The following is a 47,520-nucleotide window of genomic DNA, read 5'->3' as shown; positions in this document are numbered from 1 at the left end:
GCCCCCGCCCCCTCGCGATGCGCAAAGCGCAGCGCAAAACTTCAATGGGGCCAATCCGTAGCTGTTAGCGAAACGCCGCCAAATTGCCGTCACGCGTCACCACATAAAGGGTGCCATTGGCCACCACGGGCTCGGTTGTTGCGCCGCCCTTGATCTCCACTGTGCGGGTTTGACGACCGTCAACCGGGTCAAAGAACCGCAAAAGCCCGTCGTTGGACGCAACCACCAGCTGACCGCCTGCAAGAATGGGACCGTGATGGGCGACAATCTCTGCGCGTTTTCGCGGCTTATCCTTAAGATACCCCGGCAGGTCTACCGACCAGATGGGACTGCCGTCATTGGCGTTGAGGCGCATCAGGCGGCTGCGATCGTTGACCAAAAACAGGCTACCGCCCGCAGCCCAGACCGGACCAAAAGTGCCCTCAAACGCGGTCCACAGACGCTCGCCCGAGGCTACATCAAAGGCCGCCGTGCGGCCTGAATGGTTGCCGACGTAAACACGATTTCCGTCCATGAAGGGCGCGCCCGTCACGTCGCTGATCTGCGAAATCGCGCTGCCGGTGCGCGCACCCGCGACCGAAGCGATCCAGCGGCGGAAGCCCCCGCGGCGGAACGTGCCGATCAAATCACCAGAGCCAAAGGCAAAGATGGAAATCTCAGATCCAACAACGGGTGCCGGAGCTCCGAGGATGTTGGACGCGCTGGGACTCGCTTCCATTTGCCATGCGATCCGGCCATCTTTGGTGTCAATCACCCAGGCCGTATCGTCCCCGGCCACAAGATAGAGGAGTCCGTCGCGAATCGTCGGGCTGCCGGAGCCTGTGGCGTCGAGCTCTTGTCGCCATACGGGTTGGCCTGTCTTCGCATTAAGCGCACTCAGAACACCAAAGCCCGAAGACACATAGACCACGCCATCCGCATAAGCGATGCCGCCACCTGTGGCGTCGCCCTCTTCGTCGCTTGCAGGCTCAATATTGCGCTGCCACAGGACCGCGCCCGAAGGGGATACCGCAGAAACCTTGGATGCCGCATCCAGTGTGTAAATCTGCCCCCCGCCCACAACGGGGGCGGCTGTGATGCGCTGCTTGCGGCTGTCACCTGCACCGATATTCGTCGACCAGATCAACGAGGGCGCGGCAGAAAGTGCCGCATGGGTGGTCCGCGTGGTGGGCTGGCCGGGGCTTTGTTGCCACGAGCTGTTGGTGACCGCACGCGGCAGCGAGATCGCAACCGAGCGATTTTCAACAACGCCGCCCCGGCGATCCGCGTGGATATCCTCACGTGCACCGCGCAGGATTTCCTCCGGCTCGGCACAGCCCAACAGAAGAGCCGCCATCGCCGTTGCCATCACGCTTGCACGCAGGCCGAAACCACCTGGAATTGCCGTCATCACCCTGCCCCTGTCATTATTCATGGGTCATTATCACTGGTCCCGCCGGATCTGCTGTCGCGCAGACCTCAGCCTTCCTGAGCTTCCGCCTCCGGCGATCCGCCAAGGGCTACAATCACTTGAGAGACCCGCTCTTGCAAGTCCCGCGACACGCCAGCCGAGGCTGCGATCTCTTTGAGACGCGCCAGCGCGGCGTCCGTGTCGCCTGCCTCAATATCGAGAAGCGCCAGTTGCTCGCTTGCCAGAAATTGCAGTGAGCCGCCTGCTGCAGCGAGCGTTTCAAGGCGCAATCTGCGGTCCTCGACAGGCATGGTCTCCGCCTGAAGGATCACAGATTTGAAAGCTGCGATGTCACGGTAGACCTGCGGTAGCTCGCTTTGCTGTGCCACGGCATCCAACAGGCTCGCTGCTTTCTCGGGTTCGCCTGCGTCCGCCAATGCAGCCGCTTGCGCAAAATCCACAACAGCTTTCGCACCCACCTCACCGGCGGAAATATCCGCCAGTGCCACCGCGCGATCTGCTGCGTCATTTGCTGTGAGCGCTGCCGAAATCTGGTCTCCGACGTCCTGCGCCGCACTGACGGCCTTGGCGCGGCTGTATTCACGCCAAGTCGCACCACCGACGATCAGCAGCACTGCCACAGCACCGATCCAGCCATAACGCTTTAGCATCAGGAACAGGCGGTCGCGGCGGACCTCTTCTGTGACCTCATCGATGAAACTGTCGGTATCGCTCATGAAACGGCCCTTGTCGCTCAAATCTCCACACCCATATACGGGCACGGATTGTCTTAGTGTCGATGTGACATAGCCTGTGCTGCGGGACAAGCCAAGTCCCGTCCACTCCGTCAGAAAATGCCGAAAATCACGGCTGAACCTGCGCCTGCGGGTCAGAATCTTGGTCGATTCGTGTCATTTTGCGTGACAAGAGCAATCAGAACCATTTTCTTAACGCGCGAAAACACCTAGGTCTGTCATCGTGGCAGATCCCAACCTTGCCTGCTTTATTGCAACAGCTGAATGTGACCTTCTTCACAGTGTGACGCGACGGAACACGGTAGATCTCACAGAAAAGTGTCCAATTTCGGAGTCGATTTTTACGATGCGCATAATCCCTCTTCTGACCGCCCTGGTCGTGACACTTGGCCTTTACGCCTTGGTCATGGAGCGCGACAGCCTGCTGGCTTTCGCCCGCGGCGAAGATACCACTGAGTTTGAAGACACCGCCCCAGAGGCAGACGCGCGCACCGAATTGGCCGATGCTGGCGACACCGGCGTTCACGTGGCAGTGGTTGCAGTGCACAGCAAAGCGCGCGCCATCGACAATGCGGTGGTCCTGCGTGGCCAGACCCGCGCCATGCGACAGGTCAATGTCATGGCCGAGACCGCCTCCACCGTGATCTCAGAGCCCCTACGCAAAGGCGCATCGGTCGAGAAAGGCGATGTGCTCTGCGAACTCGACCCAGGAACACGTCCCGCCTCGCTCCTCGAAGCCAGAGCCCGATTGGCCGAAGCGCGCGCAAATGTCCCTGCCGCCGAGGCCCGCCTTGAGGAGGCCAAAGCCGTCCTTGAAGAAGCGCGCATCAATCTCACTGCGGCCCAGAAGCTCTCTGAAGGCGGCTATGCTTCGGAAACCCGACTTGCATCGGCCAAGGCCGCTGAACGCACCGCGCAGGCTGCAATCGCCACTGCCGAAGGCGGGCTGACGTCGACCCATGCCGGGATCGAGTCCGCTGTCGCCGCCGTTGATGCCGCGGAAAAGGAAATGGATCGCCTGGTGCTTCATGCCCCGTTCAATGGTATCTTGGAATCAGACACCGCCGAACTTGGCAGCCTGTTGCAAGCCGGGAGCCTCTGCGCCACCGTCATTCAACTCGATACCATCAAGCTGGTGGGTTACGTGCCGGAAACGTCGATCAACCATGTCTCGCTGGGGTCCAAAGCGGGCGCGCGGCTGGCGACCGGGAAGCAGGTGGCAGGGACCGTCTCTTTCATCAGCCGATCTGCGGATGAGACAACCCGCACCTTTGAGGTAGAAATCACCGTTGCTAACCCGGATCTGGCCATTCGCGACGGCCAGACCGCAGAGATCGTGATCGCCGCCGAAGGCACCAAGGCCCACCGTCTGCCGCAATCGGCGTTGACACTGAATAACGAAGGCCAACTGGGCGTGCGCGTGGTGCGCGAAGATAAAACCGCAGGTTTTGTGCCCGTCACATTGCTACGCGACGAATCCACCGGCGTCTGGATTGATGGCCTGCCCGAAGAAGCAGATGTCATCACAGTGGGTCAGGACTTCGTCACCGAAGGCGTCGCCCTTGACCCTACCTATCGGGAGATGAGTGAATGATCGGTCTCGTCAACTGGGCCGCAGATCGTGCGAGGATGGTCCTCGCCTTTATCGCCATCTCCCTGCTGGTGGGGGGCTTTGCCTATGTGAGCCTGCCCAAAGAGGGCGAGCCCGATATTGAAATCCCCGCCCTGTTCATCTCCGTACCCTTCCCCGGCATCTCGGCCGAGGACTCCGAGACGCTGCTGGTGAAGGTGATGGAAACCGAGCTTGCCGATCTGGACGGGCTCGACAAAATGTCTGCCACCGCTGCCGAAGGTTACGCCGGTGTGGCGCTGGAATTCGACTTTGGATGGGATAAAACTGCCGTCATGGCGGATGTGCGCGATGCCATGGATGCCGCCGAGGCGGAGTTTCCGGAGGGCGCGGAAAAATACGCCATCCACGAAATTAACTTCTCTGAGTTTCCGATTGTCATCGTGAATATGTCCGGCCCGGTGCCGGAACGCACAATGGCGCGGCTGGCCAAGGACTTGCAGGATGACCTTGAGGCGCTGGATTCCGTGCTTGAGGCCGGGATTGCGGGCAATCGCGACGAAATGGTCGAAGTCCTGATCGACCCGCTGCGTCTGGAATCCTACAACGTCACTGCGGTCGAACTGATTAATGTTGTGCAAAACAACAACCAACTGATTGCCGCCGGTGAGGTTGAGAGCAATCAAGGCACCTTCTCGGTCAAGATCCCATCGTCCTTTGACAGCGTCGAGGACATCTACGGCCTTCCCGTCAAAACCAATGGTGATCGGGTGGTCACGCTGGGGGAATTGGCACAGATCAATTTCACGTTTGAGGACCGCCAAGGCACCGCGCGATTTGATGGTCGCGACACGGTGGCGCTTCAGGTGGTAAAGCGCAAAGGGTTCAATCTGATCGACACTGTAGATCAGGTGAAGGCGACGCTTGCAGAAGCGCAAGACAAATGGCCGCCCGAGCTCAAGGCCGCTGTTACCCTTGGCACATCCAACGACCAAAGCCGCGTTGTGGGGTCCATGGTCAGCCAGCTTGAAGGCTCTGTCCTGACGGCTGTGGCGCTGGTGATGATTGTGATCCTCGCGGCTCTTGGCAGCCGCGCCGCGCTTCTGGTGGGCTTTGCGATCCCAACGTCCTTCCTGTTGTGCTTTGCGTTCCTTGCGTTGATGGGAATTTCAGTCTCCAACATCGTGATGTTCGGCCTGATCCTTGCGGTGGGGATGCTGGTGGATGGTGCGATTGTGGTGGTGGAATACGCCGACAAACGCATCGCCGAAGGCACCGGACCCATGCACGCCTATGTGGAGGCCGCTCAGCGGATGTTCTGGCCGGTGGTTTCCTCCACCGCGACAACGCTCTGTGCCTTCTTGCCGATGCTATTCTGGCCGGGTGTGCCGGGCGAGTTCATGGGTATGTTGCCGGTAACTCTGATCTTCGTTCTTTCGGCCTCGCTCGTGGTTGCGCTGATCTATCTGCCTGTCATGGGGGGTGTCACAGGTCGGTTGAGCCGCACGTTTGGCAACGCCTCCGATGTTTTGCGCCGCACGCTTCCTTGGGCGGTGCGCGCGGCCTTGGTGCCGGTGGCGCTTTGGGGGATGTTCGTGGGCGCGATGCAGTTGCTCAACCCGGGCTATCTGTTCGCGGGGGCCACCGGTATGCCGGCGGCGCTCCTTGGGGCTGCCATCTTTCTATTGTCCGCTGTAGCAGCTTCTATCACCCTTGGCGCAGCAGAACTGCAGCACCGCCAGCGTGGCGTCGTCGCTGGCAACCGCCTGCGCGGGTTCGGCTGGTTTATCAAGATGATCGTCGGCAACCCTGTGATGCCAGTGGTCACGCTCTTGGTGGTGGGCTTTGGCATCATGACAGTGTTCGGTCTGTTCCAGACCAACAATCGCGGGGTCGAATTCTTTGTCGAAAGCGAACCCGAACAGGCCACCGCCTATGTGCGGGCACGCGGCAATATCTCGCTCCATGAAAAAGACGAGATGGTACGCGCCACCGAGAATTTGATCATGCGGCACCCAGCTGTAATCAACGTGTTCTCCTTTGCGGGCGAAGGCGGTCTCAACACGGATGCTTCTGGTGCCAGCACCCCGCCCGACACCATCGGGCAGGTGCAGTTTGAGATCATCCCATGGGAGGACCGCCCGACCAAGACCGAACCAATCCTCGGTGGCCTCTTTGAGCGCGAAGTGACCGCCGACGAATTTGACGGCGACACCGTGCTCGAAGAGCTGAGCAAACTCACCGATACGCTTCCCGGTTTCAAAGTTGAAATCAAAGCGCTCGAAGGTGGACCCGCGTCAGGCAAACCGGTGCATCTGCGCATCAAAGGCGACGATTGGGAACCGCTGCGCGCGGCCACCAATATCGCCCGCACGCATTTCGAAGAGACACCGGGACTGACACTCATCGAAGACAGCCTGCCCCTGCCCGGCATCGATTGGGAAATCGACGTGGATGTGGCAAAGGCGGGTCGTTATGGCGCCGATGTGGCCACCGTCGGCGCGATGGTGCAATTGGTGACACGCGGCATCTTGCTCGACACCATGCGGGTGGACAGTTCGGACGAAGAAATCGAAATCCGCCTGCGCCTCCCCGAAGAGCAACGTGTGCTGTCTACACTCGATACGCTCAAACTGCGCACCGAAGAAGGTCTGGTGCCGCTGTCGAACTTTGTCACGCGCAAGCCTGTGCCGAAGCTCGCCGAGATTTCGCGCATCGAACAGCAGCGTTACTTCGATGTAAAAGCGGATGTTGAGCCGGGTCTCAGCAGCATCACCATGCAGGACGGCGATGGTGAAACCGTGCCTCTTGCAATCGTAAAAACCCTTACCGAAGGCGCAAGTGCCGCTGGCGACACAGTAACGCTCCCCAATGGCGCAACGGCCGAGGTCAAGACCCTAACCGGGTCCGATTCTGTTGATGCGCTGCGTGAGGCGATTGCAGATGGCGACACCCTGATTACCCCAATCAATGCAAACGAGCGCATCGCGGAGTTGACCAAATGGCTGGAAACCTCGCCATTTGATGCCTCGATTGATTGGGAATGGACGGGCGATCAAGAAGAGCAAGCCGAGTCCGGTGCCTTCCTTGCCAAGGCCTTCCTCGGCGCACTTGGGCTGATGTTTGTGATCTTGCTGGCGCAGTTCAACAGCTTTTACAACTCGGTGCTCGTGCTGTTGGCGGTCGTTCTGTCCACCACCGGTGTGCTGATCGGCATGATGGTTATGCAACAGCCGTTTTCCATCATCATGACTGGAACAGGCATCGTGGCGCTGGCGGGGATCGTTGTGAACAATAACATCGTTCTCATTGATACCTATCAAGAATTCAGCCAGCACATGCCACGGCTCGAGGCCATCATCCGCACCGCAGAGGCCCGCATCCGTCCGGTGCTGCTGACCACCATCACCACGATGGCGGGTCTGGCGCCGATGATGTTCGGCATCAGTCTGGATTTCATCAACGGTGGCTATTCCATCGACAGCCCAACCGCGCTGTGGTGGAAGCAGCTGGCAACTGCCGTGGTCTTTGGCCTTGGGGTCGCAACCGTGCTGACGCTGGTGGTCACACCGTCGCTACTGGCGATCCGGGTGTGGCTCTCGACCTATATGGCATGGATGGGACGTGTCATTGCACGCATAAGCGGTGGCAGCGGCAGCCAAGTGGTGCGTGACACAGAGCTTCAACGCAAAGCGCGCCGCCTGCCCTCGACCGAAATCGATTGGCTGGGCGAACCTGCGGCGAAGGACACGGATGATGTGTCTACTTCAAACGACACGGCCGACGATGCCGATACCCCGACAGGACGCTCTCCCCTTAGGGCCGCTGAGTAATCCGACACAGACAAACGCCCCCTCTGAAATCTCAGAGGGGGCGTTTTTTTATTCCCGATTGACGGCTGATATGATGATCAAAGCCTCGGGCGCAGAGTCTGATCAGCTCTTGTCGTTCATCGGTGCCTGTTCCAGCACGTCAGATTGCTCGGCCTGATCGATCTCTTCCATATCGGCCACACCGTCTTTGTTGACATCAACCATCTCGAACTCCTTCTGGGTCAGCGTAGGATACTCCTGCTGAAGCTCCTTGAAGGTCAGCGCGCCTGCCTGCTCAACTTCTGCCATGGCGGGGGCTGCGATCAGGGCGCTCAGGGCTGCGGTGGTCAGTGCAATGCGTTTCATGATGTCCTCCTTTGAGGTCTTACTCGTGAATTTGAGAGCGTTTGCCCTCGTGACACCACATCACCTAAGAACCATCCCTGTGATCTCCAGCGCCACGCGCCCTGACCTGTCCAGATCGGCGCGCGTCTGCCGAGATCGCGTTCTATCACAAGCAAGGTGTCGCACAGACGTCCGCTTTGGCAAGAAATCACCTATGCGTGATGGAACAAAGTTCCAGACCAACCGGCATTACACTGATATTAAATGACTTTTAGAGATACCTCCGGCAGGTATGCGGCTTCGCTCTGTCGACCTCAACTTGCGTCACCGCCAAAACACATGCAAATATCAAAATCCTGTTTGCACGGCGCGACAACCGCCCTGTGTCGATGACCAGTACAGAGTTCTACGAGATGCCTAAGTCCGCCGCAGCCAGAATTGGGCGCAAACGCACCGCATATGCGGTTTTGGGTTTTGTTATGATGGGTCCAAAATCTGGCTATGACATCAAGCAGGCGATCTCACGCAGTACGTCATTTTTCTGGAATGAAAGCGCCGGCCAGATCTACCCCATCCTGCGTGCTCTTGAAGACGAGGGGCTAATAGAACGTGACACGACCTCCCCGACGTCTACAGGCAAACGCCAGCGGCAAATGTATCAGATTACCGATCGTGGGCAGGCGGCGTTGCAGGACTGGATCGCAGGCCCAAGCAGTGATGTCATCGTGCGCAATGAGCTGCTCCTGAAGATGTTTTTTGGCGCAAGCGTCGCGCCAGAGGTCATAATCAAGATGTTGGAAGACCACTGCCATGGTCTGCAAGATCGCATCGCCTTTTTCGAAGAAATCATCCGACAGCGCCAGGCTGAAGAAGCCGCAGGAAAATTGGCAAACGCCGCCTTTATGATATCAACGCTGGATTACGGGTATCGCATGGCCAGTGCAGCGGTGGATTGGTGCGATGCAACGATTGCGTCACTCAAAGATCTCTAAATTACGTTGTAAGTGATGTGCTTTTGCTCTGGGCTTCGTGTCAGGGCGGCCTCGGAACATTACAAAAGAAAATCCCGGCACCTCGCAGCGCCGGGATCTTTTATCGGATCTGCGGATCACCCCCACAGATCTCAAGACGTGCTGACGTTAATCAGAAATCTTCCCACAATTTAGCTGCGGCATTGCTGCTGCTCTTGCTGCTTGCAACCGCTACATTGCTGGGTTCGGGCGTGTAGTGCCAATCGTCCCCATGTGCGGACGGAGCAACCATCTCAGGCTCCTCAGCCGCTGCGGGTGCGATGGGCGCCACATTGCGTGTCCCTGCGCCAAGTTTGAAATGTGCAACCATTTCCGCAAGGTTCACCGCATTGGCCTTGAGCATATGGCTCGCAGCGGTGGCCTCTTCGACCATCGCAGCGTTTTGCTGCGTGACCTGATCCAGTTCAACCATGCCGCTGTTGATATCGCCAAGCCCGGCGGATTGCTCGCTCGCACCCTGCGCAATGTCGGAAATCAAACCGGAGATTTGCGTAACGCGCTCCACGATATTGTGCAGCGCCTCTCCCGCTTTGCCAACCAGATCGACGCCGCGCTCCACCTGTTTGGAACTGTCACCGATCAGCGTTTTGATCTCCATTGCCGCACCAGACGAACGTTGTGCAAGTGCGCGCACCTCGGAGGCCACCACCGCAAACCCACGGCCAGCTTCCCCCGCTCTTGCAGCCTCAACACCCGCGTTCAGCGCCAGAAGATTGGTCTGGAACGCGATATCGTCGATCACACCAATGATCTGCGAAATATGGTTCGAGGATTGCTCGATCTCCGTCATTGCGGACACGGCATTATTAACGATGGTACCGCTGTTGACCGCTTCGGATTTTGCCTCTTCCATGGTGTTGGCAACGCTGCCAGCACCTTCGGCGGCCTGACGCACAGATGCGGTCAGCTCATCCAGAGCGGCTGCCGTCTCCTCCAGAGTTGCGGCCTGGCTTTCTGTGCGGCGCGCCAGATCGTCAGAAGCAGAGCTGATCTCGGTCGAGCCGTTCTGGATACTATCGGCTGCATCCACAACGGCCGAAACCGTATCGAACAGCCGATTGACCAGGGCATTGAAATCCGTGCTGAGTTTTTCGTAATCAGCGGGGAAATCTTCCTTGATGTTTACGGTCAGATCGCCAGTAGACAGCTTGCCAAGTGCGTCGGACAGAACGCTCACCACATGCTCTTGCACGGCATCCTGTTTGCGTTTTTCTTCTTCCATCCGCTTCTGCTCAGCAGTGGTGTCACGGAAATCCACCAGCGCCTTGCCAAGCGCGCCGATCTCATCACGGCGGTCGGCCTCAGGAATGTCGCGCGTCGTGTCGCCATGTTGCAAGGCATCAATATGCGTGACCACATCCTGGATCGGACGCGACACCGCAACCGCAATCATATAGAAGATCACCGAAAACGCGGCAAAGATCGCAAAACCAAGGCCCGCCGCGACCATGTTCGCATGCATGATCTGATTGGCGATGATGGAAGTATCCAGCGCCCAGACCATATTGCCGGCTTCCTCGCCTTCAAACATCAGTGGCGTCTTGAAATAGGTGAAATCCCCATCCTCGAGCCGCATTTGATCAGACTCGAGCAGACCATTCGCGCGCTCGATCCATACCTCCTGCATCTGATCGCCCTTAAAGGCTTCTGCCAGCACATCACCGCTGCTGACGACACGCGCAAAAACAAATGTCTCGCGCTCAGCCAGCGAGGCCAATGTGGTATTCGCCAAATCGCCATCATAGTTCCACGCCGCCGTCGCAAGAGGTGCGGCAATGTAGGACTCCGTCAGCGATACCTGCTCTTCAAAGCCGGTATAGAGCGCCGTAGACAGGCGTTGAGCCCAGAAAGTCGTGATCACACCGATCATCATCAGTAAGCCCGCCATCCCGGGAAGCAGGATTTTGCGCTTCACTGGCATGTTCCGGAACCAAGACGTTAAGAACATGGTGTCCCTCCAAATTAATTGGGGTCACTCTCGCGCAAATGCATTTTTTTTCAGTTAAACCTTTGCCGGAGGGGCTACGCGAAAACAGCATAAAACCTCCAATTTTCGATACATACGAACGATCCCCTCGTCCAACCGTTGCTCAGCACCGGCGTAGCTAGGGGCAGTGCGGCTCGGTCTGACGAGAAATTTGCCTTTTCCCTCAAATTTCTGCTGGACGCCCCGAAACTGCATCGCTATACGAACGCTCACACTCCGGCGTAGCTCAGCGGTAGAGCAGTTGACTGTTAATCAATTGGTCGTAGGTTCGATCCCTACCGCCGGAGCCAAAGATTTCAAGGACTTAGCGCTCATCCGCTAAGTCCTTTTTCTTTTCGAACACAGAATAAGTACAGAAAACACTGCTCGGATCGGTGTTTGTGGATCATTTGTGACCCAGTTCCATGTTCTACCGCTAACTACCGGCCTCTAAACGCTTTTTCTCCTCCGCCGCATATTGACGTAGAGATTTGCCCTTTTCCTTGCGTTGAGTGGATCGGTGCAGTTCAAGGCGCCCTGCTGTATTGAGCCCTATCTGCCAATTCCTTCGGGTCCAATACACTCCTTCGGCTACGTCGAGGTTGTCAGTGTCGATGGTTAGGTCGGCAGCACCCATATGCCTTTCCTCGTCTGTAATGGCGGGATTTGGCGAAGTCTGGTCATAGACGTAGGTGAGATGTATCCGACCGGAATGCTGATCCCGGTGGGGCTTCGCGGTAATCGAATGCGAACGCCCGTCGGTCGAACTGAGGCCAGCCTCGACTTTCAATCGGAACAAGGAGGCCGTTACCTGAACGGCCATAGCATCCACCTGTTCTTGCGTTGAGTGCAACTCTTCTTTGTTAGTGACCGAGTAAGCCTGCGCCCCATCCAGCATCTTCTTGATCGTCGGCCAATTGGAGCCAGTTGTCCCCAGCCATACTCCATTCAGGTCAGGTAGCCATCTGTTGAAAGCGGGTATCCAGCGCCACACAACCCGCCAAGGTGCCCAGTAGCCGGTGGGCCCGAAAAACCCCGCGAGGAAACCCAAGAGCACGGGAGGTAAGTAACGGATGAGGTGTTGGTCAGTCACAGTAAAACCTAACAGCAGAGCAATGTCGTCGGCGTAAAGCGAGACCGCCACAATCAACGCGACAGCGGAACCAATCCATCTCCAAGGCAACAGTGAATACACGATTCGTTCTCCGATTCTTTTCTGGCCCAATCCCCTTGAATTTCGTCTGCGCGCCCACCAGATAGAGGGGATCGACAGAGGCAGGTGCCCAAAATGTATGATTTCTCAAAGCGGATTTCCAGCTTTCACAACCAGCACGTCCGGCTGAGCAACGATCAGCGCGCGGACATGAAGCGCAGACGCGAAACCAATCTCGACCGTATCGAGAAGGGTCTCGAAGAACTGGAAAAGCCAGCCTTCAAAGAAACCATCAATCAAGGTGGTTACGCTCAAAAGACCATGACCCAACCGCCGGAATCCGACCAGGAAAGCCGGTACGACATCGATCTTGGCATCGTTTTCAATCAGGACGATGCCAATGGACCGAGAACCACCCGTGATTGGGTTCGCCAAGCAATCGCCCGCAAGGCGACGAATATGAAGAACGATCCGGTGACCAAGAAAAAGTGTGTCCGGGTTGTGTATGCGGACGGGTATCAGTGTGATTTCCCCGTGTTCCGTAGGCGCTGGACCGATGTAGGCTGGCGCTACGAACTGTCTTCGGGCGATGAGTGGGTTGCCTCCGACCCTGCCGCCATGAACCAGTGGATTGAGCGAGAGGTTTCCTGGAAAAGCCCGGAGACTTCGGGCAGCTACCAGCTACGACGCATCATCCGATTTGGTAAGTTCTTCTCGAAGACGCATGCCGCAAGGCTCAAAAGGTCTTTTCCCGGCGGTTTGGTCGCTACCGCGCTATTCATTGAGTGCTACACGGCGGATGACGGCCGCGACGACAGGTCCTTCCGGGAGACGCTTCGCAGCCTGTCACAGCGTTCGAAATATACGCCCGTGTTTGCCAACGGAGTTCAAGTATCAGACGACAAGGATACCGACCGCATTGGTCGGTTGATCGACCAGGCTAAGGACTCCGTAAAGGAACTCGACAAACTCGACGCGGACGACATCACAGATTCAGACGCCAACAAGATTTGGAAGACCGTCTTCCGTCATAGCTTTTTTGACGATGCTTCTAAGAATGCGGCAAACAGCTCCAGTGCTCCCCTTGAAACCAAGAGCGCTCTTGGTGGTGCCGGTCTGGCCGCACCATTCCTTGCCTCGAAAGCAGCGGCCGCACTCTCAGATAGCGAAAAGCAATCGCGAATGGAGTCGGCGGTCAACGCCCGGAAAGAGAGCGGGAGTGGTGGCAAACCTTGGGCGGAGTGACGATACCGGACGCCCTCTATTCTGAGGTGCAAAAGGCAGTAGCTCATCATCAGCCAGAGCTGAGCGTTTCACGAACAGAAAGGCTAATTATTCTTGAGGGCCAGTTCCTTGCTTGCGGACCCGATGGGCCAGTCGATACGCCAAATGGGGTCTTCGATTCCTACAAAATCCAGGCGGGAGTGACAGCGGGATTTCCCGCTGAGGAACCAGTCGTTTTCGAGACCGGAGGGCGTATTCCGCGGATAGCTGATCGTCATGTTTTTCCAGAGGATGGGAACTGCTGCCTTGGCGTATGGGAGGAGTGGTTATTGACGGCACCAAATCATCGGTTTGAGACCTTTCTCACTGGACCGATGCACGACTATTTCGTCAGCCAGACCCACTTTGAGGTCAATGGCAGTTGGCCCTATGGGGAAAGATCACATGGCGTTCTCGGCGTTCTAGAAAGCTATGCTGATCTTCTCGGCGTGTCCCCCGACGCAAAAGTCATAGCAGACTATCTTCACCTGCTTTCTCGCCAGAAAATTAAAGGACACGCATTGTGTCCTTGCGGTAGCGGAAAACGCCTGAGGGACTGTCACAGCGATGATCTCCGAAGGTTGAGCCAAAGAATTCCGTCGTTTATGGCAAAACGGATGCACGCCACGATCACGCCACGAAAAGCCGCCTAAGAAACTGCTGGGGCCGGCGACCACGAAGGCCGCCAACTACATAAACGCCTAGCCCTTTGACTTCTTGCGCATCGGGACATCCACACCCTTCTTTCGCATAGCGGCCGCAACAGATGCGACTGAACGCGTAGTAGTCTTAGCGTCGGGGAACTCGGCCACGACCTGATCCACAATCGCCGCATAACCCAAATTTTCGTCCATCAGCAGCTTTTCAGTGAGGCGACTGATCGTCAGCTTCGGCTTGTCGCCTTCGGCTGCTTCCTCTGCCTCATGGATGGCTTGCTCAGCGTCTTCGGCAGCCTCGGCCTTGGTCGCACCGAGTTCTCTGACTTCAACAAAGATACTGCCCGGATGCTCGCCTTGCTTCTTTTGGGCGAAGTCAAGACGACCGCAGAAGCCCACTACTGTCCAACCGCCTTTGCCTTTCAGCAGAACAGCATGAGAGTAAGTTCGATCAGTCTCGCGGGTATGTTCCGATCCGTCAGGGGCAGTTGCAACATAGGTGGTCATAGCAGATCTCCTTTTGGAATTGGTGATCCTATGTTGTCGGGAAGCTGGGCCCCCGCGAGCCCCCTGAAATGATTTGGCGAGATGGAAATTTTGGCTCTCAGGCTGAAACCGCTCAATCCCTCGTTGTAATCTTTGCGTTACTAGGTACCATCAACGCATTTGGAGGCTCCGAATGCCACGAGTAAAACACTACCAATTTAACATGCGCCTACTCCGAGCAGGACGAACCGCAGCAACCGCATTTGGACCAAGCTTTGCACCGGGAGAACCCCGCGAACTTGAACAACGGCCTTGGGAAAGTATTGACGGTGCGACCCTCTATGTTGGTCAAATTTACAATAACCCGCCAGGCTGGACAGACTTTATTCGAACCGGTAGCCCTGATCTTCCTGGCGACCTTTTTGCCAGTGGTGCTGGTGCCGTGCTGTTTGTGCCGAGTGGGGGAAGAATACTCGCGATCTGTTTCGGCCATGTGCACATCGCATTAAACGATGACGCGTTCGTTAGGCAATTCGGCCTGAAAGTCACGCTAAATGCAGTCTCACGCGAGCAACTACGCAGTTTTGACACGGCAACACCAGATGCTGTGACTGTTCAAAAACGGGTTCAAACCAGCAAGGATAGCGACTTGCAAGCATTCGGTGTCGATATGTATCGAGACCTTGCAAGGGTGGCGGCAGGCACACCTAAAAATAAGGACTTCGCGCAGTTTGTGGCGGGTAAGGACGCCCTCAAAGTGATCGCAAAGGACAAGCCCGACGAAGTTCAGGCGTTATGCGATAGAATTTTGGCAATGTACCTCCGAGAAGACTATAAGGCAGATTTCTCCTGGGTTGACCGTATGCAGATGGTCTCTGAGAAAGACATGATCGCCCAACTAGATGAAAAACTATTTGAAGCGTTGGGAAAATTGCGCGCGGGCGAAAACGCTGACCTCCATATGTCGCCTCCAGAAATTGTCGATTACACAGAAGGGAATCAATTGCACTACAATGGCTTCGGAAGTCACGGCTCCGACTTTGAAAGCCTATCAATTGAAGACTACGTTGCGGAGTTAAACAGGTGCGATTTTGACGGCGAGGTAATCGAACTCAAAGAAAAGCACTACATCTCAGCCAAGAAAGACAACGACGAGAAGTTCGATCAAAAATGGAAAGTTTATGATTGCTTCATTTGCGAAACCTCGCTTGGGGAAGATGGCAACGAAAAATACTACGTTCTGTTCGCTGGGGGCTGGTATTGTGTCGATCAGGACTTCAAGGCCGAAGTAGATGAGGCATATGATGCCCTAGAGAAAGTCAACATCGTAGGACCAACCACGTGCCTCAACGAGAGAGACCTAATCGAAGAACTGGTGAATACCCGAGACGATCTCCTGAAGCTGGACCAAAAAAAGATCAACCCGAAGGGCGTTAAGTACGGAAACCTTGAGCCTTGCGATTTCTTTTCGACATCGCGCGAGTTCATCCATCTCAAGGATGGTCATTCATCGGGGTCAATTAGCCACCTCTGGTCTCAGGGGGTAGTGAGCGCCGAGGCGTTCGTTTCCGATCATGACTTTAAAGTGAAACTGCGCAGAATCGTTAAGAGTGAGAGCGACAAGAAAGCATGTGGCAACGCGTTTGAAGATCTTCTGCCTATGGCCGCTCAAAAGCCAGTCCGCACAGACTTCAAGGTGGTGTATGGCATAATGAGGAAGCCATACAAAGACGGATCATTGGGTTTGCCGTTTTTCTCCAAGGTCAGCCTGCAAGCCGCTGTCAAACGATTAGAGGAGTTCGGCATTCCCGTTGCGCTGGAGCTCATTCAAAAACCTGCCTCAGATGCGGAGGCTGGTGAAGAAGATTAGAAAATTCTCTGACATCTGATATTTTGTTAGCTGGCATGTCCCGCTAAGTCCTTGATTGGATTTGCACTTGGGGGGAGGCTACTCATTCGACACAGTATTGAGCACAGGTTTCTGGTTGTTTTCCACCCAAAATGAAACGACGCAGCGGGTCTGGCCCGCTGCGTCACCTATTGCTATTATGCCCCAAGTGGTTGCAGCCACTTGGATTGGTTCGGATCAGTCTAGAAAGTCTACGTCAGGAAATCGGTTCCTGGCCAAGACCAAAGCAATTGCCGGGGGTACAGATTTGCCCTCGGCAATCTGCTCTGCGACACTAACCAATTCGCCTTGCAATTGGATTTCCGCGTTATGTAGCTGCTCAGACAACTCGTTTCGGCGTTGTTCCAGTTTGACCGCGTTTGAAATCACCATGCCATTCATGCTGCCACCTCCGGCTCGTAGGCCCGAGAAAACGCGCCAATGAGGTCCTGCACGGCTTCGTCAATTGCCTTCAGCGCGACCTCTTCGTCATTGCCCGCAAAGTCCATGCTGTAATGCAAAGTATGGATGAGACCTGCTCCGTAGAGGTACCCGTGCTGTTCGACCAGGTGTTCGACCAGGCCAATGATCCGCAGTTGTTCCTCGGTGTGATTGCCAGCTTCCCGGAGCATCTCGACAGTGCCGTTTTCGAGGCAGCTACGGGGTAGAAGCAGGTTCAGCCGCACCAGATCGTGCACGGCATCTTTCGCTTGCGCGTCGTATTCAGAGGTTTCGGTAAACATAGGTATTTCTCCATTTCATATGCAGGCATCCCACGGCGGAGCGCCCATGAAATGGAGAGTCGCAGATCGAGGGCCGCCTGTATTCCAACGTTTGGACCGCGAGGTGCAAATAATGGTGTGGCCCGCAAGACACACCGCAGAAATGAGAAAAGCCCACGTCAATTCCTGACGCAGGCATTTCTCAATTCTTTGGCGATGATGGTTTGTCAGCCGCGCTTGTGCATGGCCAATCGGCAGACCGTGAACTCGCCGTTCCGTCCAAGTTCGCTCAGGTCGCTGATCGTCGAGGACCAAGCGTCAGCTTGCCAGTCCCACGATTTGTAACCGACCAGCTTGGTCGTCAGGAGCGGCCAGACGCCGGAATTGAAGGTGCGTTCCTGTTGCTGGCCATATTCGTCCTCATAGACGAGCCGGATGCTCAGATCATTCGGGCCATTGAGCACGACCGTATCCATCGGGGCATAACCCACGCCCTGCGTCGGTGCCAGGTCCATGTCAGTTCTCCATCAGGTTCTTGTGGGCTTCGGCCACGTCCATGCTGGTGATACCGCCCCGCTCCAGTTCCTGAGCATCGTCACGGGTCTGCATCAGCGCCTTGCCCATGTCAGTATCAAGGGCCCGCAGGTAGGCTTTCTCGAAGGTTTCGCCGTCCTGCTGCATCGATTTGGCCAGCGTATCGAGCTGGGTTTCGGCGGCTTCACGGTTCTGCCGTGCAGCCTTACGCACATCTTTGGTCATGGTCTTCTCCTCAATGGGCGAATTCGCCCGTTTGGCCGCAGTTCGGGCGGTCTCCACTTGGTTTTCAAGCTGTTCGACCTCTTGGGCCAGTTCAGCGACTTCTGAGCTTCGGCTTCGTCTCGGGCCAACCGCATCAAAGCGTCTTCCAGGTCTTTCTTGCGTGCTTCCAGCCGTGCCAGTTCTTCGGCATGGCGTTGTCCTTCTTGGCTCATCGGGTGGTCTCCATCTTTTCCAGCTCAGCTTGTGCCTCGCGGGACACATAGGGTTGCGGGGACGATGCTTTGATGCGGAGCAATTCCACCCGGAGGCTTTCGGCCACCCGTGCCTCGGCATCAGCGAGAGAAATGGCGTGGCGTTCCCGGATCGGGGTGTCGATGCCAAAAGTGCGGGCGAGCTTCACGCCGCCCGACTGGATCAGGGCTTTCACCAGGGGTTCGGCGGCCCGGTTGTTCGTCAGCGCCCGTTCGACGGCAGTCAGGTCACCACCAGCACCCGACACCTGCCCAACGTCCTTGCGCAGGGCATCGGCGTAGGCATCCCATGAAGACGCCAGAGCATTGAGCGCATCGTCCACCGCAGCGGCGAGTTTGGCCCGCTTCGATGTGGCATCAAGTGCGGCCTCGGCACGACGCCGGCGATTGTTCCGTTCGGCACTCACGGCAGCCCCTCGGCTGCGATCTTGAAGCTCGGCCAAGGCATCGTCCACGATAGCGATCCGTTCAGCCAAGGCGGCTGCGGTTCCACCGGGTTTCTTCCCGGCAATCATGGCTTCTCGGGCCTCGATGCGGGCTTTGTCGAGTTCCCCGCTCAGGCGTTCACGCTCGGCGTTCAATTCAGCAATGCGTTGGTCCAGTTCCTTCTTGTCCATATCGGTCCTCGGTTGGTGATCGTCGGGGAGCCGGACGGCTAGCTGAAAAGGAGAAACATGCTAGCCGTCCGGTGTCGGGAAAGGAGTTGAAATGACCCAACAACAATACGATGCCGCGTTTGCCTGCTGCGGGGGACCAGCGTGTGACTGTGCAGCGTGAAATGCTGGCTCAGGCTTCGCCCATAAGGTCGAGTTCCATTTGCCGGATAAGATCAACCGGTGCCCCCGGGGTTGAAAGGAATTGGCCAGGGTTGTCTTTCACATCTGACCTGTAAGAGCGCCAGCATCGAGGATTTGGGCAATCAATCCCCCTTTCAATGAATGCCTGCATCGCGGGCGTCACCCAACCTCTGGGAAAGGACATACTGCCGTGGATGAGCCACATTCCAACCAGCAACCGAACAGCATTGGCCCGCATCGAGAAATCCGAGGACGGCGGAAAATCCTCAAACGCCTCCATAACCAACGCCTCGGCCGCTTGCTTGGTCTTGGCATAGGAGATTGAAGGCAAAGGCGGGATTGGCCGGGTCGCAGGTTCACTCATTCGGGGTTCTCGGGCGTCATTTGCGTCCGGAACACCGTGCCGTTATCTCGCGGGCAAGTAAGCCAACAAGCCACCCCTCTGACATTGGATCAGCGGGTAACGAACATGATAGCTGAATAGGAACAGTCACTTACCCTCATCAGGGACAGAGCGAGCACTGAACCAGGAACAGTTTCGACCGATTTTTCGGGAGCGTTGGCTCGAACTGCGTGGCCTCAGAACGGCCAAGGCATTGAGGCCAACCACGTGTGAACGGCTTGAGCGGCGCTAATAAGGGCGGCTTTTGCAGCCTCGGGATTTGCAATGCCATACGCGACACCGATGGCGGCTCCCGCATCAATTGCTGCATTCGCCCGGTTCTTAATCCACCCAGCCAAGGCCGACGCCGCAGCCAGCAAGCAGTTGTTGCTCTGCTCCACGCTGCCAATGTCTGGTTCCTCAACCTGCGTTTGCTGCCGAATTTCATCAATCGCAGCCTTGACCTGCTGCCACTCGTCCCGAGAAACGGCCTGCACGATTTCCAGTTCTTCTGGCGGGTTGTTGTGGCCCATCATAGGCGGGGCTTGAGCTTCGGCCTCGAACCTATCCAGAAGCGGTTGGACTATTGCTTCCAATTCGTCCAAACGCTGGATCACCTCGGCGCGCGCTTCTGGCTCCGGCGGCACTGGTGCCTGATCTGCGATTATGGGTGGCCATTCGCCGTCCCCGTCAACAATCTCTCCCGCTTCAACGCGGTCGTCTTCCGGGTGTTCGTAGAAATCGCCGCCAGTCGTCGGTGCCCATTCGAGCGTTCCATCACCCTGCACACGATCCACCGCAAGCATCATCGTATCGAAGTCCACGGCGTCTGAGAACTCAGCTTGGATTTGGTCACTGGCGTCGAAGGGGCCACCCCAGAGGTAAACGTACCCGCCCATGTCCTTGTTGTATGGCGTATCGTTTTGGGGGTCCTCAAATTGCTGGTTGAACCACTCGACCATCATTGCGACTTGTTCCTGAGAACTCATCGCACTCACTTCTTCAGCGGTGTAGCCTTGAAAATCCCTTATCGATCCAAAATGTGAAGCCATTTATCGAAATCCGCTCGTGTTCTCTTTTCATTGAGAGATAAAGGAAAACGGTGAGTTCGGAAAGATGAACAGTGCGCACCCAGTCAGTCAGGCGTCCTCAAAATAGGGCGTGGCTACGATCCATTCGACCAATTGAGAGCGGGTTTCATCGTCAAGGTCCTTGCGCCTCTCGACTGCCCCGATTGCCTCGTCTCTCACCTTGGCGGATTGCCACGGCACGGGTTCATGCCTGGCATTCATCTCGGCCAACACCCCATCGTCAGGGTCGTGCAGATAGCCAAGGCAAACACGCATGGTTTCGGCACCATCGGCAAATACCTTGGTGGCTACGCCTCCGGGCCGCACGAACGTGATTTGTGACGAATGCTCAGTCATCAGATGCTCCCCCGGTCTCCTGTGGCATCCCCTGGACGACTTCGGCGTCGATCGTGTCGTGTCGCTCATCCGAGGCCGTTTCGGTCACCACGGGCCTCCGTACAGCCCCTTCGGGCTGAATGAGCCTGGGTTTGGCTGGCAGGGAGGTCTGAACGCTCGTGGAATTGTTGATCTGGACATTGGTCTGGGCGGGTCCATCCACGGAACTCATCCGCAGGGATAGGAGCTTGTTCAGGACACGGGGATCGACGCTCGCCGTCTCGAAACGATAAACCGGCTCAAAGTCATCATCCAACTCGGGTTCGCCCGTCTCAGGATCGAAGCACTGAACCCATTTGCCAGTCCCCATCTCTAAGGCCGTCTGGACGACCCGCATGGTCAATTCTTCTTCGAAAGCTGCCAGGGCCTCGTCCCAAGCCTCCGCAAAGTCAGGATGCTTTGCACGCCGGTCATAGAAGGTCCGCCGGGTCAGGCCAGTCATGTTGGCCGCATAGGTGATGTGGCCGAACTGACGAAGATAAAGCAGAAACTCGTCGCCCTTCTCGCCGTAGATGGGGCGGGTGATAGCTGCAATCTTGGAAGGCATCCGCGGGTCACTGGCCGGTTTGATCCGGTTCATCCTCATCAAGCTCATTTGGGTGCCTATTCTGTCTTCATCACTGTGCTTGGCTGAGGAAGGTGCCGATTAAGCCCTTGAAGTCATTCACGCCCCAGACACCAGAACGCCCAATTCTGTATCAATGGGGCGGCCTATCAGTGCGGGCTGATGACTTCGGATTTTTCACGGACAGCATCCTCGTTGCCGTTCGAGGTCAGAATGTCGTGTTCCGTTGGAGCCGTATACCAGCGATTTACAAGGGAGTGTGCCGGCTCACAACGTTGTGCAGTCCCAGTCTTCCAAGCTGGAAGATTTCTACGTCTACAAGACATTTTTGGAGCACTCCGTAACGTATTTTTTTTATTGCCTTGTAGACAATGTAGATCGTCGTAGACCGTTTTCGCTATATATATCCGGATTGCACGCTGCCCCTGTGCCCTGGTCCATGCCCCATGCCAGATCGGCTTATTCTACCAAGATATATAGCTTTAAGATCTACATGATCTACATCGTCTACAAGCCTTCCGAAACAAGGCCTTAGAGCCACGGCCTAAGATCAACAAAGATCTACAACCGTCTACGCCGTGACCGAATTGATGCGCTCCGATTGCCAGAACATCACCCATCGGCTCGGACATACCCCGCCGAAACACGACCGCCCAACCTAACGCTCCGTCTGTGCTTCCAGCCCAGGGTTTCCATAGAGCGCCGCAAACGCTGCGCGTGGCCTTTATTCTGCCGGTCGCTTTCCAAGCCGAGATAGCTGAGCAAGTCCTGGGTATGCACCTTGTCGGCGGGGGGAGGCTCACGCAACGGCGAGGCAACCCGCTCCCCATCGATCACTTCCTCGGCGTAGTCACCCGTACCAGCCTCAAAGGCCTGCCGTTCATTCTGCCGGTTGCTGAGCATAACGGCCAGCTTGTCAACCCAAGGATCATCAACCGTTTCGTCTGCCTGGCGTTCTGCTGCCATCGACCACAAAGGTTCAGGCAATACGTGGCCAACGCCCGATTTGAACAACGCATCAGCTTCGGCCCAGAGCTGGTCTCGATGCTCAGCAATCCAACCCAGATCAACCCTGGACCCGGAGGCCATTTCCAACGGCCAGAAACGTCGAGCACCCGTTGGGTCGCTCAGGTATCCGCCTTCGTTCACCGTGCCCGCAAATACAACACGGCGTTGATGATCTTCGGTGTTGCGACCATAAGGCGTCCGATACCTGTCTGTGGCTCGGGACATGAACGCCTTGAGAACGTCCATGTCACTTGCCCGAAGACCGGCCAATTCGGCAAACTCATGCACCCAGACACCTTCCAGGTTCATGGCTGCATCTTTGTTCCTCAGATCACCAAGCTCTGCGTCACTGAACCAATCCGGGGAAAACAGGTCCCGAATGCCCGTGGATTTCAAGGAGCCTTGTGGCCCCTTGATGACTGGCATCGTGTCCAGCTTACAGCCGGGTTGCCTTTGTCGAGCCACGGCCCCGACCATAAAGCATTGTGAGACGGCCTCTGTGTAATCGTCCCGGCCACATTGAAAGGCGGCTGTGAAGAGGTCCTTTACCCGGCTTGTCCCATCCCAAGTCAAGCTATCCAGATAGTCCAAGATCGGGTTGAACTTGTAGAAATAGGCAACCGTTGTGATTGCGTCCTGCACGTTTTCCTTGGACGGCTGGTAGTCCTTACGCTGGTGCTGTTCCATCAAGAACGTGCGGGCCAACAAGAGCAACTTGTCAGTCAGCACACGGCCATAGCCTTCACCCCAAGGCAATTCACCCATCAGAACAACCCGCTGCTTGAGCTCGTCAAACCTTGGATCGAGCTTGGAGCCGGTAATTGCCTTTAGGGCATTCTTTGCCGTGTCGGGGGCTACGCCGGTCTTCTTGTTGACGATCAAACCACCTTCATGCACCGGCTTCCTCTTGGGCGTGGTTATTGCCCCTGCTGGCACACCGGTTTGGTCCAGGTCGTCGTCAAAATCATCTGCTGCCGGCGTTCTGGGAATGGCATCTTCGGCCCCAGCGTCCCTCAGCAATTTATGCAGGGTGCGGAAGGTGATGCGATTGCCGTCATTGTCGGCGTGAAGGCTGTCCCATCGGATGCCGATCAGGGTCCCGTGGTCTGCATATGCGGGGTCTTGTGTGCACCAATCCACAAACTCCTGACGGCCATCCCCTGCCGTTGCATGGTGGCAGGCCTGCATCAAAGTGAGCCAATCGTCGTGATCTGCAAAGTCGGCTGGGTCCAGATGTTCAAGCATCTGAGCCAATTCTTCCTGATCGTGCTCACCCCCGCCAGTTGCCACGCTGCCTGATGGTCTTCGGATCAAATCGACAAGGGCCTTAGGTGCAGCCTCAGCACCGAGAGCATCAAGCTCGGGCGTGCCAGCCTTCCATGTGTAGGTTTTCTGGGTGTCGGGATGGATCGAGCCAGGAGCAACAACCTGACGGCCAACCGTCTTGAACTCAATCCCAGGGAACTGATCGTTCAGGCTGTCTCTGGTGGAAACATCCTCAGGCTTGGTCATGTAAATATGAAGGCCACCCGAGCCGGTTTCCACGGTCGAGTAGAGGTCCGGGTCCATGCCGGTCCAAAGAACCAGTTCGACAAACGGGTTGATTGGGGACGCCAAGGTCTGGCCCTCAGGAAATGCCCGTGGGTCCACATCCAAGACCAGTTCAAAGGGCCGCAGACGAACGCCCACATTGTTCCCCGCCTCCATATGCGTGATTTGGTCCTGGGATTTATAAGGACGCTTCATCCAGTTGCTATCGATCGGAGACTTGCCCCGCTTGCGTTTCTTGCCCTTGACCTCATCTTCGGCCGAGAACTTATGCAAAGGGAGAAGCTGGTATCCACCGGCCAGCAAGGGCGTCAGTTGTGACGCATCGGTATGAACACCCATTTTAAGCCCCCGCACGTTTGGCGTTGTAGGCCTCGATCACAGAACGTTCATAGAAAACGGCCGTCCCGATCTTCACGTAGTCAGGACCAGCATTCTTGTATTTGGTGTTGTTGCGGCGATTGCGAAAGGCCATCAGCGTGGTTGCCGGATGCCCGGTCAAGGCTGCGGCTTCCTTCGTCGTCAGAAGGTCCTTCAATGGTGTGCCAGAAGGCTTGGGGGCGTTATCTTCGGTTTCAGGCATGGCAGGCCTCCTATATGCTAAAGTATCGACCGGATTGTCCTGCTAGGCGGCTGTGGCAATCCGGTCTATCGATCAGAACAATACCGTGCCAAAATGTGCCCGTAACCTAACGTTTCGCAGGCACGAACGAACGCTGGTGTAAGGAAACCTTAAGCCAGTCGCCCAAAACTGATCGTAGGTCTTAGATCAAATGCTGGTGGAATTGTCTTGCCAGCTCCGCCTCATGGACACTCCACCTGTTCGGCTCACGTCTTGCGGCTTCGTCCCGCAAATATCCGTTTTCCCAGAAATTCACGTTGTCTGCATTCGAGTTGATCGCATCCAAAGCGGTGCCAAATTGAACGGTTATTTTCCCCTGCATATCTTCAACCCAATCAATCGGGAAAAGACCCAGAAACTCGGCAAGCAATCGAAGACAAGCATCGTCAAAGCCGTTGAAGCCCGCAGCCCAACCGGCCTCTATCACCTGCTCAACCGGATCGGTGCTGTCCAATTCAGCCTCTTGCAGGAGCATCTTGGCCATCTCGTATCGGTCTTCTTCGTTGGAGTAGTCCGGCATCGGGTCTCGGTGCTGTGTGACTGTAATCGTTCGCATTACGCTGCCCCCGACATCATGAAAGCGTCCAGGTCGTCACGGTGATAACGGACAATTCGGCCAACGGTCCGGTAAGACGGGCCAGTGCCCTTGCTACGCCAATTGTGCATGGTGCCAGGCGAGACCGAAAGGTATTTGGCAGCGGCCTCGGTTGTCATCCAAGGGGTGTCAGTTTGTGGATTGCTCATGCTGATAACTCCAATATCCAAGTGCGTCCAAATGGACAGCGATGAAATCAGGTTATCAGCTTGCAAGGTCTCGATATGCCAACGTGTTAAGGCATCGTACCATCATTCACGCAACACCAGCCTTGGCCAAGACCAAATCCTCGAGAGCTTGAGCATGGGGTCGAAGGGCTTCAACCAAATGCGTCTGATGCACATACCCGCCAGAGGCCCCTGGAAGCCGTTGACCCAACAAAAGTGCCCCTTCTGCATAGGGCACACCAGCAGCAATCATCATCGTTCTGGCATGGTGGCGAAGTGCATGGGGAGACGGAACACCAGCCCGTTTTGGCTCTGCAACATGGCCTGTGGCTGACCCAGGAGACGGCCAAAGCCAGGGCGAGTTAAGAGGCTCATCCTCCATCATTCTTGCCTTCAAGGTTTCGGTCAGCCAGCGACCCGTTGGGAAAGACCAAGCTCCACCCGTTTTCATGTGGGTGAAGGTCAGCACGCCAGCCTCGGCATCGAAGTCGGCACATTTCACACCAAGCAGGGAAGTTCTCCGTGCACCCGTCAGCAGGAACGCCCGTTGCAGGTCACGCATCAGGGGAGACATGGCTTCGGTCGTGGACCAGAAATCGGCCATGTCCAGTTCCCCTACTTCGCGCTTAGGGGTTGCAGGGACACGAAGGGCATCAACGGGGTTGGCCCCAATCGTTTCGTCATGGCGGCGGGCCGTATTCACAAGAGCTCGGACGGTGCGCATGACCGAACCACCCGTGGTCTTGCCGTGACGCTTTGTAAGCTGGTCCAAAAGCTCTCGGCAGTCCTGACGCGTAATGTCAGCCACGGCACGACGCCGAAGACGCCCAAGGTAGTTGTCCATGTGGTATTGGTAATTTCGGACCGTGGCGTCGGACAATTCACGCTCCTTCAGGTGCTCTTTCAGGGCTTGTTCCAAAGTTATGCCAGTGGACTCCGGCCCAGCCGTAGGATCGACGCCAGACTGGATTGTGGCCATCAGCTTTCGGGCCTCATTTCTGGCCTCGTTGAGACGGATATGGTCAGCCCGTCCGATCTTGACCCTCACGGTTCGAACGTGACGCTTTTCACGGCGGACATCGCTTTGAACGGCAAAGGTCTTGCAGGTCTTATGGCAGATGCACATCAGCCCCTTCACATCAGTATCCCGATGGATGCCCGAGCCAAGTGGGAGGTCCCTGATACGGGCCTCGGTGAATTTGAATATGGTCATGGAAAGTACAGTCCCGAGTACAGTGTTTGCGATTGATCCAGGTGGGCCTGGATGGTGCTACCGGGATGATATTGCTATGTTTTCAAGGGGTCGTACGCCCCGAAGGAGCCCGAATGGACCATGATTTGCTCGCAATCTCAGGCTGTTAATCAATTGGTCGTAGGTTCGATCCCTACCGCCGGAGCCAATTTACTTAAATTCAAGATCCGCTCGCTCTGTTCCTCTAATGGAATGAGTGTATTCGCGCCTACGCGGTGAGAATTCTTTCAGCCAAAGCTGCGCCTTATGCCTTTGCGCCGGCAACCGGCTCCGCGATGGCGTCGTGATCTACCAAATTCCACGCCAGACCAGTGTTTCGATAGATACGTTTGGCCTTGTGGGGATAATCCGCCACGTCATGGGCCAGCCTCTGCCCGATCACCAGACATCGAAACGTCTCTGAGCCCGTATTGCGGATGGAATGCGCAAGCCCGCCTTTGCGGTAGCCGATGAAGTCACCCGGAGCGATCTGGTATTCACGGTCGCCGATGTACGCGGTTGCAGTGCCCTCAAGCACGTAGACGCATTCGTCCTCATGGTGGTGCACATGATGCTCCGTCGTGTCATGCCCCGGTGCAACCTCGATGAGATGCACGCCAATTCCAGTGAGCCCTGCGAGATCGCCAAGGCTCTTGTTGATACGCTGTGCATCGGGATTGAGAAAATGGGTTTTTGCCAAGCCCTCCATCGCAGCAATCTCAGCCGCTGGGACCAAATAAATATCATCGCTCATTGTGCCTGCCCTTTTTGGGAATTGCAGCGCATAGGCGCGCGAGGGAACTATAGTCCCGGAGGTTCAATCCGCAAACTCGCACGCATAGATCGGTACAAATGAGAAATGAAAAAGACCCCGCCGCTAGGAGGCGAGGTCTTTTCCAGTCGCAATGCCCAATCTGGGAGGTCAGCCCTCGCCTTGGGGAAGGTAGGTCATCGGGTCCGGGGTAGATGAGCCAGGGGCCGGATCACGACAGGGCGTGCGACTGTCCAGGCAGCCCGTAACAAGATACGCGCAGACCAGTCACATGGACGGGTGCCCGGTCAGCGGGGCGGCGCATTGCTGAGCCGCCCCGCCTTGGGGGTGGATCAGCCGTTGTTGACCAACAGGCCTGCTTCTTGCGCGGCGGCGACCTCTTCCATGTCGGCCTCGCCATTTGCGTCCACGTCGATCTGCGCGAAGGTTTCTGCCGTCAGCGCCGGGTAAGCCACCTGAAGCTCTTCGAGAGACAGGGTGCCGCTGCCGTCAGCATCGACCTCGGCGGCAAAGTTGCTGGCCATTGCAGGTGCTGCGGCCAGAGTTGCGATAGCGGCGGCGGTCAGGGCAAAAGTCTTCATCGTTATACTCCACTCTTTGGTTTGTTTGTGTCGCTCGGCGTCGGTGCGCCTCGTGACAAGAATGAAGGTAGTGAGGGTCTCGGTGCCTCGCCAGAGGGTCAGAGGTCCTGCGGGATTTCGGGCAATGTTCGGCCTGATTTTCCCTTTTACACCGGCGACTTGGCGCGCGTCACAGTTCTGTGGACCTTTCCCCGCCACCCGAAATTACCAGATCTGGCAAAGCACCGCCCAAAATGGGCGATATCCAGAACTCGCAACTTTTACGGGAACAAAATCGCCAGACCGAAATCATCTCCCGCAGCGCAATCGCGCGATAATCTCCGCTCAGGTTTTGCCCGAATCCCATCAATGAAGAGGCCGAGTCGGTCAAAAAACCGCTCGGCCTCTTTCATGTCGTTTCCCGTCGTACCCGCGATTGGTGGCGTTTTTGCACAGATGCGCCGCCACACACCCCAAGAGCGATGGGTCAGGCGACGTCCCGATCTGCCTGCTGGCGCTGCCACAATTGCGCGTAGCGGCCGCCCTGCGCGATCAGCGCATCATGGGTGCCGGTCTCGACTACGTCGCCCTGCTCCAGCACCACGATGCGATCCGCCTCGGCGATGGTCGAGAGGCGGTGCGCGATGGTAATCACAGTCCGCCCCTGCCCGGCGCGCGCCAATGCCCCCTTGATTTCTTGCTCTGTGTCGGTGTCCAAGGCGGATGTGGCCTCGTCCAAGAGCAAGATCGGCGGGTTCTTCAGCAGGCTGCGTGCGATGCCCACCCGCTGTTTTTCACCGCCTGAGAGTTTCAGGCCCCGTTCACCGACCGGAGTGTCATATCCTTCGGGCAGGCTTGCGATGAAATCATGGATTTGCGCGGCGCGGGCGGCCTCAACGATATCATCCTCGGTTGCCCCATCGCGGCCATAGGCGATGTTGTAGCGAATGGTATCGTTAAAGAGCACAGTATCCTGCGGCACCACGCCAATGGCGGCATGCAGGCTCTTTTGCGTGACCTCGCGCACATCCTGCCCGTCGATCAACAATTGCCCCGCGCTTACATCATAAAAGCGGAACAAAAGCCGCCCAATGGTGGATTTGCCTGACCCGGTGGAGCCGACGATCGCCACGGTCTGCCCGGCCTCGACGGTAAGCGAGACGCCTTTCAGGATTTCGCGCTCTGCCTCATAGCCGAAACGAACATTTTCCAGACGGATCTGGCCACCGCTGACATTGAGGTCGCGCGCATCCGGGGCATCCTGCACATCCGGGGGCTGCTCCAACAGGTCGAACATCTCGCCCATGTCCACAAGGCTCTGCCGAATTTCGCGATAGACCGTACCAAGAAAGCCCAGAGGGCCCGTGATCTGGATCATATAGGCGTTGACCATGACAAAATCGCCCACGGTCATCTTGCCGCTTTCGACGCCAATGGCCGCCATCACCATCACGCTGACCAGCCCGGCGGTGATAATCACCGCCTGCCCGAAATTGAGCGCGCCCAGTGAATAGGCCGTTTTCAAGGCCGCCTCGGCATAGCCCTTCATGGCGACGTCATAGCGTGCGGCTTCGCGGTCTTCGGCACCGAAGTATTTGACCGTCTCGTAATTCAGCAGGCTGTCGATGGCTTTTTGATTGGCATCGGTATCTTGGCGGTTCATCTCGCGGCGCAGCTTCACCCGCCATTCGGTCACCGCAAAGGTAAACCACACATAAAGCACCACAGTCACCGCGACCGCGACCAGATACCAGATGTCGAACCACCATGCGAGCACCACCGCGACCAATGTCAACTCCAGCAGGAGCGGACCGATCGAGAGCACCAAAAAACGCAACAGGAATTCAACACCTTTGACGCCACGCTCGATGATACGGCTCAGTCCACCGGTCTTGCGGGTGATATGGTACCGCATGGACATCGCGTGGATATGGCGAAAAGTGGTGAGCGCCAGTCGCCGCAGCGCGCGCTGGGTGACGGGGGCAAAGATCACATCGCGTAGCTGCTGAAACCCGGTGTTCATCACCCGCGCCATGCCATAGGCGACCGTGAGACCAACTGCGCCGAGCGCCAGAACCGGCACCCCCTCTCCCGCCAGCGCGTCCACGGCGCCCTTGTAGAACACTGGCGTCACCACCGCGATTCCCTTGGCCGCGACCAACACCAAGATCGCCAGCAGGACCCGGATTTTCACTGAGCGTTCTGTGGCAGGCCAGACATAGGGCCAGACCTTACGTAGGGTGCGAAGGCCAGAGCGGCGTTCGTCTGCGGCGCTGGGATCATCCATCGGGGGCATTACAGCTCCTCTGTCAATTCGGCCCGGCACATGTCTAACGCAAGACCCGGCACAAGAAAGCGCGCCCCACGACGGGAGCGCGCCACATCATGAGTTCATCTAAGCCCTCACTCGGGCAGAGTGAAGATCTGACCGGGGTAGATCAGGTCTGGATCGCGGATGTCGGATTGGTTTGCTTCAAACACCCGCACGTAAAGATACCCGCTGCCGTAGCGTTGCTGTGAAATCGCCCAGAGCGTATCGCCTTCCTGCACGGTCACCGCCCGGATGGAAGGACGCGCCGCACCCGGCTCTGCATCGGCGGCCAGTGCTGGCTGCAGGACCTCTGGGGCCTCACGTTTAAAGGGCGTTTCCAGACGGCTCAGCACCATGCCGTCGGTTGGATCAATCTCATCCAGCCGCAAAGTGTAGATCCCCGGTGAAATCGCAGTCAGATTGCCGCTCCACTGCCCGTCTGCTGCGGTTTCCAGATCGGCGACGGGGCTGTTGTCCAGATAGACACGCACCATGGCGTCAGGCTTGGCCCGCCCCGCCAATTGAACGTCACCGGCATCTGTGTAGCTGATGGTATCCAATGCGACCTTGCCCACCAATTCCGGCACAGTGGGACGCGCAGGTTGCACCAAAGTGACGCCATCACGCCCCGCGCGCAGTACGGCGACCGATGCGTCAGATTGGGGCGCAGGGCGCGAATTTGTCGCCCCGGTCTGTGGCGCAGGTTGCGGCGTGTTGAGTGCAGCCGCAGACTCGGATTGCGCGATGTCTGGTGCTTGCGTCTCAGTGGCATTCGTTTCCTGCATCGCTTGCACTGTGTCAGACGTTTCTACCACATCCGAAGATTGCGGCGCGGAGACCTGTTCGTCATCTGCCTGTGCAACGGTATCCGATCCCAGTGCAGGCTCATCCGATGCGGTGGTTTCAACCGCCTGCGCGGGGGCTGGTGCGGGGGCGAGCACCTCTTCCTCAGGGGCTCTTGCGACAGTCGACGTGTCCTCGGCGGTCGCTGTTTCAGCCTCTTCTGATACAGCAGTCGTTTCAGGGACCACATCAGCGGCTTCAGCGCGCGCGACCTCTTGCGGGTTTTCTTCAGGCTGCGACACGTGCTCTGGTGCTGAGCTGTCGCTCAAACTTGGGCTGGTGTCGGTCGATGGGGCTGGCACAGGGTCCGGTGCTTGAGCGGTCTCGACCTCTTGGCCATCAATCGGGGGCGGTGATGCATCGCGGTCAGTCCCCACCTCTGGTGAGGCGATCTCATCCACTAGGGCTGCCGGCGCTGTCATCGGTGCGAGGATGAAACTATCCTCAGAGGCCAGTTCCTGACCATTGTGCCGCGCGAGGAGTGTCAACATGCGCGGCTCATCACTCAAGTCGATGGTGACAAAGGATACAAATTCCCCGGCATCCGGCACCGTCTGCGTGTCCAGCACCGCACCATCCAGCAGCACCTGCACCTCGACCCCGACCTGCGCTGATGCCGCAACGATTCCAGAGCCATCGGGTTCAAAGCGCGCAACCTCCAGCTTGGGGGCTTTCAGTTCAAACGCAGGCTCCGTGGAGGGTGCGTCCACCGGCGCATCTGCGGATGCCGCATCCACAGGCGCATCGGAAACCGCAGGGTCAGCGGGCAACGTCAGGGGCGCAGGCGGCACGGCAAGGCCCAAAGCCACCAGTTGCCGTTCGACCATTGCCTTGGCGCCTTCGCCCAGCATCCCACCCCGCGCGAGAAAGAACCCGCCCCCAACGACCACCACCGTGGCCACGGTGCCGATGGCCAGCCCGGCCCCCGCGCCTATCCCGCTTGTCTTCGTCATCTTGCGACTATTTCCTTTAGATCCCTTTGCCCCGGAGCACTGTTGCCGCGCTCTCGGTTGAGCAAACCTAGCAATACCGCTATGAGGGGTCAAAGCACGATGTTTCCGCGACATCGCGAAAATCCCGTTGAAAATGAAAAAGGTGCGCCATGGCTGTCACATCCGTCTGCGTCTATTGCGGCTCTCGTATGGGAGCAAAACCAGCCTATGAGGCTGCCGCCCGTGACTTTGGCACCGGGTTGGCGAATGCCGGTTTGCGACTGGTTTACGGTGCAGGCGATGTGGGTTTGATGGGCACGGTGGCGCGAGCAGCACAGGCCGCGGGTGGCGAGACCTTTGGCGTGATCCCAGAACATCTGGTTAACCGCGAGATCGGCAAACGCGATCTCACAACCTATGTGGTGACCGAAACCATGCACGAGCGCAAAAAAGTCATGCTTTACAACGCCGATGCGGTGGTTCTGCTGCCCGGTGGCATGGGCTCACTCGATGAGCTATTTGAGGCAATCACTTGGCGACAGTTGGGACTGCACAACAAACCCATCGTCGTGCTCAATACCGACGGCTATTGGGAGCCCCTGCGCGCCTTGGTGGAACATGTGGTCAGCGAGGGTTTTGCCGGGGCCGATCATGCTGAGCATCTGCAATGGGCCGATACGCCTGACGCAGCCCTGAAGGCCCTGCAAAGCTGATCCAGATACATGTTCGCCCCCGACATTCCTGCGGGGGCGAAACAGTCCACTAAGACGTCAGTCCAGACGACTGGCGATCTGCGCTCAGGCCGCCAGTTCATCCTTCACGATGCGTTCGATCTCTGTGATCGGATGATTGGTCAGTGTTTTGGGGATCTCACCTTGGATCAGGTCCTGCACCTCTTTGTGCAATTTGGGGCGCAAATCACCAAGCAGCTGAGGTGAGGCAACAATGATCACCGGACCAAGCTTGCCGCGGTGTGCCCGCTCATAGAGCAAATCCGCAATATCATCTGCAAAGCGCTCTTTGGCCAGTTCATGCCAGTCTGTGTCGTCCAGCGCGGACCGTTGGCCTACGCCCGTGTCCTGCTTCCGCCCCGGACGGTTGGCGGATTGTTCGCGGTCGGACGGGTTCTCCTGCTCTTCCTTCCTGCGCACCTCAAAATGCGGGTCCTGTGCATCCGTGATGTTTTCCAGAAGCAGCGCCTTTTCACTATCGGTCACGAGGATAAATGTCCCCTGATCCAGAATGTTCATGACTGATCCTCCTGTTCATTGGCCTTGGTGACACGGGTTGCCCCGGCTGGACGTTCGATTGCCCGCTTCTTCTCGTCTGTGCTGGCAATCTCTCGGGCCAGCCGACCACCGCTGCGCCCCCCGTGAGAGATCTCGCCCTCTTCGCCCAGAATATCCTTGGTTTCCTGATGGCCGTCCTTGGATCGCAAACGCTCTGCCATGTTGAGCCTCCATTCTATTGCCGTTCAGTCATCCAACGTCACAAGGCCTTCGGATGTTCCACGCTCCATGGCCGAAACATGGGCCAAGCAACTGAAATAGAGGGGCTTAGATAGAAAAAGGCCCCGCCCAAACCGGGCGGAGCCTCTCTCGTCAGTCCTCAAGCCGCAATTACATGCGGGAGGCGACGTTTTCCCAGTTCACCAGGTTGTCGAGGAAGTTCGACAGATATGCCGGGCGCTTGTTGCGGAAGTCGATGTAGTAGGAGTGCTCCCACACGTCGCAGCCCAGAAGCGCGGTCTGACCGAAGCACAGCGGGTTCACGCCGTTCTCAGTCTTGGTCACCTTGAGGCCACCATCGGTGTCTTTCACCAGCCACGCCCAGCCGGAGCCGAACTGGCCTGCGCCAGCGGCGGAGAACTCTTCTTTGAATTTGTCGACGGAGCCGAAGGATTCAACCAGAGCCTTTTCCAGCTCGGTCGGCATCGCGCTGCCGTTCGGGCCCATCATTTCCCAGAACTGGTTGTGGTTCCAGAGCTGCGAGATGTTGTTGAAGATGCCATTTTGGGCAACGGCGTCTTTGTTGTAGGTGCCGGTGATGATGTCTTCGAGCGACTTGCCTTCCCACTCGGTGCCCGCGATCAGCTTGTTGCCGTTGTCGACATAGGCTTTGTGGTGCAGGTCATGGTGGTATTCCAGCGTCTCGGCGGACATGCCTTTGGACGCCAGCGCATCATGTGCATAGGGAAGGTCGGGAAGTTCAAAAGCCATGGTGGCCCCCTGTCATTTAATGTTGCGTTCCTGAGGGATACATGCGTCTCAGCACCGCTTTGGTCAAGAGCTAGTGCAGGAAAACCCGAGTCAATTGCTTACCTTACAACGCCCTGACCCCGCCCCATCGCTGATTCCAAATCGCGCATCCACAACCCGCATCGTGTAACGCTGATCGGAAAGCGAGATTGAGAGTTCATAGAGATATTCAGACGGTTTCATACGACCATAAGCTCCGGGTTGTTTGGGGAGCACCCCGTTCATCACAAAACTGTGGGCCGGAAATCGGATGCGCACGCGTTTTTTTGTTCTGTTGGCGAGTTCACCGGGCACAATCGACGTCATTACATCCTTGATGTCGATGTTGGTTATAGTGATGTTCTGAAACCGGGCGTCTGCGGTAAAAGTGACCCTATCGGCGAGATAGGGGTGCTTGACCCCGATATTACTCAACTTGCAATCGAACGTCGACGCAAGCGCTCCCTGAGACGAAAGAGAAAGGCCTAATATAGCTGCGATCTGGAGTATTCTTTTGTGACGTTGTTTCATTTTTCCACAAACTAATTTCATCAATGGGCGCGTTGTAAGAGTGCACTTCAGTTAGCGCAGCACCCCTGCATCGAATGCGTTAGCGCAACTTTTTACAGGTTCCAATCGCTTGGCCGTACTGAGCCGCCAATCGCTTATCTTCCATCTCAACCTTAAATTCTAAATTCCGCAGATCGAGGGACAAGGTCGCGCGGAAAAGCTCTGGCTCATTTCGGAAGGTATTACGATTTGGAAATACTGCTGGCCCTGTACGTTTGTAATCTGCGGTGGGCCACTCCATGCGCAACCGATTTTGGCCGCGATATACTACCTTCGCCACGGTGTCATTGGTTGCTACGTTCTTAATCTGAACATCACGCAGCTTCACGTTCAAGAAATGCTCATCCGCCTCAAGGACCAGCGATGTCGGCAAATATGGGTGAGCAAACCAAACTTTTGTCAGTTTACATTCAAGCTGTGCCGCCGATGCGCCCGTGCCTAGACAGAGCACAGCCAAAATGGTCGAAAATAACCTATATTTCAATAATTTAATCCGAACTGTATTTCGTGCAACTATCAGGACCGGCACAGTGATCCTGCGCCAGACAGTCAGCGAGAACATCCAACTTGAAGAGGAGGTTACTTCGCGACTTCACAACTTCCGGTGCCACTGTCTCTGTTGTCGAAACTCGGCAAATTCAGCGTGATAAAAGCCTTGTTGCGTGCTTTGTCGTGCACCAGCGAGAAATCCATGTCCGAGGCGAGCCCGCCGTTGAACGGCATATCGTCGACGCGCCAACGCACACGCAGTTTGCTTGACGTGTTCTTTACGAATTTCGCAAGTTTAGGCGCCTGATCTGTATGCACAAGATAAGGGTCCATCACCAACGCACTGCCGTCGGGGCGCAGTTCAAAGACCACCTTCTGGGGGATCGTTCCACGACGCGTGGAATCGTTAAATTCGCAAACCCATGTCTCCGCAGACGCGAATGACGCAGTAAATACGAGTGATAAACACGCCAATACGATCCGGCTTTTGAACTTGAGCATAAAAAGGCTCCAATAAATGCTTCTATTGGTTTTTTTCTAAAAACAATGGCGGCCTTTGCGAAGGCCGCCATAAGAGATTTGCTATGCTGTTGCGCAAAAGCGTCAACTTAGGCGTAAATGCCGACCTTTGATTGCGGGTGCGCTGCGGTGCACAGCAGGTCGTACATATAGACCGCAACTGAGCGGAAGCAGACGATGTGGAACGACCCTGTTTCATCCAGCCAGAAAGCACCGGCGACCTGGGCGAAACGTGTGCGGCGGAAATCTCCTGCCTCAAATTGACCCGCCTCCAGATCCACTGGCGCAACTTTGGCAATCACCTCGCGGGCGGCATCGCCGCTGACCGCGAAACACGCCCGCGCATCGGAGACGTTCACCGCCATGTGGTGCTCTGTGGCGAGATCTTCGCTCAGCTTTGCGACGACCGCATCCGCGCTGTCGTAATCCACCAGCAGGAGCAACTCATCCGGTGACATCCACGCCGCCGCACCGCGATCACCAAAAGCGATCTTGCGCGTTGCAGGCACCTGCGTTCCGGTGGCGGCCTTGACCGCCGTCTGGAACTTCGCAGAGGCGAAATCGCCGCGCAGTGTGATCATACCGCCCAGACCGGTTTCCGTGACCTTGGCCAGACCAGCAAAGCTGGCCCCATTCATGGCACTTACAGCCTTAGACATTCTGCTTTTCCCCTTCTTTATCGTAGAAGATCGGGTCGACGATCTTGGCTTGGTAGATTTTCCCATCAAGGCCGGGGAAGTCGATCACTTCGCCCATGCGTTTGGGGCCATGCTTGACCAGCCCCATCGCGATACCGCGATCAAGGTTGGCGGAGTAGTAGGTGGAGGTCACCCGACCAATGGTGTTCTTCTGACCATTGGCGTTGGTGCCATTGCCCACCGCATAGGCCCCATCTGGCAGCACCGAGCCATCGACAGTCTCCAGACCCACCAACTGCCAGCGGTCAGGATCGGCCATGTGGCTGCGCGTCTGCGCCCGTTTGCCCAGGTAGTCCTCTTTCTTTTTCGACAGCGCCCAATGCAGACCAAGGTCCTGCGGGATCACGGTGCCATCGGTCTCGTCGCCGATCATGATAAAGCCCTTTTCGGCGCGCAGGATGTGCAGGCATTCGGTGCCATAGGGCATGACGCCAAATTCCTTGCCTGCCTCCATGAGGGCATTCCAGAAGGCCTGCCCCTCAGAGGCGGCGACCGCGATCTCATAGGACAGCTCGCCCGAGAAAGAGATCCGGTAAGCGCGCGCTTTAAAGCCGCCAATCTCGCCGTCTTTCCACTCCATAAAGGCCAGCGCCTCTTTCGAGAGGTCCATACCGCCGCCCGCCTGCGCGTTCAGCTTTTCCAAGACTTTGCGCGCGTTGGGGCCGACCACGGCGACCTGCGCCAGCTGTTCGGTGGCATTGGTGACGTAGACCTTCCAGTCCCACCATTCGGTCTGCAGCCATTCCTCCATATGGGCGTGGATGCGATCCGCGCCACCGGTGGTGGTGTGGCAGAGCCAAGTGTCCTCATTGATGCGCGCAACCACGCCGTCGTCCACGAGGAAGCCGTTCTCGGAACACATCAGACCATAGCGACATTTGCCGGGCTTCAGCGTGCTCATCATATTGGTGTAGAGCATGTCGAGGAACTTGCCCGCGTCCGGTCCTTTGACGATCAGCTTACCAAGGGTGGAGGCATCCAAGAGGCCGAGGTTGTCGCGGGTGTTCTTGACCTCGCGGTTGACCGCATCGTGGACAGTTTCGCCCGAGCGCACATAGGCATAGGGGCGCCGCCAGTGGCCGACCGGCTCCCAATGGGCACCGTGGCTGTCGTGCCAGTCATACATCGGTGTTTTGCGCAGCGGCTGGAAGATATCGCCACGGGCTTCACCGCCAATCGCACCCATGGAAATCGGATGGTACGGCGGGCGGAAGGTGGTGGTGCCGACCTTCGGAATCTCTGCGCCCAAGCTATCCGCAAGGATCGCCAAGCCGTTGATATTTGAGAGTTTCCCCTGATCGGTCGCCATGCCCAGCGTGGTGTAGCGCTTGGTGTGCTCGACGCTTTCATAGCCCTCGCGCGCAGCCAGCTGCACGTCAGAGACCTTGACGTCGTTTTGGTAGTCGAGCCAAGTTTTCATGCGCAGTTTGATGTCGGCCTTGGCGGGCATCATCCACACCGCTTCCATCGGCGCTTCAGTGAGATCAGAGGTCGCAACCTCAGCCACCGATTGCGCCGGACGTCCAGCCGCCTCTGCCGCTTTGGCCCCGGCTGCTGCCGCATCCGCCATCACAGCAGAGAGTGTAAGCGGACCAGAGGCACAGCCTGCAGTCACCACAAAAGGTTTGCCGTCATGACCGGTGGGCGCGCGCTCCGGATCGGGGCGGAAATGCGCCTGAGCGTCATCCCATGTCAGCTTGCCACCGCAGTGGGACCACAGGTGCACCACCGGCGACCAGCCGCCGGACATGGCAACTGCGTCGGCTTCGATCTCCTCTCGGGCACCGCCTTCGCCGTTCTGAGCGCAGATGGCGACCTTAGTGACGCGTTTGCCGTCCTTGACCTTTGCAATGGCGCGACCGCACTCAACGCGGATGCCAAGCGCGCGGACCTTGTCGGCCAAATCGCCGCCGCCGCTTTCGCGGGTGTCCAGTACACGGACAACCTCGACGCCTGCTTCATGCAGCGTGATGGCGGTACGATAGGCGTCATCGTTGTTGGTGGCAACGACGACCTTCTGGCCCGGGGTCACGCCCCAGTTCACCACGTAGTCGCGCATCGAGGCCGCCAGCATCACGCCCGGTACATCATTGCCCGCAAAGGACAGCGGACGTTCAATCGCACCGGTTGCAGTCACGGTTTGCGTCGCGCGGATGCGCCACAGGCGGTGGCGCGGGCCACCCTGTCCCGGCGCATGATCTGTCAGACGCTCATAGCCAAGGATATAGCCGTGGTCATAGACACCCGCGCCCATGGTGCGCGTGCGCAGGGTGACATTGTCCATCGCCTCAAGCTCAGCAACGGTTTTGGCGATCCAGGCGTCGGCGTCCAGCCCTTCGATGGTGCCGCCATCCACAGGTGTGCGACCACCCCAATGGGATTTTTCCTCCAGAACCAGAACCTTAGCGCCGGATGCCGCAGCGGATTTCGCTGCCTGCAATCCAGCCACACCACCCCCGATCACCAGCACATCACAGAAATAGTAGAAGTGCTCGTAGGTATCGGCGTCCTTCAACTCCTTGTCGGGCGCTTTGCCCAGACCTGCGGACTGGCGAATAAAGGGCTCATACACATGCTTCCAGAAGGGGCGCGGGTGGATGAACATCTTGTAGTAGAAGCCGGCGGTGAGGAAGCGGGAGAAGAACTTGGAGTTCAGCTCGCCCACATCATATTCGAGGCTCGGCCAATGGTTCTGCGACTGGGCCGCAAGACCCGAGAACAGCTCGGTGGTGGTGGCGCGCTGGTTCGGCTCAAAGCGGTCGCCGGACCCGAGGCCCACCAGCGCGTTCGGTTCCTCAGATCCAGAGGCGACGAGGCCGCGCGGGCGGTGGTATTTGAACGAGCGCCCGACCAGCATCTGGTCATTGGCGAGAAGCGCAGAGGCGAGCGTGTCCCCGGCGAAACCCTTGAGTTTCTTACCGTTGAAGGAAAACTCGATCTGTTTGGAGCGGTCGATCAAACGACCCTGTTTGGCGAGACGCGTGCTCATGATGCGACCCTTTCGCGGCAGGAGGTCTGGGAGCCTCCGGCGGGGATATTTGAGAGAAGATGAAACATGGAGGATCAGCCCTTGAACTCGCGCCAGGTCCAGCCCGGACGTTTGGCGGAGATCTTGTCCTTGATCTCTTGCGGCGGTTCGGTGGTCTGGGCGCTATAGGTGCCGAAGACTTCGAGCGTTTGAGTGCAACGCGCCGCATGGAACCACTTGCCGCAGCCGTTGACGTGACGCCAGCGTTCCAGATGCACCCCGCGCGGGTTTTCCTTCATGAACAGATAGTCATGGAATTCGTCATCCGTCGAGCCGGGACCGAAGCGTTTCAGATGCGCCTCGCCACCGCCATGGAGTTCGGTTTCCTCGGCGCGTACGCCACAATAAGGACATTCAAGGATCAGCATTGTGCGTGCTCCGTCGAAAGAGTTACAGCAGCGCCCTGCCCTGCGCATATGGCAGGCAGCGTCGCGGGATCAAAAGTTCGGGGAGCTGCCCCTGTCGCAGCACTGCCATTGCGCGTTGCTGCAGCGAAAGTCACACGTCGGGGCAAACGCGTGTCGCAGATGCGGGACACGCCACCAGTAGAGGCGGCGTGCCCCAACTGGTTAGTTGCCGTCGACTTCGCCTTCGACGACGCCGCCACCGGGCAGCTCGATGCTGACATCGGGTTCGTCCATCGGGTTTTCGCCACCAAGGACCATCCAGCCAATGACTGCGAGGGCGACGACCACACCACCAAGGATGAAGGCGAGTGCGCCGTTGCCGGAACCGGACGAATGTTGCGTTTGATCAGACATGGTTGCCTCCTGCGTCTCTGTGCATTCGGGGGCTTAACGCCCGAACCCACGCAGAAGTTCCCTTCTGACATTGCGGCAGGAAAGCCTGTGTCGAATTGAGAGCGGACGCACTGCATCAGTGTGCCACCCCTGCCGCGACGCTTTCGTCGATGAATTTGCCTTCTTTGAAGCGCATCATGGAGAATTCTTCGGCGAGGTTCGAATGCCCCGTCGCCATCAGCTCTGCCATCGCCCAGCCGGAGCCGGGGATCGCCTTGAAGCCCCCCGTTCCCCAGCCTGCGTTGACAAAGCAGTTCTGCACCGGGGTTTTGGAAATCAACGGCGAGCGGTCACCGGTCACATCCACGATACCGCCCCACTGGCGCAGCATTTTCAGGCGGCTCACCATCGGGAAGGTCTCGACCAGCGCGCGTACGGTTTCCTCGATATGATGGAAAGAGCCGCGCTGGGTGTAGTTGTTATAGCCGTCGGTACCGCCGCCGATCACCATCTCGCCCTTGTCGGATTGCGACATGTAGCCGTGCACGGTGTTGGCCATCACCACCACATCCATGCAGGGTTTGATCGGCTCGGAGACCAGTGCCTGCAAGGCCACGGATTCCACCGGAAGACGGAAGCCTGCCATTTCGGACAGCACAGAACAATTGCCCGCAACCACCATGCCGAGTTTATCGCAATCGATCGCACCCTTGGTGGTGTCGACGCCCACAACACGCCCGTTTTCGGTGCGCACATTGGTGACTTCGCATTGCTGGATGATGTCCATGCCCATGTCGGAGCACGCGCGCGCATAGCCCCAAGCGACCGCATCGTGACGGGCGGTGCCGCCGCGTTCCTGCCAAAGGCCACCAAGAACCGGATAGCGCGGACCTGCGAGGTTGATGATCGGCACCAGTTCCTTGACACGTGCGGGCTCGATCCACTCGGTGGAGACGCCCTGCAGCGCATTGGCATGCGCGGTGCGCTTGTAGCCGCGCACCTCATGTTCGGTCTGGGCCAGCATGATCACGCCACGGGGACTGAACATGATGTTATAGTTGAAGTCCTGAGACAGATCCTCGTAAAGGCTGCGCGCTTTCTCATAGATCGCGGCAGAGGGGTCCTGCAGGTAGTTCGACCGGATGATGGTGGTGTTCCGGCCGGTGTTGCCGCCACCGAGCCAGCCCTTTTCGATCACCGCAACATTGGTGATGCCAAAGTTCTTTCCCAGATAATAGGCGGTGGCAAGACCGTGGCCACCTGCGCCAACGATGATGACATCGTAATGGCGTTTGGGTTCGGGCGAGCGCCAGGCGCGTTCCCATCCGCTGTGGTAGCGGAGGCCTTCTCGCGCCACTGCAAAGGCTGAATAGCGTTTCATGAGCGAATCCAATGCTTCGTGTCTGACCTCAAGATATGACCGGGATCGCCCGCAGCACCGCGCCGTTAATCGTCGCGTTTCGTCAGGTTTGCGACATGAGGCGCAGGTTTGCACCACGGCTCTACCGGTTCGCATCTTGCCGCAGTCTTGCACATCCTGTCGGGGGCGGGACAGCGGGTCGCAGCAATAGGGCTTTTTTCCGCGCGCTCGCGCCTATAGATGGAACCAAACGGCGGAGAGACGATGGCTTTTTGGATTTTGACCGGTGTTGTGACCCTGATGCTTGCGGCAATGCTGGCAATGGTGGTGCTGCGCAATCGCAATGGTACGAGCGAACCCGCTGCCGCTTATGATTTGCGTGTCTATCGCCAGCAACTCAAGGATCTGGACCGTGACGTGGCCAGAGGCATCGTCAGCACGGGGGATGCGGAACGGCTGCGCACCGAAATCTCGCGCCGCATTCTGTCCGCGGATGCACAGGTTCAGGCGGCTGAGGCTGGCAAAGAACAGGACAATGGCCCCAGCCGGATCGCGGCGGTTGCGATGGTTTTGGTCATCGCACTTGGGACCGGCGGGCTGTATTGGCAGCTTGGCGCGCCCGGATATGGGGACTACAGCCTTGCCGAGCGGCTGGCACTGGCAAAAGAACGTGCCGAAAATCGCCCCACGCAGGCCGAGGCCGAAGCGCGCATGCCCGCCGCAACTGAGCCACAGGCTGATCCAAACTATCTGAAACTTGTGGAGCAATTGCGCAGCGCCACGGCTCAGCGCCCGGAAGATCCACAAGGTCAGGCCCTGCTTGCTCAGCATGAGGCACGGCTTGGGAACTTCAAAGCCGCATATGAGGCCAAGGCCCGCTATATAGAATTGCAGTCGGGCGATATCGACACGCGGGATCTGATTGATCAGGCCGAACTGCAAGTGATGGCCGCAGGCGGCTATGTCTCGCCCGAGAGCGAAGATTTGTTGCTTCAGGCGCTCTCCGTGACACCAGAAGATGGGCGGGCACGCTATTATTTTGGCCTGATGATGGGGCAGAACGGGCGACCAGACCGGGGCTATCGCATTTGGGCTGAGACCCTGAAAGACGGTCCTGCTGGCGCGCCCTGGATTCGTGCGATTGAGGCGCAAATCCCGGATATGGCAGGTCTCGCCGGGGTGGAATATGAACCGATTGCCCCCGGTGGAGAACCCGCAGCCCCCCTGCCCGGCCCCAGTGCTGAACAGGTTGAAGCAATGCAGAACTTGTCTCCTGAGGAACGCCAGCAGGTGATTGAGGGAATGGTCTCGGGCCTTGCGGAGCGTCTGGCGAGCGAAGGCGGCACCCCGGCGGAATGGGCGCGGCTGATCTCTGCCTTGGGGGTGCTGGGGCGCGACGCGCAAGCAGGCGAAATTTTTGCCGAGGCCAAGCAGCAGTTTGCTGACAATGATGCCGCGCTAGAGATCCTGAACGCCGCTATGGCGCAGGTGGAGGCCAACAAATGATCCATGACGCATTCGAGGATTTCGCAGCCACCCTACCTCAGATGACGGCGCTTGTCGGTCTGGATTTTGGCGAAAAAACCATCGGGGTTGCGGTCTCTGACCGGATCGGCGCGGTGGCCACCCCACTAGAGACCATCCGGCGTAAGAAATTCACGCTCGACAGCAATCGCCTGCTGGAGATCATCGCTGGACGCGACATCAATGGCATTATTCTGGGTCTGCCTCGCAATATGGATGGCTCTGAGGGGCCGCGCTGTCAGTCCACCCGCGCCTTTGCACGCAATCTGTCGCGTGTGACGGACCTGCCCATCGGGTTTTGGGACGAACGGCTGTCGACGGTGGCCGCCGAAAGAGCGCTGCTGGAGGCTGATACGTCTCGAAAACGTCGCGCAGAGGTGATCGACCATGTTGCGGCCTCGTATATCCTGCAAGGGGCGCTGGACCGGTTGCGCCACATCAAGAGCGGGTAAGTCATGACCGACGACGTCTGGAAGCGACAGGAGATTGAGAGCCCTTGCGTAAAGCTCTGCGTGATCCATCCGGAAACGCGGCTCTGTACCGGCTGCGCGCGCTCCATCGACGAAATCACCCGTTGGTCGAAAATGAGCGATGTGGAACGCTCCGAGATTATGGCCGCATTGCCGACTCGATCTGCGGCCCCCAAAGCGCGTCGGGGTGGACGTGCCGCGCGCTTGCTGCGCAAGAGGTAGCGGGCTGACGCCCGCGGCCTCCGGCGGGGATATTTGGTGTTAGAAGAGAGGCCCCGCGTCCAGTATTTGGCCGCGGCACTCTCCGCTAGTGCTGCAGAAATGGATAGAGACAGGGATCAGAGATCCGCGAGCCAATGGGCCTGCCACTGCGACATTTCGGGACGGAAGTAGGCGATCATACGGCCTTCTCCCTCAGGGACGGTCGCCGCATCTGACCAAGGCGCCACACCATGCAGGCAGAGCCTGTGCATCAGATACGCCTCCCCTGGTGCGGCATGAACAGTCACGCGTTTGCAAGTCTCAAACACCTCACGGCGCGCTGCGGTATAGGCGTCGGTCACATCAACAAGGTGCCATTCCTGCGCTGGCACCCCTTTAAATACGCTGGCAAAGGCCTCGCGCATGATTTCATGACTTCCTTCCCAGACCACCAGCGGAGCGGCATCGGGACTGGTCACGTTCAGCGGTAGCCCCAGAACCCAGGCATGCGGCTCCTCGACGCGACGGCGGCGGGCCCCCCCGAACATCTTGATCCCATCCACATGGGCTGCATCGCGATTTCGGCGATACCCAAAGGCCGCGTCGCTTTCCCCCCGTCTGGGACGTGGGTAGCCGGGGTATATGACGGATAGTTGTGCGCGGTGCAGCGGTGGAAGAACGCCGAGATGTTTGCTGATAAAATCAACCGCAGGTCCCTCCAACGGCGCGCCTGATGGAAGGCGGCCCTCGGCATCATTGGGCAGCGCGTCCACACCGATGAACCACGTCCCCTCACATTCGAGCCATTGAGCGTGAGCCGGGTCTGAGATTGCATCTGCTGCGGCGTCTCGCGCCTGCTCTGCCCAAGATCTGACGCGCGGGTCCATCGGAAAACGCAGCCAGCCGAATTGCCGGAAATGATCGAGCATCCCGGCCCCTACGCGGCGCGCGCGATCACAAGATCGAGCGCCTCCTCAATCAGCTCAGGCCCGGCCCCTTTGCGGCTTGCACCTTCGGAGAGATGACGACGCCATTGCCGCGCGCCGGGGCGCCCTGCAAAAAGGCCCAGCATGTGGCGGCTGATCTGATGTAGCCGTGCCCCCCGTTGCATCTCGCGCTCGATATAAGGGAGCATGTCTTGCACCACGCTAACCGGGTCTGAGACCTCACCAGTGCCAAAGATGCGCGGATCTGCAGCGCAAAGCACGTCTGCGGGCTGGTGGTATGCAGCCCTCCCGATCATCACGCCATCAAGTCCGCGCGCCAGCTGCGCCTGTGCATCCTCCAGCGTCGCAATGCCCCCGTTGATCGAGATATGCATGTCAGGAAAACTGGCTTTCATCTGGTGAACAAGCTCATAATCAAGCGGCGGGATGTCGCGGTTTTCCTTTGGAGACAATCCCTTGAGCCAGGCTTTTCGGGCGTGAATGGTGACGCGATCAACGCCCGCGGCGCGGATTTTCTCGAGAAATTCTGGCAGGACGTCCTGCGGGTTTTGATCATCGACTCCGATGCGGCATTTTACGGTGACCTCGACGTCCACGGCCTGCGCCATCGCCGCCATGCAATCGGCGACCAACTCAGGCGATTGCATCAAGATAGCTCCGAAGGCCCCGGATTGAACGCGATCACTCGGGCAACCGCAGTTCAGGTTGATCTCATCATAGCCCGCCTCAGCCCCGATCTTCGCGGCCTCCGCCAGCTCATCCGGATCAGACCCACCGAGCTGCAATGCGACCGGGTGTTCGCTAATATCATGGTCGAGCAAATGAAGCGCGCGCCCTCTGACCAGAGCCGGTGCCGTCACCATTTCAGTGTAAAGCAACGTCTCTTTTGACAGTAAACGGTGCAAATATCGGCATTCGCGCGTGGTCCAGTCCATCATAGGCGCTACCGACAACCGCGCAGCCCGCCAAATCCTTGATTTTCCTTCGATTTCTTTTCTCATCGTCAGATTTCCTTGACCGTCAAACTAGCCGATAATTGCATATTTTTGCACGTTCTGGCATGTTCCCCCAACAATGTTGGGGATTTTTTGGGGAATGTTGGGGCATGCCAGTCGTTGAACGTAAACGAGCCGATGGCTCGATGGCCTATCTGGCACAAATTGACATTATACGAAAGGGAGAGCGCTATCGGGAGAACCGTACTTTCGACAAGAAACGACATGCTGAGCAATGGATAAAATCTAGATCCAAAGACATCAGAGAGCTTGTCGAGAATGGTCAGGGCCATGAACTCAGAATGAAGGGGCGAAGACTCTCGGACGCAATCAAAGTCTACCTCGACAACCACAAACGAGAGATGGGGACAACGAAACGCCAGGTACTGAATACGATCCTGAACAACTTCGACATCGCAGATCGGCACTGCAGCGACATCGGCAGTCGGGAGGTCGTTGCCTTAGCACAAGAACTCTCCAACGGTGGACGATCACCCTCCACGGTTCACATCTACCTATCAGCGCTCAGTTCAGTTTTTGCGGTTGCTAAGCTGGCATGGGGATTTGATCTGGACCGGTCTGCTACAATTGATGCGATGACGGTGTGCAACCGACTTGGGATCACCGGCAGATCCAAAGCTCGAGATAGACGCCCGACGCGCGACGAATTGGAAGCAATCCTGGAATATTTTGAGACCAGTTACCTAAACCATCCGGGCTCCGCGCCCATGCACAAAATTACCCTCTTTGCACTGTTTTCTACCCGCCGGGAGTCTGAGATTGCCCGCGCAAAACACACCGATCTGGACCCTGAAACCAGCCGACTTTTCATAAAGGACATGAAGCACCCCGGCAAAAAGGCGGGCAACGATGTATGGTGTGACCTCCCTGCCCCAGCGCTACAGGTCGCGCAGTCCATGAAGCCATTCAAGAGCAAGGTGGAAAAGAAGCGAGCATTGATTTTCGGAACATCAAAAGACGTTATTTCCCGGCGTTGGACCGAGGCCTGCCGTATGCTTGGGATCGAAGATCTCGTGTTCCACGATCTACGGCATGAAGGTATCTCAAGGCTGTTTGAGATGGGAGAGACAATTCCCCAAGTTGCAGCAGTTTCGGGCCATCGATCTTGGGCTTCAATGCAGCGCTACACTCACCTTCAGACGCGCGGGGATAGATACGAAGGTTGGGAGTGGATCGAGAGAGTGACCAAGACTTAATCGGCTTCGCCCCGCGGCAGTCGGTCTCTCCATCGTAACAGTACACGTCATGTCATATCTGATTGCCTTCACGCCTAGCTGAACTAGGAAACTTCATCTGCGTAACCGGGATACCGCCAAACCGCTTGCAACCCAAAAACGACCTACATACGAAGCACCGCGAAGCCGCCGTCACAAGGGCGAGAGAACTCTGCAGATCTCCCACGAATAGGCGTTCAAGCCAGCACCGTTAGTCAAGGCAAAGCTGTGTCAGACACGGACGTTAGCGAGGCGCAGCAAGCATCTCTTACAAAGCTTCGGTATCAGCAATTAGCAGAGCAGAGTAGAGCAGAGCAGAGCAGAATTTTGCTGCATGCACACAGACGAGAACAGACGTTAGACTCAAGCACAGCTACATTTCGTCACCGAACGGGAAAGCTACGTAACAGAGTGCGCATTCCAAACTCGGTACTTTCCGCATATGTAAAGCTATCTAAAACAATCCAAGCTGACCGAATCAAAATCCGGCACAGAAAGTCATAATGGTGAACCTATTTAATTACAATGATCGCCTTGTCAGTATGTTTATTGAAGAGTTCGTTGAAGCCAAGTTCTCTAATTCGAGCTTTATTTTCACGTGTGTTTACAAGTCTGCCGACTTTCCAGAAGAACGTCAGGTTTTCCTAGGTCATGTTGACAA

General features: G+C 57.4%; 48 protein-coding genes and 1 tRNA gene. 12 read left to right on the top strand and 37 right to left on the bottom strand.

All coding sequences use genetic code 11. The features are described 5' to 3' along the window. Positions 1 to 64 precede the first annotated feature (64 nt). Positions 65 to 1,390, bottom strand: coding sequence for a PQQ-like beta-propeller repeat protein (locus UB90_RS19650; protein WP_065326667.1), 1,326 nt, complete (start codon positions 1,388 to 1,390; stop codon positions 65 to 67). Positions 1,391 to 1,458: 68 nt separating this feature from the next. Next, positions 1,459 to 2,127 (bottom strand): hypothetical protein, encoded by a 669-nt coding sequence (locus UB90_RS19645; RefSeq protein WP_039983743.1) that lies wholly within the window; start codon positions 2,125 to 2,127, stop codon positions 1,459 to 1,461. A gap of 364 nt (positions 2,128 to 2,491) precedes the next feature. Between UB90_RS19645 and UB90_RS19640 the strand changes: the two genes are divergently transcribed. After that, positions 2,492 to 3,739, top strand: coding sequence for an efflux RND transporter periplasmic adaptor subunit (locus UB90_RS19640; protein WP_065326666.1), 1,248 nt, complete (start codon positions 2,492 to 2,494; stop codon positions 3,737 to 3,739). After that, on the top strand, positions 3,736 to 7,548 hold the full coding sequence (locus tag UB90_RS19635; RefSeq protein WP_065326665.1) for an efflux RND transporter permease subunit: 3,813 nt from the start codon (positions 3,736 to 3,738) through the stop codon (positions 7,546 to 7,548). The genes UB90_RS19640 and UB90_RS19635 overlap by 4 nt, the downstream gene beginning before the upstream one ends. A gap of 102 nt (positions 7,549 to 7,650) precedes the next feature. Here the strand turns inward: UB90_RS19635 and UB90_RS19630 are convergent, their stop codons facing one another. Beyond that, on the bottom strand, positions 7,651 to 7,893 hold the full coding sequence (locus tag UB90_RS19630) for a hypothetical protein (RefSeq protein ID WP_005620190.1): 243 nt from the start codon (positions 7,891 to 7,893) through the stop codon (positions 7,651 to 7,653). Positions 7,894 to 8,285: 392 nt separating this feature from the next. On the opposite strand from UB90_RS19630, the gene UB90_RS19625 reads away from it, so the two are divergent. Further along, positions 8,286 to 8,864, top strand: coding sequence for a PadR family transcriptional regulator (locus UB90_RS19625; RefSeq protein ID WP_065326668.1), 579 nt, complete (start codon positions 8,286 to 8,288; stop codon positions 8,862 to 8,864). Between the two features lie 151 nt (positions 8,865 to 9,015). On the opposite strand, the gene UB90_RS19620 is transcribed toward UB90_RS19625, so the two are convergent. Next, a complete protein-coding gene (locus UB90_RS19620) occupies positions 9,016 to 10,851 on the bottom strand; it encodes a methyl-accepting chemotaxis protein (RefSeq protein WP_065326664.1) in 1,836 nt (611 codons plus the stop codon). 254 nt (positions 10,852 to 11,105) lie between these two features. Here UB90_RS19620 and UB90_RS19615 point away from each other — a divergent pair. Next, a tRNA-Asn gene (locus tag UB90_RS19615) sits at positions 11,106 to 11,180 on the top strand. A gap of 125 nt (positions 11,181 to 11,305) precedes the next feature. Here UB90_RS19615 and UB90_RS19610 read toward each other — a convergent pair. Further along, a complete protein-coding gene (locus UB90_RS19610) occupies positions 11,306 to 12,064 on the bottom strand; it encodes a Cap15 family cyclic dinucleotide receptor domain-containing protein (RefSeq protein WP_065328119.1) in 759 nt (252 codons plus the stop codon). Positions 12,065 to 12,157: 93 nt separating this feature from the next. On the opposite strand from UB90_RS19610, the gene UB90_RS19605 reads away from it, so the two are divergent. After that, positions 12,158 to 13,267, top strand: coding sequence for a cyclic GMP-AMP synthase DncV-like nucleotidyltransferase (locus tag UB90_RS19605; RefSeq protein ID WP_065332067.1), 1,110 nt, complete (start codon positions 12,158 to 12,160; stop codon positions 13,265 to 13,267). Next, the gene (locus UB90_RS22890) at positions 13,264 to 13,938 is read left to right on the top strand and encodes an SEC-C metal-binding domain-containing protein (RefSeq protein WP_235859310.1); all 675 of its coding nucleotides are present in this window, start codon (positions 13,264 to 13,266) and stop codon (positions 13,936 to 13,938) included. The genes UB90_RS19605 and UB90_RS22890 overlap by 4 nt, the downstream gene beginning before the upstream one ends. Positions 13,939 to 13,986: 48 nt before the next feature. On the opposite strand, the gene UB90_RS19600 is transcribed toward UB90_RS22890, so the two are convergent. Continuing rightward, positions 13,987 to 14,448, bottom strand: coding sequence for a hypothetical protein (locus UB90_RS19600; RefSeq protein ID WP_065332066.1), 462 nt, complete (start codon positions 14,446 to 14,448; stop codon positions 13,987 to 13,989). A 172-nt stretch (positions 14,449 to 14,620) separates the two neighbouring features. Here UB90_RS19600 and UB90_RS19595 point away from each other — a divergent pair, with 172 nt between their 5' ends. Continuing rightward, a complete protein-coding gene (locus tag UB90_RS19595; protein ID WP_074712641.1) occupies positions 14,621 to 16,297 on the top strand; it encodes a DUF6119 family protein in 1,677 nt (558 codons plus the stop codon). A gap of 416 nt (positions 16,298 to 16,713) precedes the next feature. Here UB90_RS19595 and UB90_RS19585 read toward each other — a convergent pair whose 3' ends face one another. The 18 genes from UB90_RS19585 to UB90_RS19505 form a co-directional block, all read right to left on the bottom strand. After that, a complete protein-coding gene (locus UB90_RS19585; protein WP_065332064.1) occupies positions 16,714 to 17,058 on the bottom strand; it encodes a hypothetical protein in 345 nt (114 codons plus the stop codon). A gap of 206 nt (positions 17,059 to 17,264) precedes the next feature. Next, positions 17,265 to 17,552, bottom strand: a complete 288-nt coding sequence (locus UB90_RS19580; RefSeq protein ID WP_065332063.1) for a hypothetical protein — start codon at positions 17,550 to 17,552, stop codon at positions 17,265 to 17,267. A gap of 1 nt (position 17,553) precedes the next feature. Beyond that, on the bottom strand, positions 17,554 to 17,796 hold the full coding sequence (locus tag UB90_RS19575; protein ID WP_131818809.1) for a hypothetical protein: 243 nt from the start codon (positions 17,794 to 17,796) through the stop codon (positions 17,554 to 17,556). Then, positions 17,793 to 18,008, bottom strand: coding sequence for a hypothetical protein (locus UB90_RS22885; RefSeq protein WP_131818810.1), 216 nt, complete (start codon positions 18,006 to 18,008; stop codon positions 17,793 to 17,795). Before UB90_RS22885 ends, UB90_RS19575 begins: the two co-directional genes overlap by 4 nt. Next, on the bottom strand, positions 18,005 to 18,664 hold the full coding sequence (locus tag UB90_RS19570) for a hypothetical protein (protein ID WP_065332061.1): 660 nt from the start codon (positions 18,662 to 18,664) through the stop codon (positions 18,005 to 18,007). Before UB90_RS19570 ends, UB90_RS22885 begins: the two co-directional genes overlap by 4 nt. Positions 18,665 to 18,833: 169 nt before the next feature. Next, positions 18,834 to 19,208, bottom strand: coding sequence for a hypothetical protein (locus UB90_RS19565; protein ID WP_065332060.1), 375 nt, complete (start codon positions 19,206 to 19,208; stop codon positions 18,834 to 18,836). 215 nt (positions 19,209 to 19,423) lie between these two features. Next, positions 19,424 to 20,215 (bottom strand): hypothetical protein, encoded by a 792-nt coding sequence (locus UB90_RS19560; protein WP_131818811.1) that lies wholly within the window; start codon positions 20,213 to 20,215, stop codon positions 19,424 to 19,426. Positions 20,216 to 20,365: 150 nt separating this feature from the next. After that, entirely contained in the window at positions 20,366 to 20,653 is a 288-nt protein-coding gene (locus UB90_RS19555) for a hypothetical protein (protein ID WP_065332058.1), read from the bottom strand. Next, positions 20,646 to 21,272 (bottom strand): hypothetical protein, encoded by a 627-nt coding sequence (locus tag UB90_RS19550; protein ID WP_131818812.1) that lies wholly within the window; start codon positions 21,270 to 21,272, stop codon positions 20,646 to 20,648. Before UB90_RS19550 ends, UB90_RS19555 begins: the two co-directional genes overlap by 8 nt. A gap of 597 nt (positions 21,273 to 21,869) precedes the next feature. Then, on the bottom strand, positions 21,870 to 24,155 hold the full coding sequence (locus UB90_RS19545; protein WP_065332056.1) for a VapE domain-containing protein: 2,286 nt from the start codon (positions 24,153 to 24,155) through the stop codon (positions 21,870 to 21,872). Position 24,156: 1 nt separating this feature from the next. Then, the gene (locus UB90_RS19540; RefSeq protein WP_065327154.1) at positions 24,157 to 24,396 is read right to left on the bottom strand and encodes a helix-turn-helix transcriptional regulator; all 240 of its coding nucleotides are present in this window, start codon (positions 24,394 to 24,396) and stop codon (positions 24,157 to 24,159) included. A 181-nt stretch (positions 24,397 to 24,577) separates the two neighbouring features. Beyond that, positions 24,578 to 24,919, bottom strand: coding sequence for a hypothetical protein (locus UB90_RS19535; RefSeq protein ID WP_131818813.1), 342 nt, complete (start codon positions 24,917 to 24,919; stop codon positions 24,578 to 24,580). A 71-nt stretch (positions 24,920 to 24,990) separates the two neighbouring features. Next, positions 24,991 to 25,179: a helix-turn-helix domain-containing protein gene (locus UB90_RS19530; protein ID WP_065327152.1), complete on the bottom strand. Its 189-nt coding sequence runs from the start codon at positions 25,177 to 25,179 to the stop codon at positions 24,991 to 24,993. Positions 25,180 to 25,285: 106 nt separating this feature from the next. After that, positions 25,286 to 26,410 (bottom strand): integrase arm-type DNA-binding domain-containing protein, encoded by a 1,125-nt coding sequence (locus UB90_RS19525; RefSeq protein ID WP_065327151.1) that lies wholly within the window; start codon positions 26,408 to 26,410, stop codon positions 25,286 to 25,288. A 283-nt stretch (positions 26,411 to 26,693) separates the two neighbouring features. Continuing rightward, complete coding sequence (locus tag UB90_RS19520) at positions 26,694 to 27,182, bottom strand: cupin domain-containing protein (protein WP_065327150.1); 489 nt, start codon at positions 27,180 to 27,182, stop codon at positions 26,694 to 26,696. Between the two features lie 350 nt (positions 27,183 to 27,532). After that, entirely contained in the window at positions 27,533 to 27,781 is a 249-nt protein-coding gene (locus UB90_RS19515) for an EF-hand domain-containing protein (protein ID WP_005620181.1), read from the bottom strand. A gap of 466 nt (positions 27,782 to 28,247) precedes the next feature. Further along, positions 28,248 to 30,056, bottom strand: coding sequence for an ABCB family ABC transporter ATP-binding protein/permease (locus UB90_RS19510; protein WP_065327149.1), 1,809 nt, complete (start codon positions 30,054 to 30,056; stop codon positions 28,248 to 28,250). Positions 30,057 to 30,163: 107 nt separating this feature from the next. Beyond that, positions 30,164 to 31,867, bottom strand: coding sequence for a LysM peptidoglycan-binding domain-containing protein (locus UB90_RS19505; protein ID WP_065327148.1), 1,704 nt, complete (start codon positions 31,865 to 31,867; stop codon positions 30,164 to 30,166). A 149-nt stretch (positions 31,868 to 32,016) separates the two neighbouring features. Here UB90_RS19505 and UB90_RS19500 point away from each other — a divergent pair, with 149 nt between their 5' ends. Beyond that, positions 32,017 to 32,559: an LOG family protein gene (locus UB90_RS19500; protein WP_065327147.1), complete on the top strand. Its 543-nt coding sequence runs from the start codon at positions 32,017 to 32,019 to the stop codon at positions 32,557 to 32,559. A gap of 84 nt (positions 32,560 to 32,643) precedes the next feature. Here the strand turns inward: UB90_RS19500 and UB90_RS19495 are convergent, their stop codons facing one another. The 11 genes from UB90_RS19495 to UB90_RS19445 form a co-directional block, all read right to left on the bottom strand. Continuing rightward, entirely contained in the window at positions 32,644 to 33,096 is a 453-nt protein-coding gene (locus UB90_RS19495; protein WP_005620169.1) for a host attachment family protein, read from the bottom strand. Further along, positions 33,093 to 33,296, bottom strand: a complete 204-nt coding sequence (locus UB90_RS19490; protein ID WP_005620167.1) for a hypothetical protein — start codon at positions 33,294 to 33,296, stop codon at positions 33,093 to 33,095. The genes UB90_RS19495 and UB90_RS19490 overlap by 4 nt, the downstream gene beginning before the upstream one ends. Before the next feature lie 169 nt (positions 33,297 to 33,465). Next, on the bottom strand, positions 33,466 to 34,065 hold the full coding sequence (locus UB90_RS19485; protein ID WP_005620166.1) for a superoxide dismutase: 600 nt from the start codon (positions 34,063 to 34,065) through the stop codon (positions 33,466 to 33,468). Positions 34,066 to 34,155: 90 nt separating this feature from the next. Beyond that, positions 34,156 to 34,635, bottom strand: a complete 480-nt coding sequence (locus UB90_RS19480) for a hypothetical protein (RefSeq protein WP_227512237.1) — start codon at positions 34,633 to 34,635, stop codon at positions 34,156 to 34,158. 58 nt (positions 34,636 to 34,693) lie between these two features. Further along, complete coding sequence (locus tag UB90_RS19475; RefSeq protein WP_227512122.1) at positions 34,694 to 35,182, bottom strand: hypothetical protein; 489 nt, start codon at positions 35,180 to 35,182, stop codon at positions 34,694 to 34,696. 50 nt (positions 35,183 to 35,232) lie between these two features. Then, a complete protein-coding gene (locus tag UB90_RS19470) occupies positions 35,233 to 35,643 on the bottom strand; it encodes a hypothetical protein (RefSeq protein WP_065327144.1) in 411 nt (136 codons plus the stop codon). A 107-nt stretch (positions 35,644 to 35,750) separates the two neighbouring features. Next, positions 35,751 to 36,320 carry a sarcosine oxidase subunit gamma gene (locus tag UB90_RS19465; protein ID WP_065327143.1) on the bottom strand — a complete coding sequence of 190 codons (570 nt, stop codon included), beginning with the start codon at positions 36,318 to 36,320 and terminating at the stop codon, positions 35,751 to 35,753. Beyond that, positions 36,313 to 39,348, bottom strand: a complete 3,036-nt coding sequence (locus tag UB90_RS19460) for a sarcosine oxidase subunit alpha family protein (protein ID WP_065327142.1) — start codon at positions 39,346 to 39,348, stop codon at positions 36,313 to 36,315. Before UB90_RS19460 ends, UB90_RS19465 begins: the two co-directional genes overlap by 8 nt. Before the next feature lie 74 nt (positions 39,349 to 39,422). Next, positions 39,423 to 39,755 (bottom strand): sarcosine oxidase subunit delta, encoded by a 333-nt coding sequence (locus UB90_RS19455; RefSeq protein WP_065323214.1) that lies wholly within the window; start codon positions 39,753 to 39,755, stop codon positions 39,423 to 39,425. A 201-nt stretch (positions 39,756 to 39,956) separates the two neighbouring features. Next, positions 39,957 to 40,148 (bottom strand): hypothetical protein, encoded by a 192-nt coding sequence (locus UB90_RS19450; protein ID WP_005616261.1) that lies wholly within the window; start codon positions 40,146 to 40,148, stop codon positions 39,957 to 39,959. Between the two features lie 115 nt (positions 40,149 to 40,263). Then, positions 40,264 to 41,508 carry a sarcosine oxidase subunit beta family protein gene (locus UB90_RS19445; protein WP_065327141.1) on the bottom strand — a complete coding sequence of 415 codons (1,245 nt, stop codon included), beginning with the start codon at positions 41,506 to 41,508 and terminating at the stop codon, positions 40,264 to 40,266. A 243-nt stretch (positions 41,509 to 41,751) separates the two neighbouring features. Between UB90_RS19445 and ccmI the strand changes: the two genes are divergently transcribed. From ccmI to UB90_RS19430, 3 genes are read left to right on the top strand one after another with little or no spacing between them, the layout of a single operon-like run. Continuing rightward, positions 41,752 to 42,993 carry a c-type cytochrome biogenesis protein CcmI gene (ccmI, locus tag UB90_RS19440; RefSeq protein ID WP_065327140.1) on the top strand — a complete coding sequence of 414 codons (1,242 nt, stop codon included), beginning with the start codon at positions 41,752 to 41,754 and terminating at the stop codon, positions 42,991 to 42,993. Then, a complete protein-coding gene (gene ruvX, locus UB90_RS19435) occupies positions 42,990 to 43,463 on the top strand; it encodes a Holliday junction resolvase RuvX (RefSeq protein WP_065327139.1) in 474 nt (157 codons plus the stop codon). The genes ccmI and ruvX overlap by 4 nt, the downstream gene beginning before the upstream one ends. Before the next feature lie 3 nt (positions 43,464 to 43,466). Continuing rightward, entirely contained in the window at positions 43,467 to 43,703 is a 237-nt protein-coding gene (locus tag UB90_RS19430; protein WP_009178636.1) for a DUF1289 domain-containing protein, read from the top strand. A 116-nt stretch (positions 43,704 to 43,819) separates the two neighbouring features. On the opposite strand, the gene UB90_RS19425 is transcribed toward UB90_RS19430, so the two are convergent. Next, a complete protein-coding gene (locus tag UB90_RS19425) occupies positions 43,820 to 44,611 on the bottom strand; it encodes a hypothetical protein (RefSeq protein ID WP_065327138.1) in 792 nt (263 codons plus the stop codon). A gap of 8 nt (positions 44,612 to 44,619) precedes the next feature. Then, positions 44,620 to 45,630, bottom strand: a complete 1,011-nt coding sequence (dusA, locus tag UB90_RS19420; protein WP_065327137.1) for a tRNA dihydrouridine(20/20a) synthase DusA — start codon at positions 45,628 to 45,630, stop codon at positions 44,620 to 44,622. Positions 45,631 to 45,734: 104 nt separating this feature from the next. On the opposite strand from dusA, the gene UB90_RS19415 reads away from it, so the two are divergent. Continuing rightward, positions 45,735 to 46,841 (top strand): site-specific integrase, encoded by a 1,107-nt coding sequence (locus UB90_RS19415; RefSeq protein ID WP_065327136.1) that lies wholly within the window; start codon positions 45,735 to 45,737, stop codon positions 46,839 to 46,841. The last annotated feature ends 679 nt before the right edge of the window (positions 46,842 to 47,520 follow it).

This window comes from Tritonibacter mobilis, from assembly GCF_001681715.1.
Classification (GTDB): Bacteria; Pseudomonadota; Alphaproteobacteria; order Rhodobacterales; family Rhodobacteraceae; genus Epibacterium; species Epibacterium mobile.
Note: the sequence above shows the minus strand (reverse complement) of the source record. Positions and strands in the feature narration are given on the sequence as shown.

Coding starts and splice junctions, on each gene's coding strand:
- UB90_RS19650 (WP_065326667.1), bottom strand. CDS start 1,390: ATGACGGCAATTCCAGGTGGTTTCGGCCTGCGTGCAAGCGTGATGGCA.
- UB90_RS19645 (WP_039983743.1), bottom strand. CDS start 2,127: ATGAGCGATACCGACAGTTTCATCGATGAGGTCACAGAAGAGGTCCGC.
- UB90_RS19640 (WP_065326666.1), top strand. CDS start 2,492: ATGCGCATAATCCCTCTTCTGACCGCCCTGGTCGTGACACTTGGCCTT.
- UB90_RS19635 (WP_065326665.1), top strand. CDS start 3,736: ATGATCGGTCTCGTCAACTGGGCCGCAGATCGTGCGAGGATGGTCCTC.
- UB90_RS19630 (WP_005620190.1), bottom strand. CDS start 7,893: ATGAAACGCATTGCACTGACCACCGCAGCCCTGAGCGCCCTGATCGCA.
- UB90_RS19625 (WP_065326668.1), top strand. CDS start 8,286: ATGCCTAAGTCCGCCGCAGCCAGAATTGGGCGCAAACGCACCGCATAT.
- UB90_RS19620 (WP_065326664.1), bottom strand. CDS start 10,851: ATGTTCTTAACGTCTTGGTTCCGGAACATGCCAGTGAAGCGCAAAATC.
- UB90_RS19605 (WP_065332067.1), top strand. CDS start 12,158: ATGTATGATTTCTCAAAGCGGATTTCCAGCTTTCACAACCAGCACGTC.
- UB90_RS19600 (WP_065332066.1), bottom strand. CDS start 14,448: ATGACCACCTATGTTGCAACTGCCCCTGACGGATCGGAACATACCCGC.
- UB90_RS19595 (WP_074712641.1), top strand. CDS start 14,621: ATGCCACGAGTAAAACACTACCAATTTAACATGCGCCTACTCCGAGCA.
- UB90_RS19585 (WP_065332064.1), bottom strand. CDS start 17,058: ATGTTTACCGAAACCTCTGAATACGACGCGCAAGCGAAAGATGCCGTG.
- UB90_RS19580 (WP_065332063.1), bottom strand. CDS start 17,552: ATGGACCTGGCACCGACGCAGGGCGTGGGTTATGCCCCGATGGATACG.
- UB90_RS19575 (WP_131818809.1), bottom strand. CDS start 17,796: ATGACCAAAGATGTGCGTAAGGCTGCACGGCAGAACCGTGAAGCCGCC.
- UB90_RS22885 (WP_131818810.1), bottom strand. CDS start 18,008: ATGAGCCAAGAAGGACAACGCCATGCCGAAGAACTGGCACGGCTGGAA.
- UB90_RS19570 (WP_065332061.1), bottom strand. CDS start 18,664: ATGGACAAGAAGGAACTGGACCAACGCATTGCTGAATTGAACGCCGAG.
- UB90_RS19565 (WP_065332060.1), bottom strand. CDS start 19,208: ATGAGTGAACCTGCGACCCGGCCAATCCCGCCTTTGCCTTCAATCTCC.
- UB90_RS19560 (WP_131818811.1), bottom strand. CDS start 20,215: ATGAGTTCTCAGGAACAAGTCGCAATGATGGTCGAGTGGTTCAACCAG.
- UB90_RS19555 (WP_065332058.1), bottom strand. CDS start 20,653: ATGACTGAGCATTCGTCACAAATCACGTTCGTGCGGCCCGGAGGCGTA.
- UB90_RS19550 (WP_131818812.1), bottom strand. CDS start 21,272: ATGAACCGGATCAAACCGGCCAGTGACCCGCGGATGCCTTCCAAGATT.
- UB90_RS19545 (WP_065332056.1), bottom strand. CDS start 24,155: ATGGGTGTTCATACCGATGCGTCACAACTGACGCCCTTGCTGGCCGGT.
- UB90_RS19540 (WP_065327154.1), bottom strand. CDS start 24,396: ATGCCTGAAACCGAAGATAACGCCCCCAAGCCTTCTGGCACACCATTG.
- UB90_RS19535 (WP_131818813.1), bottom strand. CDS start 24,919: ATGGCCAAGATGCTCCTGCAAGAGGCTGAATTGGACAGCACCGATCCG.
- UB90_RS19530 (WP_065327152.1), bottom strand. CDS start 25,179: ATGAGCAATCCACAAACTGACACCCCTTGGATGACAACCGAGGCCGCT.
- UB90_RS19525 (WP_065327151.1), bottom strand. CDS start 26,410: ATGACCATATTCAAATTCACCGAGGCCCGTATCAGGGACCTCCCACTT.
- UB90_RS19520 (WP_065327150.1), bottom strand. CDS start 27,182: ATGAGCGATGATATTTATTTGGTCCCAGCGGCTGAGATTGCTGCGATG.
- UB90_RS19515 (WP_005620181.1), bottom strand. CDS start 27,781: ATGAAGACTTTTGCCCTGACCGCCGCCGCTATCGCAACTCTGGCCGCA.
- UB90_RS19510 (WP_065327149.1), bottom strand. CDS start 30,056: ATGCCCCCGATGGATGATCCCAGCGCCGCAGACGAACGCCGCTCTGGC.
- UB90_RS19505 (WP_065327148.1), bottom strand. CDS start 31,867: ATGACGAAGACAAGCGGGATAGGCGCGGGGGCCGGGCTGGCCATCGGC.
- UB90_RS19500 (WP_065327147.1), top strand. CDS start 32,017: ATGGCTGTCACATCCGTCTGCGTCTATTGCGGCTCTCGTATGGGAGCA.
- UB90_RS19495 (WP_005620169.1), bottom strand. CDS start 33,096: ATGAACATTCTGGATCAGGGGACATTTATCCTCGTGACCGATAGTGAA.
- UB90_RS19490 (WP_005620167.1), bottom strand. CDS start 33,296: ATGGCAGAGCGTTTGCGATCCAAGGACGGCCATCAGGAAACCAAGGAT.
- UB90_RS19485 (WP_005620166.1), bottom strand. CDS start 34,065: ATGGCTTTTGAACTTCCCGACCTTCCCTATGCACATGATGCGCTGGCG.
- UB90_RS19480 (WP_227512237.1), bottom strand. CDS start 34,635: ATGAAATTAGTTTGTGGAAAAATGAAACAACGTCACAAAAGAATACTC.
- UB90_RS19470 (WP_065327144.1), bottom strand. CDS start 35,643: ATGCTCAAGTTCAAAAGCCGGATCGTATTGGCGTGTTTATCACTCGTA.
- UB90_RS19465 (WP_065327143.1), bottom strand. CDS start 36,320: ATGTCTAAGGCTGTAAGTGCCATGAATGGGGCCAGCTTTGCTGGTCTG.
- UB90_RS19460 (WP_065327142.1), bottom strand. CDS start 39,348: ATGAGCACGCGTCTCGCCAAACAGGGTCGTTTGATCGACCGCTCCAAA.
- UB90_RS19455 (WP_065323214.1), bottom strand. CDS start 39,755: ATGCTGATCCTTGAATGTCCTTATTGTGGCGTACGCGCCGAGGAAACC.
- UB90_RS19450 (WP_005616261.1), bottom strand. CDS start 40,148: ATGTCTGATCAAACGCAACATTCGTCCGGTTCCGGCAACGGCGCACTC.
- UB90_RS19445 (WP_065327141.1), bottom strand. CDS start 41,508: ATGAAACGCTATTCAGCCTTTGCAGTGGCGCGAGAAGGCCTCCGCTAC.
- ccmI (WP_065327140.1), top strand. CDS start 41,752: ATGGCTTTTTGGATTTTGACCGGTGTTGTGACCCTGATGCTTGCGGCA.
- ruvX (WP_065327139.1), top strand. CDS start 42,990: ATGATCCATGACGCATTCGAGGATTTCGCAGCCACCCTACCTCAGATG.
- UB90_RS19430 (WP_009178636.1), top strand. CDS start 43,467: ATGACCGACGACGTCTGGAAGCGACAGGAGATTGAGAGCCCTTGCGTA.
- UB90_RS19425 (WP_065327138.1), bottom strand. CDS start 44,611: ATGCTCGATCATTTCCGGCAATTCGGCTGGCTGCGTTTTCCGATGGAC.
- dusA (WP_065327137.1), bottom strand. CDS start 45,630: ATGAGAAAAGAAATCGAAGGAAAATCAAGGATTTGGCGGGCTGCGCGG.
- UB90_RS19415 (WP_065327136.1), top strand. CDS start 45,735: ATGCCAGTCGTTGAACGTAAACGAGCCGATGGCTCGATGGCCTATCTG.